The organism is Fenollaria sp. (assembly GCF_057222035.1).
The window spans coordinates 1-57,671 of the sequence record NZ_JBXXYC010000003.1 but is presented as its reverse complement, the minus strand read 5'-3'; the positions used below and the strand labels follow the sequence as shown (position 1 = coordinate 57,671).

Annotated in this window: 43 protein-coding genes, 2 tRNA genes, 1 other RNA gene, 2 pseudogenes and 1 riboswitch (1 of these 49 running past the window's edge); of the genes and pseudogenes, 37 read left to right on the top strand and 11 right to left on the bottom strand. The window is 37.0% G+C overall.

From position 1 onward, the window contains the following. From AC2UOP_RS03880 to AC2UOP_RS03775, 22 genes and pseudogenes are all read left to right on the top strand, one after another. On the top strand, window positions 1-2,598 hold the 3' portion of the coding sequence (locus AC2UOP_RS03880) for an insulinase family protein (protein ID WP_484832699.1). Its footprint begins 243 nt before the window's first position; only the last 2,598 of its 2,841 coding nucleotides appear in the window; the start codon falls outside the window, past its left edge; its stop codon occupies window positions 2,596-2,598. Window positions 2,599-3,101: 503 nt separating this feature from the next. Beyond that, complete coding sequence (locus AC2UOP_RS03875) at window positions 3,102-3,290, top strand: DUF4177 domain-containing protein (protein WP_106018323.1); 189 nt, start codon at window positions 3,102-3,104, stop codon at window positions 3,288-3,290. 288 nt (window positions 3,291-3,578) lie between these two features. Then, complete coding sequence (locus AC2UOP_RS03870) at window positions 3,579-6,059, top strand: S-layer homology domain-containing protein (protein WP_484832698.1); 2,481 nt, start codon at window positions 3,579-3,581, stop codon at window positions 6,057-6,059. Window positions 6,060-6,418: 359 nt separating this feature from the next. Further along, complete coding sequence (locus AC2UOP_RS03865; RefSeq protein ID WP_484832697.1) at window positions 6,419-7,102, top strand: Type 1 glutamine amidotransferase-like domain-containing protein; 684 nt, start codon at window positions 6,419-6,421, stop codon at window positions 7,100-7,102. Between the two features lie 51 nt (window positions 7,103-7,153). Further along, window positions 7,154-7,699 carry a GNAT family N-acetyltransferase gene (locus tag AC2UOP_RS03860; protein WP_484832696.1) on the top strand — a complete coding sequence of 182 codons (546 nt, stop codon included), beginning with the start codon at window positions 7,154-7,156 and terminating at the stop codon, window positions 7,697-7,699. A 346-nt stretch (window positions 7,700-8,045) separates the two neighbouring features. Next, on the top strand, window positions 8,046-8,747 hold the full coding sequence (locus tag AC2UOP_RS03855) for a lantibiotic protection ABC transporter ATP-binding protein (protein ID WP_484832695.1): 702 nt from the start codon (window positions 8,046-8,048) through the stop codon (window positions 8,745-8,747). A 3-nt stretch (window positions 8,748-8,750) separates the two neighbouring features. Then, entirely contained in the window at window positions 8,751-9,491 is a 741-nt protein-coding gene (locus AC2UOP_RS03850) for a lantibiotic immunity ABC transporter MutE/EpiE family permease subunit (protein ID WP_484832694.1), read from the top strand. After that, a complete protein-coding gene (locus AC2UOP_RS03845) occupies window positions 9,491-10,231 on the top strand; it encodes a lantibiotic immunity ABC transporter MutG family permease subunit (protein ID WP_484832693.1) in 741 nt (246 codons plus the stop codon). The genes AC2UOP_RS03850 and AC2UOP_RS03845 overlap by 1 nt, the downstream gene beginning before the upstream one ends. 32 nt (window positions 10,232-10,263) lie before the next feature. Continuing rightward, on the top strand, window positions 10,264-10,923 hold the full coding sequence (locus AC2UOP_RS03840; protein ID WP_070599656.1) for a response regulator transcription factor: 660 nt from the start codon (window positions 10,264-10,266) through the stop codon (window positions 10,921-10,923). Continuing rightward, window positions 10,914-12,284 (top strand): sensor histidine kinase, encoded by a 1,371-nt coding sequence (locus tag AC2UOP_RS03835; RefSeq protein ID WP_484832692.1) that lies wholly within the window; start codon window positions 10,914-10,916, stop codon window positions 12,282-12,284. Before AC2UOP_RS03840 ends, AC2UOP_RS03835 begins: the two co-directional genes overlap by 10 nt. A gap of 280 nt (window positions 12,285-12,564) precedes the next feature. After that, window positions 12,565-13,509 carry a D-2-hydroxyacid dehydrogenase gene (locus AC2UOP_RS03830; protein ID WP_484832691.1) on the top strand — a complete coding sequence of 315 codons (945 nt, stop codon included), beginning with the start codon at window positions 12,565-12,567 and terminating at the stop codon, window positions 13,507-13,509. Then, window positions 13,502-14,536 (top strand): annotated as a pseudogene (locus AC2UOP_RS03825) (glycerate kinase); the annotation flags it as partial. The gene AC2UOP_RS03830 and the pseudogene AC2UOP_RS03825, both read left to right, overlap by 8 nt. A 27-nt stretch (window positions 14,537-14,563) precedes the next feature. Continuing rightward, window positions 14,564-15,718 carry an NAD(P)-dependent malic enzyme gene (locus AC2UOP_RS03820; protein ID WP_026880668.1) on the top strand — a complete coding sequence of 385 codons (1,155 nt, stop codon included), beginning with the start codon at window positions 14,564-14,566 and terminating at the stop codon, window positions 15,716-15,718. Continuing rightward, complete coding sequence (locus tag AC2UOP_RS03815; RefSeq protein WP_484832690.1) at window positions 15,718-16,227, top strand: hypothetical protein; 510 nt, start codon at window positions 15,718-15,720, stop codon at window positions 16,225-16,227. Before AC2UOP_RS03820 ends, AC2UOP_RS03815 begins: the two co-directional genes overlap by 1 nt. Window positions 16,228-16,268: 41 nt before the next feature. Beyond that, window positions 16,269-16,383, top strand: a riboswitch (FMN riboswitch). 42 nt (window positions 16,384-16,425) lie between these two features. After that, window positions 16,426-17,070 carry an ECF transporter S component gene (locus AC2UOP_RS03810; RefSeq protein ID WP_484832689.1) on the top strand — a complete coding sequence of 215 codons (645 nt, stop codon included), beginning with the start codon at window positions 16,426-16,428 and terminating at the stop codon, window positions 17,068-17,070. 380 nt (window positions 17,071-17,450) lie between these two features. Continuing rightward, window positions 17,451-17,858, top strand: coding sequence for a hypothetical protein (locus tag AC2UOP_RS03805; RefSeq protein ID WP_480021876.1), 408 nt, complete (start codon window positions 17,451-17,453; stop codon window positions 17,856-17,858). A gap of 623 nt (window positions 17,859-18,481) precedes the next feature. Then, window positions 18,482-19,096, top strand: a complete 615-nt coding sequence (locus AC2UOP_RS03800; protein ID WP_484832688.1) for a TetR/AcrR family transcriptional regulator — start codon at window positions 18,482-18,484, stop codon at window positions 19,094-19,096. Window positions 19,097-19,203: 107 nt separating this feature from the next. Then, window positions 19,204-20,973 carry an ABC transporter ATP-binding protein gene (locus AC2UOP_RS03795; protein ID WP_484832687.1) on the top strand — a complete coding sequence of 590 codons (1,770 nt, stop codon included), beginning with the start codon at window positions 19,204-19,206 and terminating at the stop codon, window positions 20,971-20,973. After that, window positions 20,970-22,694, top strand: coding sequence for an ABC transporter ATP-binding protein (locus AC2UOP_RS03790; RefSeq protein WP_484832686.1), 1,725 nt, complete (start codon window positions 20,970-20,972; stop codon window positions 22,692-22,694). The genes AC2UOP_RS03795 and AC2UOP_RS03790 overlap by 4 nt, the downstream gene beginning before the upstream one ends. A gap of 25 nt (window positions 22,695-22,719) precedes the next feature. After that, window positions 22,720-23,310, top strand: a complete 591-nt coding sequence (locus AC2UOP_RS03785) for an MptD family putative ECF transporter S component (RefSeq protein ID WP_480019522.1) — start codon at window positions 22,720-22,722, stop codon at window positions 23,308-23,310. After that, window positions 23,310-24,038, top strand: coding sequence for an energy-coupling factor transporter transmembrane component T (locus AC2UOP_RS03780; protein WP_484832685.1), 729 nt, complete (start codon window positions 23,310-23,312; stop codon window positions 24,036-24,038). The genes AC2UOP_RS03785 and AC2UOP_RS03780 overlap by 1 nt, the downstream gene beginning before the upstream one ends. Beyond that, on the top strand, window positions 24,035-25,426 hold the full coding sequence (locus AC2UOP_RS03775; protein WP_484832684.1) for an ABC transporter ATP-binding protein: 1,392 nt from the start codon (window positions 24,035-24,037) through the stop codon (window positions 25,424-25,426). Before AC2UOP_RS03780 ends, AC2UOP_RS03775 begins: the two co-directional genes overlap by 4 nt. Before the next feature lie 35 nt (window positions 25,427-25,461). Here the strand turns inward: AC2UOP_RS03775 and AC2UOP_RS03770 are convergent, their stop codons facing one another. From AC2UOP_RS03770 to AC2UOP_RS03745, 6 genes and pseudogenes are all read right to left on the bottom strand, one after another. Beyond that, a complete protein-coding gene (locus AC2UOP_RS03770; protein WP_484832683.1) occupies window positions 25,462-25,941 on the bottom strand; it encodes a nitrous oxide-stimulated promoter family protein in 480 nt (159 codons plus the stop codon). Then, a complete protein-coding gene (locus AC2UOP_RS03765) occupies window positions 25,938-27,599 on the bottom strand; it encodes an amino acid ABC transporter ATP-binding/permease protein (protein ID WP_484832682.1) in 1,662 nt (553 codons plus the stop codon). The genes AC2UOP_RS03770 and AC2UOP_RS03765 overlap by 4 nt, the downstream gene beginning before the upstream one ends. Next, window positions 27,589-29,319, bottom strand: coding sequence for an ABC transporter ATP-binding protein/permease (locus AC2UOP_RS03760; RefSeq protein ID WP_484832681.1), 1,731 nt, complete (start codon window positions 29,317-29,319; stop codon window positions 27,589-27,591). Before AC2UOP_RS03760 ends, AC2UOP_RS03765 begins: the two co-directional genes overlap by 11 nt. A 163-nt stretch (window positions 29,320-29,482) precedes the next feature. Next, window positions 29,483-29,782, bottom strand: a pseudogene (locus AC2UOP_RS03755) (transposase); the annotation flags it as partial. Window positions 29,783-29,945: 163 nt separating this feature from the next. Continuing rightward, complete coding sequence (locus AC2UOP_RS03750) at window positions 29,946-31,418, bottom strand: hypothetical protein (protein WP_484832680.1); 1,473 nt, start codon at window positions 31,416-31,418, stop codon at window positions 29,946-29,948. A gap of 13 nt (window positions 31,419-31,431) precedes the next feature. Then, window positions 31,432-33,483, bottom strand: coding sequence for an efflux RND transporter permease subunit (locus AC2UOP_RS03745; protein ID WP_484832679.1), 2,052 nt, complete (start codon window positions 33,481-33,483; stop codon window positions 31,432-31,434). 176 nt (window positions 33,484-33,659) lie between these two features. Between AC2UOP_RS03745 and AC2UOP_RS03740 the strand changes: the two genes are divergently transcribed. After that, window positions 33,660-34,235, top strand: coding sequence for a TetR/AcrR family transcriptional regulator C-terminal domain-containing protein (locus tag AC2UOP_RS03740; protein WP_019214542.1), 576 nt, complete (start codon window positions 33,660-33,662; stop codon window positions 34,233-34,235). Window positions 34,236-35,088: 853 nt separating this feature from the next. Here the strand turns inward: AC2UOP_RS03740 and AC2UOP_RS03735 are convergent. Beyond that, complete coding sequence (locus AC2UOP_RS03735; RefSeq protein WP_484832678.1) at window positions 35,089-36,849, bottom strand: DUF2207 family protein; 1,761 nt, start codon at window positions 36,847-36,849, stop codon at window positions 35,089-35,091. Beyond that, complete coding sequence (locus tag AC2UOP_RS03730) at window positions 36,849-37,385, bottom strand: LemA family protein (protein ID WP_484832677.1); 537 nt, start codon at window positions 37,383-37,385, stop codon at window positions 36,849-36,851. The genes AC2UOP_RS03735 and AC2UOP_RS03730 overlap by 1 nt, the downstream gene beginning before the upstream one ends. A 587-nt stretch (window positions 37,386-37,972) precedes the next feature. On the opposite strand from AC2UOP_RS03730, the gene AC2UOP_RS03725 reads away from it, so the two are divergent. Together AC2UOP_RS03725 and AC2UOP_RS03720 are read left to right on the top strand one after the other, a co-directional pair. After that, complete coding sequence (locus AC2UOP_RS03725) at window positions 37,973-39,433, top strand: alpha/beta hydrolase (protein WP_484832676.1); 1,461 nt, start codon at window positions 37,973-37,975, stop codon at window positions 39,431-39,433. Window positions 39,434-39,442: 9 nt separating this feature from the next. After that, window positions 39,443-40,273, top strand: a complete 831-nt coding sequence (locus tag AC2UOP_RS03720) for a mechanosensitive ion channel family protein (RefSeq protein WP_484832675.1) — start codon at window positions 39,443-39,445, stop codon at window positions 40,271-40,273. A gap of 493 nt (window positions 40,274-40,766) precedes the next feature. Here the strand turns inward: AC2UOP_RS03720 and AC2UOP_RS03715 are convergent, their stop codons facing one another. Next, window positions 40,767-41,585 carry a tRNA 2-thiocytidine biosynthesis TtcA family protein gene (locus AC2UOP_RS03715; protein ID WP_484832674.1) on the bottom strand — a complete coding sequence of 273 codons (819 nt, stop codon included), beginning with the start codon at window positions 41,583-41,585 and terminating at the stop codon, window positions 40,767-40,769. After that, window positions 41,578-42,096 (bottom strand): adenine phosphoribosyltransferase, encoded by a 519-nt coding sequence (locus AC2UOP_RS03710; protein WP_484832673.1) that lies wholly within the window; start codon window positions 42,094-42,096, stop codon window positions 41,578-41,580. The genes AC2UOP_RS03715 and AC2UOP_RS03710 overlap by 8 nt, the downstream gene beginning before the upstream one ends. Before the next feature lie 264 nt (window positions 42,097-42,360). Here AC2UOP_RS03710 and AC2UOP_RS03705 point away from each other — a divergent pair, with 264 nt between their 5' ends. The 3 genes from AC2UOP_RS03705 (at window position 42,361) to ffs (ending at window position 44,759) form a co-directional block, all read left to right on the top strand. After that, window positions 42,361-44,262, top strand: coding sequence for a stalk domain-containing protein (locus AC2UOP_RS03705; RefSeq protein ID WP_484832672.1), 1,902 nt, complete (start codon window positions 42,361-42,363; stop codon window positions 44,260-44,262). 136 nt (window positions 44,263-44,398) lie between these two features. Beyond that, a tRNA-Ser gene (locus tag AC2UOP_RS03700) sits at window positions 44,399-44,492 on the top strand. Further along, window positions 44,492-44,759, top strand: an RNA gene (ffs, locus tag AC2UOP_RS03695) — signal recognition particle sRNA large type. Before AC2UOP_RS03700 ends, ffs begins: the two co-directional genes overlap by 1 nt. Before the next feature lie 577 nt (window positions 44,760-45,336). On the opposite strand, the gene AC2UOP_RS03690 is transcribed toward ffs, so the two are convergent. Continuing rightward, window positions 45,337-45,413: transfer RNA gene (locus AC2UOP_RS03690), tRNA-Pro, on the bottom strand. A gap of 234 nt (window positions 45,414-45,647) precedes the next feature. On the opposite strand from AC2UOP_RS03690, the gene AC2UOP_RS03685 reads away from it, so the two are divergent. The 9 genes from AC2UOP_RS03685 to rlmH all read left to right on the top strand — a co-directional run bounded on the left by AC2UOP_RS03685 (window position 45,648) and on the right by rlmH (window position 57,222). Next, window positions 45,648-48,416, top strand: a complete 2,769-nt coding sequence (locus AC2UOP_RS03685; RefSeq protein ID WP_484832671.1) for a phosphodiester glycosidase family protein — start codon at window positions 45,648-45,650, stop codon at window positions 48,414-48,416. A gap of 146 nt (window positions 48,417-48,562) precedes the next feature. Next, entirely contained in the window at window positions 48,563-50,659 is a 2,097-nt protein-coding gene (ftsH, locus tag AC2UOP_RS03680) for an ATP-dependent zinc metalloprotease FtsH (RefSeq protein WP_484832670.1), read from the top strand. 15 nt (window positions 50,660-50,674) lie between these two features. After that, complete coding sequence (locus AC2UOP_RS03675; protein ID WP_019214156.1) at window positions 50,675-51,361, top strand: response regulator; 687 nt, start codon at window positions 50,675-50,677, stop codon at window positions 51,359-51,361. Beyond that, window positions 51,351-53,144: a sensor histidine kinase gene (locus AC2UOP_RS03670; protein ID WP_484832669.1), complete on the top strand. Its 1,794-nt coding sequence runs from the start codon at window positions 51,351-51,353 to the stop codon at window positions 53,142-53,144. The genes AC2UOP_RS03675 and AC2UOP_RS03670 overlap by 11 nt, the downstream gene beginning before the upstream one ends. 91 nt (window positions 53,145-53,235) lie before the next feature. Then, complete coding sequence (locus AC2UOP_RS03665) at window positions 53,236-53,739, top strand: hypothetical protein (protein ID WP_484832668.1); 504 nt, start codon at window positions 53,236-53,238, stop codon at window positions 53,737-53,739. Window positions 53,740-53,750: 11 nt separating this feature from the next. Then, a complete protein-coding gene (locus AC2UOP_RS03660; protein WP_484832667.1) occupies window positions 53,751-55,127 on the top strand; it encodes a hypothetical protein in 1,377 nt (458 codons plus the stop codon). Continuing rightward, entirely contained in the window at window positions 55,108-55,932 is an 825-nt protein-coding gene (locus AC2UOP_RS03655) for a two-component system regulatory protein YycI (RefSeq protein ID WP_484832666.1), read from the top strand. The genes AC2UOP_RS03660 and AC2UOP_RS03655 overlap by 20 nt, the downstream gene beginning before the upstream one ends. Before the next feature lie 13 nt (window positions 55,933-55,945). Then, entirely contained in the window at window positions 55,946-56,740 is a 795-nt protein-coding gene (locus tag AC2UOP_RS03650) for an MBL fold metallo-hydrolase (protein WP_484832665.1), read from the top strand. Then, window positions 56,740-57,222 carry a 23S rRNA (pseudouridine(1915)-N(3))-methyltransferase RlmH gene (rlmH, locus tag AC2UOP_RS03645; RefSeq protein ID WP_484832664.1) on the top strand — a complete coding sequence of 161 codons (483 nt, stop codon included), beginning with the start codon at window positions 56,740-56,742 and terminating at the stop codon, window positions 57,220-57,222. Before AC2UOP_RS03650 ends, rlmH begins: the two co-directional genes overlap by 1 nt. The last annotated feature ends 449 nt before the right edge of the window (window positions 57,223-57,671 follow it).

Sequence of the window (57,671 nt, the reverse complement as noted above, 5' to 3'; positions counted from 1 at the left end):
CTTGCAAAGTCGTCACTTGCAACGTTTTTGAACGCGATGACTTTCCAAAATATGACAGTTTATCCGATTTCATCAAGAAATGCGAAGGACTTTTATAATTTGATGGACGTTTATCTAGATGCTGTTTTTAATCCAAGACTATTAACGGACAAGAGAGTCTTCCTTCAAGAAGGCACTAGGCGCGAAATTTTTAATAAAAATGACGAAATTCAGTACCAAGGCGTCGTTTATAACGAGATGAAGGGCGCTATGTCCTCCTCGGAAGAGTTCATCTACCAAGCGATGCAAGAAGAGATGTATCCCGGAAATTATCCCGCTTTCAACTCAGGCGGCGACCCATACGAGATTATCAAACTTACTTATGATGAGCTTCTTGACTACTACAGAAGGCACTACCACCCATCAAATTCCTACACTGTTTTGTATGGCGATGGCGACGTAGACGCAGAACTTGAACATTTGGACGAGTTTTTATCAGCTTACGATTACAAGGAAATTCCGAATAAAATTGGCATGTGTTTAGCTAAGGATAGTAAAAAATTTATCGAGCGCGCTTATCCAAACGATGTTTCAGACAAGCACAATTACGCATATAGCTTCATCACAGGCGATATCGACAATACTCGTGACAGCATCATGACTGAGTTTTTAAGCAAGTACCTAAGCTATTTCTCAAATTCGCCGCTTAAGAAAAAGATCCAAGAGATGGGCATTGCGAGTGATTTATTAAGTTACTCCAACTATGGCTATGGCAATGGTAACTTCACTGACATAAATATGATTTTAAAAGACGCAGATGGCGGCAAGGCAAACATTTACAAAGATGCTGTTGAAGAAGAGCTTGAGAATATCAAGGCTGGCCGCATCAATGGCGATATCTATGACTCGGCGCTTAACCTAATGGACTTTACCCTTAAAGAGTTTGCAAATACTGCAACAAAGGGCATTGCACTTGCACTAAAAGCTGTGGCTATGTGGCTATTTGATAAGTCGCCACGGGCTGCATTTGCGTATAATGCTACACTTGAGGAGCTAAAGAAGGATAAGAGTGCCTTTATAAACTTTGTGAAAGATGTTCACAAGGATGCTAAGCTAATAGATTTTTATCCAGTTAAAGATTTTTACAAGGACAGAGACGAGGCTGAGAGAAAGGCGCTTGACGAGTTCAAGGCAAGTCTTTCGGATGAGGAGCTAGAGGCGCTAATCAAGGAAAATGAAGATCTTAAGGCTATGCAAGAAGCTATGGATAGTAAGGAAGCCATCGCTAGCATACCAACGCTTAAATTAAGTGATTTGCCTCGCGATATTGAAAAACTGCCGCTTGAAAAGATTTCTGACTCAGCTTATTATTCTAAGGAAGATAGCAAAATTTGTTATCTAAATTTATTCTTCGACATTTCTCATATTGCCGAGGAGGATTACGTGAAAGCCGCTAATTTAGTTGATCTCCTTGCTGACATCAAGACTACTAAGTCATCGAGAGAAAAGCTTGAGACAGATATATTCAAAACTACTGGCGCGATAAATTTTGCCGCGAGCGTTGTGAAAAATTATAAGAACGGCAAATTGACACCGTTTGTGCAATGCAGCGCGAAGTTTACGAAGGATAAGGCAGAGAGCGCGATGAAACTAATTGATGAGATCATCAAGTACTCCGATCCAAGCGATGAAAAAGTCCTTAAGATGAACGTTTTGGAGAGCGTTTCAGACTTTGATAATAATATTTTAAACATAGCTTCAAACGTTGCGATGGATGTGGCGAAAGCGCAAAGCCTTGAAAAAGAGAGACTTACGCTAAAGCTTCATGGCATAGAAAAATTTATTCACCTTAAAGAATTGAAGACAAAATTTGATGAGCTTAAGGACGAAGAGATAAAAGACTATGAAAGACTAATGAAAACTATGTTTAGAAGAAATGGTTTTCTATCGCATTATTCATTCGAAAGCAAAATTCCAGAGCTAGATACGGCTATAGCAGAGCTAGAAGCTTCACTTGAGAGCGTGGATGCTCCAGCCATTAACATAGAAAAAAATATTGAAAAGAAAAATATTAAATTAATCGTTTCATCCAAAGTTTATTTCAACGCCATGGCAACTGATCTAGATAGTGATAATGACGGCGATGTAGAAGTTTTAAGACAAATAATGTCAAATGACTATTTGCATACAGAGCTTCGTGCTAAGGGCGGCGCTTATGGTGATGGCTTAAGTGCAGGTATTGACTACCTTGCAGAGTTTACCTTTAGAGATCCGCACGTTTCGAGAAGCTTTGACGTTATGAGAAAATCGGCTGAGTTCTTGGAGGGCTGCGAGCTTGACCAAGACGAGCTTGAAAGAAGAAAGATTGCTTCGACACTTAAGTATAATAAAGCGTATGGCAAGGGACAAAAGGGCAAACTTGCCTTTGTGAGAATGCTTCAAGGCCTCACAGAAGAAGACGATTTGAAGACATATATAGAAATTTTGGATACGGATTTGGATATATTAAAGAAAAAGTATGTAGATAAATTGAAGAGATTGAAAGATGCTCCGATTGCGGTAATAGGACCTGATGGAGACGATGGTATAGTGTATGACGAAATCATCGACATCAGATAATTTCTTAATAAAATGCGCCCTTGGGCCGTTCCTTCCTTAGCAATGCTCACTTATTTTGCATTAAGTTGAGCCCTTTTGCTAGTTTCGAATTATTTTGTCGCTGCGACGTATGTTTATACGTCTCACTCCAAAAAATTCTGTACAACGCAAAATCATCTCAACTTCTCTGCAAACTAAGAGTTTAAGTGACTTGTATAATTATATCAAGATTTCACTTCACCCAATCATCTCGAGTGCGAAGCACCAAGGTTCTTAAGTCCATGCACCAAGAGAACGAGTTTGGCGATGTTCGATTGGCTATGCATGCCTTATGCCAGAGTTTACAAAGAGACGGAACGAAGTGAACGTCGATTTGATTAAACTTACGGCCTGGACCCATTCAAAGCGAAGCTTTGTAAATGGGTGAGGTTCTTCTTTCTTTAAGAAATTTACTCGGGGTATATAAATGGAAAAAAATTGAATGATTAATAAAGAAAAATAAATTAAATAAAAGAGGCGATTTTATGAAAAAGTATGAATACGATTTCGTTACAGTAAAGACCACAGGTCTTTGGTACGACGATTACCAAGAAATTATTAAGAAGCATGGGGAGGAAGGCTGGCGCTATGTTGATTCAATCGATAAGAGTAGGGATTTTGTGGATGCAAATCCGAGATTGGAATTAGTGTTTGAACGAGAATTAGAAGAGTAATTTCTTGTTAAAACGAGCCCTTTAGCTAGTTTCGAATTATTTTGTCGCTGCGGAGTGCACTTGCACACCTCACTCCAAAAAATTCTGCACAACGCTAAATCATCTCGTTTTTCCTGCGAAATTTACTCGGTGTATATAATTTGATAAAACGCATTTCGATTCGCAAAACAAAAACCACAAAATAAAAATCACAGAGCTTATCCTAATCGGATAGGCTCTTTTTTGTTTGAAAAATCCATTTTCATGGTATATATAAGTATAAAACAAATCATAATGGGAGGTAATATTATGAAGATGAAGAGAATTTTATCCTTTGTACTAGCCTTTGTTTTAGTAGCGAGTGCTATTAACGTAGGCTTTGCACAAAGTGAAACAAAAACTAATAAAGACAAGATTGACTACCTTGTTGAAAAAGGCTACGTTCTAGGCGATGCCAAAGGACTTAGACTTAATGACTCGATTACGAGAGAAGAGTTTGCAGTTATGCTAACAAAGGTACTTAACAAAGAAAATGCCGCTAAGGCTGCTATGAACGTGCCTAGCGCATTTAAGGACATGGCGGCTGATCGCTGGTCAAACGGCTTTGTTAACATCGCAAGCGAGCTAAAAATTATCGCTGGCTATAGCGATGGAACTTTTAGACCAAGAAAGAACGTTTCTTATCAAGAAGCTATCAAGATGCTAGCGGTTGCAGCTGGTGGAACTGATATCAAGCCAGCAACTCAAGGCGAGTGGGCAGCACCATTTATCAGCTATGCAGCAAATAAAGGCATTTTAAATGGCCTAAGTGATCTAAAATATAAAGATCAAGCTACAAGAGAGAATGTTTTTGTAATGATTTATAACTATCTTAATGGCGTGAAAGAAGCTGAATTATCAAAGCTTACAGCCATCGTTACAAAGACAAACGCTAATTCAAATCTATCAGAAAAGCAAGCTGAAATCGTCGTATTAAAATCAAGCCTAGATGGCTTTAAAGAAGGTAATTCCTACATCGTAGACCTTAAGGATGGCATGGATCCTATGGACATAGTTGGCAGAGTTTATGATCTTGACATCGATGAAAAGAACATGATTAAGTCATTTAGAGACAGCGCCATCGCTCAAACTGAGATTGCGCCTATCAATATTAAAGGCTTAAGACTTTATGTTGGCGATGCTACAAAGGATTCAACAGTTCTTGAAGACAAGGCAGCGCTTACTGAACAAAAATTCCGTGGCGCAGCAGTTAACGGCAAGTATTTCGATTTATTCACAGATTTTGCTAAAGAAATCAACTACAAGGCAGACTTTGCCTATGTTACAAGCGTTAACGCAAAAGTTGTCTACATCAAAGCATATACATTTAACGATATAATGCCAGTATTTTCTTATGACAATGGCGCAGTTAAGGCTATAGACGACGAGTCAGCTGCCATAGTTAAGAGAAATCTTAAAAAAGCTTACCTTTATGACAATGGCAAACTTATGCCAATGGACCCAGCTAAGCTAGAAAAATACGATGTACTACACTTCTACTCAAGCGATGAAGCCATCGTAGTAAAAAATAAAGTAGAAGGACAAGGCGCTAGATACAAATTAAGTAAAGGCGGCGCATACATCAATTTAGCTGACAAAGACTATAAGTTAAGCGATGAAAAATCAAGAAGAGCAGTTGCTACTGTAGATGACAAAGTATTCTCACAAGTTAATGCAGCAAACTATAATGACGAAGTAAAACTATTAGTAAACGAAAAAGTTAATTTAGCACTAGATATATTTGGAAACGTTCAAGTTATTTACGGAAAACTTTCTTTTGATGAAGACGTTTTCATGATCGATAGAGTGACTACAAACGCAGTTGCACTAATTGATAGAAATGGCAAAGAAATTAGGGTTCAAGACTCACTTGACCTAAGAATATATAGAGATGGCAAGGAAATCAGACTTTCTGAGCTAAATAATCAAGACATCGTTTACGCAATTTACAATAAAGACGCAGTTCAAAAGATATTTGTATTAAACGGACTAAAAGACTACGATAAGAGTTTCAAGCCACTTGATAAGGACGGCAAGACATATAAAGTTTTCGCACCAACAAAGAGCGTTAAGAGAAGCTCCATTTACGTGGCAGGAAAAGAAGTAAACCTTCTTGACAACACAGTTCTATATAATTTAGTTCAAGTCGGAAAGAATTATAAAGTAGAGACTATTAGCCTAGATGAAGTGAAAAACGCAGGTTTTGACAAGACTGTAACAGCTTATATGTTCACAGTTAAGGACCTTAAGGACAAAAATGTTACTAAGTACGATAGCTTCCATGGAGCAGATAACGCGCCAGTTGCCATCGTTTTCAAAAACGTAGAAAAGAAGAAAGTAGTTGACAAAGAAGATATAATCGAGCTTAGAAGCGTTTACGATGCTAAGATTGACAAATCATTCGAAGGCTACGACAAAAATCAAACACTTAGAGTTTATGAGACTAATGGTGAAAAATTTGAGAATTGCAAGGCAGGCGACATCGTTAAGCTAAGCCTTGACAAAAACCAAAAAGTTCTTAGACTTGATAAACTAATCACAGATTTAAGCGAAGAATATACAGTTCAAAACGTTTTGTACGATGCAGGTGGAAGCGAAAAACTTGTGCTTAAAGATAGTAAGGGTAAGGAATTAAGTGTATTTGCTAATGATAAGAGAGTGGTTTTTGGCAGGAATTATGCTAAGGATAGTGTTATTAAAATTGCACTTAATGATAATGGTGAGGCATTCATTATAAGCGTTATCAAATAATTTTGCGTTAAAATTTCGTCTTGCACTCGTTCCCTCCTCAGCAATGCTCACGTACCATTAGTACGCTGCGCTTGCTTCGTCAGTCCACTTCGTCCAATCCATAAATTTTTTCAGCAAAATTATTGGCGGAGTATGTATAAAGAGGAGAATCATCGTTCGTGCGAAATTTATGCGGAGTATATATATAGCGATAAATCATTCGATTTGTAAAAAATGTATTTTATTCAAAAGGATTGACAAGTATAGCTTGTTGATCCTTTTTTGTTGGCGATAAAAAATTAAATTTGTATTATACTTTTAATATTAGCAAAGACTTTTCTATGATATAATAAAGTCAATATTAACATAGGAGGGATTTTATGATTATAGCTATTGGAGGCGGGGAAGTAGGCTTAAATGAAACTTACGAGATAGATAAATTTATTGTAGAGGCAGCCAAAAAAGAAAAACCAAATTTTCTATTCATTCCGACAGCAAGTAAAGATGCTCCGGCTTATGTGAAAATTATTAGTAAATTATATGGTGAGCTAGGATGCAAAACTGACACCTTGTATTTATCTAATGTAGAAGTAGACAAGGAAGAGGTCAATCAAAAGATAGAAAATGCAGATATCATCTATGTTGGCGGCGGCAATACCCAATACATGATGAAAGTTTGGGAAGAATACGGTGTAGACAAAGCATTAATTAGAGCTTATAAAAGTGGCAAAGTACTCTCCGGCTTAAGTGCAGGCTCTATATGCTGGTTTATTTCAGGCCATAGCGATAGTGAGTTTATAGAAGATATTGAAAATCCAAAACCTATATGGGTTAAAGGTTTAGGCATCATTCCTTATTTGCATTGCCCTCATTATGACGAGCCTGATAGAGTAGGCTTTGATGAGTTTTATGCTGGGCAGCTAACAGATGCTATTGCAATAGAAAATCAGGTAGCAATTGTTTGGGATAATTATGAAATGAAAGTAATTAAATCGAATCCTGATAAAAATGCATATAAACTTTCTTGGAGCGATAAAGGCTTGAAGAAAGAAGTTTTAAATTAAGAGTTTTCATATTATGAAAAGGGCAAATTAAAATTTATTGGAGGTATAAATATGAAGTTTACACCAGAAAATTTTGAATTAAAAGACGGCAGAATCTGTATAATTCGAGAGATTCAAATAAATGATGCTGAAGAAACAGTTGAATATTTAAAAACTGTTAGTGGAGAATCTGATTTTTTGAATTCTTATCCAGAAGAAATAAGTATCTCAGCCGAAGAGGAAGCTAAGTTAATAAAAGGTTTTAACGAATCTGATGATACCCTTATGCTTGTCGTTGAACTGGATGGAAGATTGATCGCAAACGGCACTATTACAAGGTTTAGAAGAAAGAAGATGCGCCACAGAGGAAATGTAGCTCTTGCTGTGTTAAAAGAATTCTGGAACAAAGGAATAGGGACAAAGGTGCTTCAATGCCTTGAAGATTATGCAAAAAAACTGGGGCTTTCACAACTTGAGCTTGATTATTACTCAGGTAATGAAAGAGGAAGACTTCTTTATGAAAAACTTGGATTTATTCAAGTGGGAGAGACTCCTAATGCCATCATCTTGAAGGATGGAACTCAATATAGCGATATAAAAATGGTGAAGAGCATATAAAAGTGATATTTAAATAATTATTAAATTATGGATGCTAGGTGCAAAAACACTTTTCAAAGTGCATAGAATAAATATTCTTGACATTTACATAACATTTGATATAATAAAAGCACCAAAAGCCTTAGTACTTAAGGACAAGGTACTCTAATTTAAGATATGAGTTAAAGCACAGGGCTTTCCTGTGCTTAATTTTTTACAACTAAATTAATCTAATTATAGAACATTTTCAAATTTTTAGTCTCAGTACTAGATAAGATATTAAATTTTAAAAGAATTTTATCTTCCTTATGAAATCCTTAAGTTTATATTTTATAATTTATTTATAAAATGAAGAGGAGGTTCATTTATGGACAAATTTATATTAGAAACAAAAAATCTTACTAAAACTTTTGGAAAGCAAAAAGCTGTAGATAATATTTCTTTAAAAATAAAAGAGAATTCTATATATGGATTGCTAGGACCTAATGGGGCTGGTAAATCGACTACATTGAAGATGATTACTGGAATGATTCATAAAACATCTGGTCAAATCTTTTTTGAAGGTCATGAGTGGAGTCGTGGCGATTTGTCGGATATTGGTGCCTTGATAGAAATGCCTGCCTTGTATGAGAACTTATCGGCTAGGGAAAATTTAAAAGTAAGGACACTCCTACTAGGCTTACCAGATTCTAGGATTGAAGAAGTATTGGAAATAGTAAGTTTAAAAGATACTGGCAAAAAGAAAAGTGGTCAGTTTTCTTTAGGCATGAAACAAAGGCTAGGTATCGCCATTGCCTTATTAAATAATCCTAAGCTTTTGATTTTAGATGAGCCAACAAATGGACTTGATCCACTAGGAATTCAAGAATTGCGTGGCTTAATACGAAGTTTTCCAGAAAAAGGAATAACCGTTATTTTGTCTAGTCATATTTTAGCAGAAGTTGAACAAACTGCTGATCATATTGGGATTATTAATAATGGAAAATTGCAATATCAAAACATTATTAATCATGATGACAATTTAGAAGAACTTTTTATGAATGTTATAAAAAGTGGAATGGGAGTGTAAAAAATGATATCTTATATTCTTGCAGAAAATTTAAAACATAAGGGCACTTTCTTGAAGAAGTTATTAGTTATTATGCCAATAACTTTAATCTTATTGTCCTTATTTCTTATGCCAAGCTATTTCACTACCAATTCCTATAACTGGTGGTATGTAATAATAATGCCAGCAACTTTTGCCTTAATACCAGCAATGATGCATAGAAAAGAAAGTAGAAAATTAAACTACAGAGCAGTTTTCCCTCTAAATATTAATCTCAAAAAGTTATGGGTTTCAAAAATAATTACAGCATTTATTTATATGAGTATTGCTGCTATAATTCATATGCTAGGAGTGTATATTTTTCAATTTTTAATTGGAGGACAATTAACACCAAACTATGGATTTTCAACATTACTATTTGCTAGTTCCTTACTAATAATAGCCAATATTTGGCAAATCCCATTATGCTTTTTCTTGGCAAAAAAATTTGGATTTATTACAAGTATTATAATTAATGCAGTATTAGGGTTAGGAGCAGGAATATTGTTGTCTGACGGTGCTTTTTGGATTTATTGCCCATATTCTTGGGGAATTAGATTAATGATTCCTGTTATGCATATTTTACCAAGTGGTGTTTTGACGGAAGTATCAAATCCAATAATATCAAGCACATCATTATATATTCCTTGTATTTTATCTGTATGTCTATTTACATTACTTACAATAATAAGTGCAAATTGGTTTTCAAAGCAAGAGGTGAAATAATGATAAACATAATAAAATCCGAAATATATAAAATCAAACACACCTGGCTTCTTTGGATTCACATAGTCTTACCTATAGGCTATTCATCATTATTTTATGTGGCATTAAAAACCACAGGATTAAAAAATTTTGAAGAAAGCGATATAATACAAACTTATTTTATACTTTTAGGGGCAGTAATCCCAATAATATTAAGTTTTATAACTTCAAAAGTTGTTGATATGGAAATAAGTGCTGGAAAATTTCAAATGCTTTTATCTACTACAAAATCAAGAACTAAGGCTTATATAGGAAAACTTATTGTATTAGAATTGGGATTTGTTATTTCTCTGACTTTAGCGATTATAATTTTTGCAATATTGTCGGTATATCAAAATATCTTTGATTGGGTTATTGAATTTTTCTTAATTTTTATTAGCAGCTTTTCTCTATACATGATTCATCTTTGGGTATCAATTATATTAAGTAGCGGTGCATCTATTGGATTGGGTTTTCTAGAAACAATGATTACTTTACTTTCAATAACTGTCATTGGTGATAGTATTTGGTATTTTTTACCTTGTACCTGGACATCTAGACTTCCAGCTATATATATTACTATGAGTAAGGTTTCGAATTGGTCTTATTTTTACAAAGAGTTGAGACTGTGGAGTTTTGTAGCTTTGTTTATTATCTTAATCCTATTTGTTTCCTCATTAGTTTGGTTTAATAAGTGGGATGGAAAATCTCTTAGCGAATAGAAATGTTTTATGAAAAATTATGAGGTGATAAAATGGCTTTAATTCTTGCAGTTGATGACGAGTTAGATATGCTTGATCTAATAAGAAACATTTTGAAAAAGAACAAGCATCAAGTCGATGTATATCAAAATCCTTTAGACGTTGATAATAGTAAGCTTAGTAAATATGATTTGATTCTACTTGATGTTATGATGCCAGGTATTGACGGAATTAGTTTCTGTAAGGATATTCGAGCTAAAGTAGACTGCCCTATTCTTTTTTTAACAGCAAAAACTATGGAAGAAGATATAGTTGAAGGCTTATTAATTGGAGGAGATGATTACATCACAAAACCATTCGGTGCAGCAGAACTCCTAGCTCGTATAGAGGCACATTTAAGACGAGAAAAAAGAGAACGACACAGTAGTTTAAATCTCGGTGAGATTCGTTTTGATTTATCTTCCAATGAAGTCTTTGTAGGAGATGAAAAAGTTCATTTGACAAAATCTGAATATCAAATTTCAGAATTACTGGCAAAAAGAAAAGGACAAGTATTTTCAAGAGACCAAATATACGAGCTTGTCTTTGGATTTGATGGTATAGGAGATGCATCTGCAATATCAGAACATGTAAAAAATATTAGGGCAAAGTTTCAAAAATATGGGAAAAATCCAATTGAAACAGTATGGGGGATCGGATATAAATGGAATTAAAATCAAAAGGTCAATCTCTTAAAAATATACTTTTTAAATATTTGTTAAGTATTGCACTAGGACTAGTAATCTCTGTTGGATTAATAATGGCTTTTATATCTCTTTCTTACCAATTTAAGTGGATATTTCCTGCGAACTATACTGAGAATTTAATTCTTGAAAAAAGAACAGATATTGCCACTGCAAAAAATTTCGAAAAATCATTACTTCCAGATAATACATCTTATCTATTTCTATCAAAAGACGAAAAAGTTATAGAAACAAATATGAATAAGAATATCCAAGATACAGCCTTTAATTATCATAAGGGCTCTGTTAATTCTAATTCCAACTTATCCTTTATGGAAATACAGAGATCAGATGGATATGTACTTGTAGCTTATGACCTAAAGCCTTTTTATAAAAGTCCTTGGATGCAAAAAAATCTACCACAAATAAATATTTTATTACTAACTTTACTGATAATATTTTGTTTTATTAGTATTATTACTATCACATTAATTTGGGCAAAGAAAATATCGAAAGAATTAAATCCTTTGCTAGAAGCTTCGGAAGAAATCAGGAAACAAAACTTAGATTTTCAAGTTAAAAAGTCAAATGTTCAGGAATTTAATGTCATATTAGAAAGTTTAGAAAAAATAAAGTTAGGGTTAAGTGAATCTTTAAGAACAAATTGGAGAGAGGAAGAGAAAAAAAGAAATCAGATTTCAGCATTAAGCCATGATATAAAAACTCCAGTTTCAATTATAAAGGGAAACTCAGAATTATTAGGAGAAACAAAGCTAACAGAAGAACAAGAAACATATCTAAATTATATTAGAAAAAACACAAGTCGTATTGATAAATATATCCAAACTTTAATGCTTGTTAATAAATCTAATCAAGCAAATGAATTAAACTTTACCCAAATTAGAGCAAAAGAATTTGTAGAAAACATTGAAAAACTTGCTAAAGAATTTACATCAACTTATAAGTTAAATCTTTTAGAAGATATTAACTATGATGATGATTTTTTAATAGTAGATTTGAAAAATTTTGAACGAGCCTTTCTAAATATTTTAAGTAATGCCAAGGAGCAAAGTCCTAAAAACTCAACTATTAAGTTAATTATATGTTCTAAAGCTGCTAAGCTTCAAATATCAATATTAGATCAAGGACATGGATTTACAGGTGAAGACCTCTTATATGCAAAAGATCAATTCTATCAAGGAGACAAAAGTAGGCATTCAAAAGAAAACCATGGAATCGGATTATTTGTTGCCGAACAAATTATTGATATGCACGGAGGAAGCCTTGTTTTAGAAAATAGAACTGATGAAATCGGTGCCAAAGTAAGCATATTACTACCTGTAAAGAAATAAATAGAGAATATTACTATAATATCAAATTTCTTTATTTTATTATATTTGATTTATATAAAAAGACCATAATAAGTAAGTTATGGTCTGATTTTTTCCAAGCACAAAGCACTTAGAATTATTATTTAATTTATTTTTTACAAATGTTTCCTTTATAATCCGAGTTACATTATCAGTAATATTTAAGCTTTGAGCTTACAAGGTTTTGATTTTGCCTTTACAAACCCACTCCACCGTTTAAAATCACTTCTTTTTGGGTAGCTATACATTAGAGGTGATATTTATGAAGATTGTTTTCTTAGATATGTACAATTCAAATCCGGGCGACATTGACACTGCTATGTTCAAGGATTTTGGCGAATTTATTACATACGATAGAACTAATCCATCTGATATAAAAGAAAGAATCAAGGATGCGGACATCGTCATCACAAACAAGGTAAGGCTTGGCAAAGCTGAGCTTGAGGGCACTAAGGTGAAGTTCATCGCTGAGGCGGCGACTGGCTTCGATAACCTTGACCTAAATGCGCTTAAGGAGCTTGGCATCGGTCTTGCGAACGTTCCTAGCTACTCAACTTATTCAGTTGTACAGCTAACGCTTGCTCACTTACTTAATAGGGCTAACGATGTCTATTCTTATGCGAAAAAGGTTCGCGAGGGAGCGTGGGTTGACAGTCGCGACTTTAATTTCTTCCTAGGCACTATTCACGAGCTTGCCGGCAAAACAGCTGGCATTGTGGGCTATGGTGACATCGGCCAAAAAGTAGCTGATGCTTATAGGGCTCTTGGCATGAAGGTCATAGCGCTTAAGGTCGCTGGTCACCATGCGGACGGCGATTTCTTCCGTGATTATGAAGACTTCTTCAAAGAAGCGGACATAATCAGTTTACACGCGCCTATGAACGGGGATTCAAAAGAAATTATTAATAAAGACAGTATTGCGCTTATGAAAAACACAGCCATCATCATAAACACAGCACGTGGCGGTCTTATAAACGAGGCTGATTTAGCTGACGCGCTTAAGAACGGCAAAGTCGCTTTCTACGCTTCAGACGTTTCTGCGCCTGAACCTATGACTAAGGAAAACAAGCTATATGCGCTTGATAATGCGGCTTTCACGCCACACATCGCTTGGGCTTCCCTTGAAGCAAGGCAAAGGCTTTACAAAGTTATTTATGACAATATCGATGCATATGTTAATGGAAGGAGCTTAAACAGAATTGTCTAAGAAGGTCGCACTCATCGCTGGCTCTTTCATTTCGGGGATTTCATCGATTGAGCTTTTAAAGGCGATACAAGGGAAAATAGATGCCGACGTAGATATTTACGCGCTTCCAGACGGCTATGGCAACATTTATGAGGCGACAGAGGATTTAAAATCCTTTAAAGTCGAGGAGCTTACGGTAGTGAACGAAGCGGGCGAAGAAAAATTATTAAAGTACCTTCGTCACGACGACAGAGTTATCGTCTCCTTCTCAAGCATAGTAAATTACAAGATGAAGGGCGAACTTAATTCTACAAGTTATTTAGCAGGAGCTCTTGTGAAAAAACTTATTGAAATTGGCGAGAAAAAGATCACCATTAGCGTGGGTGGAAGTGGAGTCAATGACGCTGCTGTAGGTTTTTTGCGTGCCATGGGCGTGAAATTTTATAATGTTTTAGACGAAGAAGTGAAAGAGACGAGAGACATCTACAAGATCAAGCGCTTTGACACGACTGAGCTGGATAATTTGATTAAGGGTGTTGATTTTATCGTCTTCAAGTACTCCAAAACGCGCTTCATCGGCTACAGAGGCACTACTTATCAAAACAGGCTCATCAAGGACAATCTGATACTTGAGATTTTCGAGCGCAATATGGAGAATTTTCAGTATCTTTTGCAAAACCATTTTGACTTCAAAGTTAAAAGCGTTGAAGCGGCAGGCGCTGGAGGCGGATCTATGCTTAGCCTAATTAAATTTTTAAATGCAAAAGTAGTCGATTTGGGAGAATTTTTAGAAAAATATTTTAATTTTGACAATATTACTCAAAAAAGTGATATAATAATCTTAGTTGACGACTATCTGTCCTTAAAGTTAAGAAAAGAAAGCTTTAGGGCACTTGTCTTGAACAAGGCAAAACAATATGACAAAGAGATTATCGGTCTTGCGCTTGACGCTGAAGAGGAGAAAGCCTCTTTTATCGAGCAAGGCTTTACTAGGATGATAGACCTTACATACGACTCCGAGTCACTTGATAGAGCGGCAAAGATAATCAATAATTATTTAAAAGGAGAGGATGACATGGCTTACAAAGAAGAAGCACTTAAGTTTCATGAAGAAAAAAGAGGTAAATTGGAAGTAGTTCCAAAGGTTGAGGTAAATAACGCACATGACCTTGCACTTGCTTACACACCAGGCGTTGCCGAGCCTTGCAAGCTTATTCACGAAGATCCAGAACTTCAATACAAATACACTGCAAAAGGCAATCTTATCGCTGTAGTTACAGACGGTTCAGCAGTTCTTGGCCTTGGTAATATCGGTTCAAGGGCAGGTATGCCAGTTATGGAAGGAAAGTCTATACTATTCAAAAAGTTTGGTAATGTGGACGCTTTCCCTATCATGCTTGATACACAAGACGTTGATGAAATCGTAAACACAGTTAAAAACATCGCTCCAGGCTTTGGCGGCATTAACCTTGAAGATATAAGTGCGCCTAGATGCTTTGAGATAGAGAGAAAGCTAGATGAGATGCTTGATATACCAGTATTTCATGACGATCAATATGGTACAGCCATCGTCGTAACAGCAGCACTTATCAATGCATGCAAACTTATTAAAAAAGAATACGCTGACCTTAAAGTAGTTATTAATGGTAGCGGCGCAGCAGGCATCGCCATCGCTTATATGATGCTTAACCTAGGCGTTAAGAATATACTTATCTGCGACTCAAAGGGCATTATCTATAGAGGAAATGAAAAGAATAACTGGATCAAGGCAGAAATAGCTGAAAAGACAAATCCAAATAACGAACAAGGCACACTTAAAGACGCAATGGTAGGTGCTGACGTATTCATAGGCGTTTCAGCACCAGGCGTACTTACAAAAGACATGGTTAAGACAATGAACAAAGACGCAGTAGTTTTTGCTATGGCAAATCCAGTTCCAGAAATTTATCCAGACGAAGCAAAAGAAGCTGGAGCTAAAGTAGTTGGAACAGGTAGAAGCGATTTTCCTAACCAAATCAATAACTCCTTAGCCTTCCCAGGCATATTCAGAGGAGCACTTGATAGACGTGCAAAGACAATCACTTTCGATATGAAAGTTGCTGCAGCACATGCAATCGCTGGACTTGTATCAGATGAGGACCTAACAGCCAGTCACATCATGCCAGATATGTTCGACGAAAGAGTTCCAAAAGTCGTTGCAAAAGCAGTTTATGACGCATACAGAGAGTAATGAGCTACGGATTTATTAAAAAATTAGATAAATTAGATAAAGAAGTGATGCTGGGTATTGATCCGGCATCACTTTCTATTACGGGTGACTTTGAAGGAACCTGCCTTAACAATCACTGCGCCTTCACAATAGCCACTAACATTATGAAGATGATGGGTTTTAGTGAAGTCACTTTTGATGAAATTTATAAATATATAAAATCGGGTCCAGTACTATTTATGGAGCCGCGCCTCAAAAAAATTATTAAAAATAGAAAGACAAGCGTAAAAGTTAAAAGAAAATATTTCCCGAAAACCATGGACATGGTAAAAGCCATTGACGAAGGACATATCACAGCCATGCTTTTAATTGAATCAATAAAAAGCGCACATTGGGTGATAGTCACAGGCTATGCCATAAGCATGGGAGAAATTTATCTAAAAGTTTTTACAAATTGGTACCACGAGGCTCGCTATTATAAAATGAATGAGGGCAGCAAAGCCGTGATGAGCCTTGAATTTTTTATTTAGCCTTGACAAATTATTTTAAGAGGGCTATAATAAAAGTACATCTAATACTTTGGGGTAAGGTGAAATTCCTTTTAACCGGCGGTAAAGCCCGCGAGCATTTGCAGAACCTGTGAGATTCAGGTGCCGACTGTATAGTCAGGACGGAAAAAGATCTTAAAGGTTATTAGTTGAATAATCATTAAGGAGGGTGTTTTTTTTATGTCAAGAGCAAAAAAAATCACATTAATTGCAGCAGTTGCCGCTATGGCAATAGTTTTAACAGCGATAATTCGCTTCCCAATCACATCACTACCATTCTTAAAGTACGATCCAAAAGACGTTATCTTAACAACAGCAGGCTTCATCTTTGGACCACTAGTTGCAATACTTGCAGCAGTCATCGAAGTAGTCGTTGAGATGGTAACGTTCTCCGAGTCAGGACCTTGGGGCGCATTGATGAACATCATCGCAACACTTTCATTCTCAGGTATAGCAGCAGCTATCTACCACAGAAAAAGAACAACAAAGGGAGCAGTTTTGTCACTAGTTTGCGCAGTTTTATCGCTAACAGTAGTTATGGCACTTTGGAACCTAGTTGTAACACCGATATATACAGGCTTTCCAAGAGCAGAAGTCATAAAACTTATGCCAGTCATCATACCATTTAATTTAATCAAAGGCGGAGTAAACGCAGCACTTATCATACTTTTGTATAAACCAATCAAGAGCGCACTTGCAGGCGCAGGCCTTACAGAAGAAGTACAAACAGGCAAAAATGCTACTTGGAATATTATTAAGATGGTGAGCTTTGTAATATTACTTTGTTTGGTGGCGCTGATTGTGTATATGAGAGGCGGAATATAGGATTTTGCGTTAAAATGCGCCCTTACGCTCATTCGCTTGTTCGGCAATGCTCGAGTACTTATACGTACACTCCGCTTGCCTCAAAGCTCCATTTCGCGTAATCATCGCATTTTTCCAGCAAAATTGCTTAAATTGATTTTAAATCAAATTTTCCTGTGTAGCGCAAAGGTTCTCGTACACTTTGGTGTATGAGGTTCTTCAATTAGTGAATAAAGATAAGTGGATACTAAATCAAATTGTTTTAAAAAATTGTAAGCGAAATTAATATTGATAAAAATGAATGAATAATAAACCATTAAAGTGAGTACATTACTTATGTGCTCACTTTTTTATCTTTTGGGTATAAATAAAAACAAAATAAAATAGAAAGGTGGCGCATCATGGTAAAGAAAAGATACCTACTACTCATAGCGAGCCTAGTTTGGTTATTCGCAGGGATAAAAGTTCTAAACTTAGGCCTCGAAGCCTACAAAACGAATTTCTCGGCACTAAACGTTTTGCTATCCATAGCGGTCTTTATAGCCTTTTGGTTCATGGTTTTCAACAGGCTTGTAAACAAGCACACTGCAAGGATAAAAGCGTATCAAGAAGAGAAAAGATACTTTTGGAACTTTTTTGATCTCAAGAGCTTCATCATCATGGCGATAATGATGACAGGAGGCATACTTATCAGAAAATATCAGCTTTTGGATATGAACTTCATAGCTTTTTTCTATACAGGTCTAGGGGGTGCACTTAGTCTAGCTGGAGCTAAATTTATGCTAAACTATATAAAATTTCATGGCTAAATGCGCCCTTGGACTTGTTAAGTCCATGCACCAAGAGAACGAGCGTTAGCGAAGTTCGATTGGCAATGCATGCCTTATTCCAGAGATTACAAAGGTATGGAGCGATAGCGAACATAGCTTTGGTTAATCTTACGGATCCTTTCTCAGCAATGCTCGACTTATTTCGCATTAAGTTGAGCCCTTTTGCTAGTTTCAATTTTTTTGTCGCTGCGACGTATGTTTATACGGCTCACTCCAAAAAATTTTGTACAACGCATAGCGTAAAGGTTCACGTTCGTTTACGAACGGGGTTCTTCAATCATCTCAACTTCTCTGCGAACTAAGGGTTTGAGTTACTTTGTAGAGTTATATCAAGGCTCCACTTCGTCCAATCATCGCAATGCGAAGCAGCAAGGCTCACGTTCATTTATGAACGTGGTTCTTCACTAAGTGTATTGATGAATATAAAATATTATTGTAAATATAAAGTTTAATATAATAATAAATAATGGCGAGATCACTCTCGCCATTTTTAATTAATTTAAGCAAATTTTTAATTAGTAGCAATAAAGTACTTGACAAAATAGTTAGCAAATGATAACATATATAAAAAGAACGAGTGTCGGTCAATTGGTGGTGAAAAATTGTCAAATAGAATTACAAAGAATCCTGATGAAAGAAGAAAAGAGCTTATAACTATTGCTTCTAAGCTTTTTGAAAAGTATGGGTATGAGAAAGTTTCTGTTAGAGATATTCTCGCAGAAGTTAATGGAGCGCCAGGAATGTTTTATTACTATTTTAAATCGAAAGAAGATATTTTCTTGGCTTGTATGGAAACATATTTTGAAGAAAAACTAAAAAATAAGTTGGATATACTTCAAAATAAGGAAATGGATTACGAAGAAAGAATAAAATTTTTAAGAGAACTCATAGTAAAAGATATCGGTCAATTTACAACAAGATATAATTTTTCAAAAGAGAATTCAATTACAGATAACTCGTACAGGCTATGGGAATTGATTCATTACATTGGAAAATTTATAGATGTCTATTCAGAGTTTATAATTGAAGGAATTGAAAATAAAAAAATAGAAAATAATATGGGAATAAATAGAGAAAATGTGAGAAGTTTTGCAGCTTTTATTTTATACGGAGCTGTTGGAACAATATATAACGACTATATTATTAAAGGAGAAAACAAAACAAATTCAAGTGAAGCCTTTGGAATAATAAGCGAACTATTTCAAAGGCCTCAGTAGGGAAAAACAAAATATAAGTATTTTACAAGGGAAACATCAACGGTGTTTTCCTTGTATTAGTTTTAGGGCAAATGAACGAACTCGTTCGGTAAGGAGGTATGTTTTAGATGAAAAAGAAGAAATCAATCAAAGATATTATTTCCTACAGTGAAATAAAAAAAGGACAACTTGTAGGGGGAATATTATTTGTTAGTCTTGGAATGCTATTAAGTATTTGTCCAATTTTGGTGATATACAAAGTCATAAAATCTCTATTTTTATATGGAAAATTAGAACAAAGTACAATACAGTTCTGCACCTATGGACTTGCAGCAGTGGTATTGTCATATTGCTTAACTTACATTGGCGGTATTTTATGCCATAAGTTTTCATATGTTTTAATAGCTAACTTAAAAAAGAAGATATTATTTCATATTGGGAACCTTCCTTTAGGATTTTTCACTGGGGACAACAAGTCAAAAATAAGGCAAGTATTAGGATCGGATATGAATCAAATTGAGGGATACTTTTCTCATCAATTACCAAATTTAATTTCAACTTTAGCACTAATTTTAGCAATGATGATTGTTATGTTGAAGATAAATTTAATATTAGGTCTTACGACTTTGTTAATTATATTTGTTGGTTTAGGAATTCAGATTGAAATCATGGCAAAGATTATAAAGTCGGGTGGACTTGAGAAGAACTTTGCGATTCTGGATCAAATTAATTCAGCAACTACTGAATACGTTAAAGGTATGCCGGAAGTGAAAATATTTGGAACAGGAGCAAAATCATTTAAAACTTTTTCAAAGTCAGTAGGAGAATATAGAGATTTTACAAGTTCGATGACATCAATGATAAGACCAGGATTTGTCTCATTTAGAATGTTTATTTTATCTGTTGCTACATTCATAGTTCCAGTAGGAATACTTTTAATGTCGCGAAATAATAACTTGGATTTTGCTACAGTCTTTATTTTCTATTTGATTCTTGCACCTGCCATTAGCGTACCTGCATTAAAACTTAGAGATTTTGCAGAAGGAATGAATTTACTAAATGAAGTTGTTTTGAGAATCTACGAAATTATAGATCAAAAAGAATTGGCAATTGAAAATATCGAGGAAGAGATAAAAGGTCATGATCTTGAATTCGAGAATGTAAGCTTTTCTTATGGAGATGAAGAAGCTTTAAAGAATATAAGCTTCTGTGCTAGACAAGGAGAAGTTACAGCATTAGTTGGCTATTCGGGAGCAGGCAAATCTACCATTGGAACGCTAATACCCAGATTTTACGATCCTTCAGAAGGCTCTATTAAAATTGGTGGAGTTAATATAAAAAACATTCCAATAAATGTTTTGATGGATAATATAGCATTTGTTTTTCAAGACAGTGATCTTATTACAGATACAGTATTCAATAATGTTGCTATGGCAAAGACAGGTTCTACAAAAGAGGATGTCGTAAAAGCATGTAAAAAAGCAAGATGTCATGATTTTATTGAAAAACTCCCTAATGGATACAATACTGTTTTGGGTAAAGGAACTTATTTATCCGGCGGAGAGAAACAACGTATTGCAGTAGCAAGAGCGATTTTAAAGGATGCACCAATATTAGTATTAGACGAGGCAACAAGTTTTGCAGACTCTGAAAATGAATATCTTATGCAAGAAGCTTTATCTGAATTGGTTAAGGATAAGACAGTTATTATGATTGCTCATAGATTAAATACCATAGAATATGCAAATCAAATTTTAGTTATATCTGATGGAAAAATTGCAGAAAGAGGTAAGCATGAAGATTTAATCCTTGCAGACGGAATATATAAGAGACTCTTTGATATTTATAAGAAGACAAATATTTGGCAAATGGATATAGAAGGGAGTGAGAATGAATGATAAGAAATATTACATTAGGAAAGATGAATAATATAAGAAAATCAATTATTTTAAATGTTTTGGCATCTATTTCCAACCTTATACCATTTATTGCTTTGGCGAAAATTGTAGAAACACTATTTTTAAATAGAGGTGCAGATAGTATAGATACGAGCCTTTTATGGAAGTATTTTGGGATAATGGCAATATTTTTCTTAATAACATTCTTATTGGAAAATTTAGCCACAAAATATACCTATGAACTTGGATACAAGACAAGTGCAGATGGAAGAATAGAGCTTGCAGACCACATAAGAAAATTGCCGATAGGTTATATTTCAGGAAAAAGTTCAGCGGAGATCTTAGATACATTAATGAATGATTTTTTCAAAGTTGAAACGGCAGTAACGCATCAATTACCTCAATTTTTAAGTGGTATATGTGTAGCGATTCTTTGCTCGATATTATTTTTGATAATTAATGTAAAAATGGGAATAGCAACACTTATAGGACTACCTATTTCTGTTCTACTTCTTACACTCATGCAAAACTTTCAGAAAAAAATTTATTTGAAAACAAAGAAAAAGAGGATAAAAGAGGAAGAAGATATAAACGAATATTTGGATGCTATTAAGACTCTAAAAGCTTATAACAGCTTAGATGATACATTAACAAAGCTTGAAGAAGATATTGATAGCTCGAGAGACGCAAATATTAAGAGTGAGAAAGGAGTTGGTTCATTAACTACCATAGCAAGTATGATTTTAAGAATAGGACTTCCTTTGATGAGTTTAGCGGGTTCCTATTTGTTTATAAATGGATCTTTGGAAATTGATACATTTTTAATGTTCTTATTTGTAGGCACAAGGATTTTTGATCCCTTGGAGCTTGCACTTGTAAATTATACAGGTCTACAAATGGCATCAGTTTCAGGAGAGAGAATCATTAACTTACTTAACGCTAAACATATGTCAGGAAATTCCGATGTAAACGAAAGCAACAAAATTGAAATCAACGATGTTTCATTTTCTTACAAGGAATCTAAGGTTATCGATAATGTTTCATTAGACATTAATGAAAATGAACTAACTGCTTTTGTTGGTTACTCTGGCTCTGGAAAATCTACACTAATTAAATTAATTTCCAGATTTTATGATCCTAATGAAGGGACAATTAAAATTGGTGGAGTAGATTTTCTAACAGCCGACCCTGATAAATTAATGGATAAATTTTCTGTTGTTTTTCAAGATGTGTATCTTTTTAAAGACACAATTTATAACAATATAAAATTTGGAAATGAAAATGCAAGTAAAGATGAAATCATGAATGCTGCAAAAATGGCAGGAGCTTATGACTTTATAGTCAAAAAAAATGATGGATTTGACACTATGATTGGACAAGGAGGAGCGACTCTGTCTGGAGGTGAGAAACAAAGAATATCAATAGCGAGAGCAATATTAAAAAATGCACCAATAATACTACTTGATGAAGCAACATCTTCGCTTGATCCTGAAAATGAACTTATTATACAAGAAGCAATATCAAATTTAATTAAAAATAAAACAGTTGTGGTTGTAGCTCATAAATTAAGGAGCGTAATGGGAGCTGATAAAATTGTTGTTTTAAACAAAGGAAAGGTAGAGGAAGTTGGGAAGCATGAAGAACTTATTAAAAATGAAGGACTATATAAAGACTTATGGAATTATCAAGAAAAGTCTAAAGAATGGAAGATTGTACAGTAACAATCAATTTTAAAGGAGGAAACTTATGAAAACACAAAAGAAATCATCAAAAAACGCAGTTACAGCCGGTGTTTTAATTGCACTTTACTTTGTAACATATTTAGTAATTGGGGCAATATCTATGCCTGTCCCTGTTTTATTTTTATTAATGCCTATGCTTGTAGCACTACTTGCCGCACCAACCTATCATATGCTTCTTGCAAAAACAAAGTCAGCCACTGCTATTATAATCGCAGCTATTTTACCAAGCATTTTATTAGTTGCAACTGGACATATTCCAATTGCGCCATTAGTGGCAGTGCCTGCCGGAATAATTGCCATGTTCATAGCAAAAGGTGGAAATTATACAGACTTTAAGAAAAATACAATTAGTCATATGTTTTTTTCTCTAAATTTATTTGGAGGATTTTTACCAATTTGGGTTATGAGAGAAGCATTTTTTGAAAGTGTAATAAAAGGTGGCTTAGATCAAAGCTTTTGTAACACAGTAAGGGCATGGACACCAATATGGATGTTACCAGTTATGATTATAGGAACATTTATATTCTCTTTGATTGGTTCTTATTTTACAAAAAAAATATTAAATAAAAAGTTGGAATCCGCAGGAGTTTTATAATGGAAAATTCAAAGTTTGTTCTGAGGTCAAAATATGACCTCAGAACAAAACTTATCTTGCTTATAGGTGCGAATATTTTAATTTTTCTAGGGTTTGATTGGATCTATCAAAGCCTTATTACATTATTTTTTCTTGTCATCATTATTAGCGATGGTTATAAAAAATCCGCTATAAAGTATATTTTATTTTTTGTAATAAGTGTAGTATTGGAAAAATCTTTAGACTATTTTAATATGAATTTTCTTTTGAATTTAATTTTATTTATCTTAGCAATTGGAAGAAAATTTCTGCCATGTATTATCGTGGGTAAATGGATTTTAAATTCAACATCTGTTTCCAGTGCAGTGGCAACTTTACAAAAATTAAAACTTTCAAAAGACTCGCTCATAATGATTTCTGTAATATTTAGATGTTTGCCTACTATTAAAGACGAATGGAGTCATATAAATATGGCGATGAAAACTCGAGGTATTAATTTTAACTTAATAAATTTAACAAGAAAACCAACATTAATTATGGAATATTTTTTTGTACCATTATTCGTAAGTGTAATAGAAATTGGGGATGAGCTCTCTCAATCAGCCATTATAAGGGGACTCGATGCTCCTGTTAACAAAACAAGTAGACACCTAATTAAGTTTAGAAAAAATGATATTGGTGTTCTAATTCTTATGATTTTAATTTTATCAATAGTAATATTTATGAAAGTATCAGGGTGGGACTTATGATTGAAATTAGAGAATTAAGTTTTAAGTATAAGGGAGGATCTGATTACTCATTAAAAGATATAAATTTGAAAATCAAAAAAGGGGAATGCATTCTTCTATGTGGTAGGAGCGGTTGCGGAAAGTCGACTCTATTAAAGCTTATGAACGGTATAATACCTGAGTTTTATGATGGGGACATTTCTGGCAGCGTTATGGTCAATGGTATGAATACATTTACCACACCAATTTATAAATTATCAAATAATGTAGGCTCGGTTTTTCAAAATCCTAAAACACAATTTTATACAACCAATACAACCGATGAAATCGCTTTTGGTTTAGAAAATTATGGAATAGAAAGAGAAGTAATTAACAAAAGGATTGAAGAAGTCGAAAAAGAGCTTCATCTTGAAAAATTGATGAATAAAAATATATTCAATCTTTCTGGAGGAGAAAAGCAGAAGATTGCTATAGCAAGCATTTACGCATTAAACCCTAAGATATTTATTCTTGATGAACCATCTTCAAGCTTAGACATAAAGTCAATGAAAGAACTATCACTTACAATAAAAAAGCTTAAATCTTTAGGAAAAACTATTATTATTGCAGAACACAGGTTGTGGTATTTAAAAGACATTGTTGATAGAGCAATATACTTAGAGGATGGAAAAATCATCAGAGAATATAGTATGGACGAAATTGAAAATCTAAGTGAAGATGAACGAATGAGAACAGGACTTAGGCATTCTGATTATAAAGCTATTGAAAGATTTGATGATTTTGAAACTTCAAATAAAGGGACTTTATTAGAGTTAAAAAATCTAATATTCAAAAGAAATACCAAAATAATTTTGTCCATTGAGGATCTTAAATTTTGCTATGGGAATATCATTGGGATTGTTGGAGAAAATGGAATTGGAAAGTCTACATTAGCAAAAATTATATGTGGCTTATACAAAGAAAATAAAGGTAAAATTTTAAAAGATGATGAGAATTTAAATATAAAAAGTAGGCTAAATGAGAGCCTGCTTATAATGCAGGAAGTGAACTGTCAGTTATTCGCAGATAGCGTTAAAGATGAAATAGTATTAACATCAAATATTAAAGATAATAATGCTTTAGATGCTTGGCTAAAAAATATGGAGTTAAAAAATATTAGCGAGAGGAATCCTTACACCTTATCAGGAGGACAAAAACAGAGAGTAATTATTTTATCCGCTTTACTATCAGACAAGAAAATTCTATTTTTTGATGAACCAACCAGTGGATTGGACTATAGAAATATGAAAATAGTAGCTAAAAACATAAAGAAAGTAAAGGAAAAAGATAAGTTGATTTTAATAATATCCCATGATGTTGAGTTTTTAGAGTTGGTTTGTGACAGAATTTTAAATTTTAAAAGCATATAAATAATGGCGAGATCACTCTCGCCATTTTCATGTCATTATTCACTTGTTTTTATATAATTATTTATTGTCTTCTTTGCCATTAAGAGATTAATAACGAATTTAGTCCCTATCAATGGATGCTTCATCATAATTTTTCTGCCGGCGTACTTCATAATCGGCTCTATATTTTCTAAATCCTCGCTCTTGTAGCAGGTGGTCGGGCATTGGTGGCAGAAAGTTTTGTAGAAGGAGTGTGGGCAGCGATCTGTGCGCCTAAAGGCTTTCATGATTAGCTCGTAATAAGTATCGTTTATCTTGTGTTTCCAAAGCTTTGGCCTCTTTAGAATGAATTCATCTATGTCTTCTTCGAATTTATATTTGCTAATGGATTTTTTACTGCCACTAATCATATCTTCGCAGTAAATGGCTGTCATCAGGAGAAATATCTTCTTTTCGAATAGTTTTTTCGCTGCTTCCTCATCCTTGTCGATGGGGATTTTATTTTTTAGTATTGGAAATGTTTTTTCTTTTATCATTGTTCACCATGTATTTTATATATTTTATCACATATCCTTAAAGTGCTATCCCTATGACTCACCATAATTACAGTCTTCCCCTTCATATAATTCACAATCGAGTTTAGGATTATGCTTTCGTTAAGCGCGTCCAAATTACTTGTCGGCTCATCGAATAAATAAATTTCGGCATCTTTCAAAAAGCATCTTGCAAGACCCAGCCTTTGCTGCTCGCCACCTGAAAAGTTCTCGCCCAGCTCCTTGATATATGTGTCTAAGCCGTCCTTAAGTGAGCTCACATAATCAAGTATCGATGCCTTGCGTAGCGCTTCCTTAAGCTCTTCGTCAGACGCATTGGGCTTTGCAATCAATAGATTGTCTCTGATGCTGCCCTCGAAAAATTCGCTCGTTTGCGTCATATAGCTAAGATTCTCGTAAAGCGATGCCGTATTTATATCCATAATATTTTTGCCGGCGATTTTAATCTCGCCACGGTCAAGATTCCAAAAGTGCATGATAAGCTTAAGCATAGTCGATTTACCACAGCCGCTTGGTCCTTGAACGCCGATAAACTCATGATTTTTAACAGCTAAACTAAAATCATTCAAAATCTTTTCATCTTTATAAGCAAAATTTATGCCATTTATTTCAATAATATTTCCTTCGTATGAAGCAATTGCATTTTTTCTTAAATTTTCTTTATTAGTAATTTCCTCAACCATAGGCTTTTCTTCAAGTATATTCATAACCCTATCAGCCGAGGCAAGCGTTTGAGAAAGGCCATTACCAAGAAGCGAAACGGCTCTGACGGCACCAAAACTAAAGTATGTTAAAACAGATGCTAGGAAGATGTCTGAGCCAGTTGTTCCAGCCACTATCAAGACTAGAAAGACTAGAGCAGTCACCAAAACTTCAAGCAAGTCTTCAAGCGCAAGAAGTACTGCAAGCTGCTTAATTAGCGTATCTTGATTAGTTTTAAGTCTCGCGTTTAGTGCGTTAACTTTTTTCACGGCCTCTTTTTGATAAGCAAAACTAATTATTTCGGATATGCCTCTTAGCAAATCCAAAAAGCTGTTGTTGATTCTCGCAAGTGCGCGTCTTGTCTCAGCTGCAGCGCTTCCAGCTAGCTTTGAGAATATCATTGGCAAAACTATAGCGATGGCTGCGTGGCCCATAAGCATTACAAGAGCTGCTAGATGTGATATTTGCCCCAAGAAAAACACATATACAAGGCTTGTGATGATTGCTATGCAAACTGGGGATATGGTATGAGCGTAGAAGACTTCCAATAGCTCCATGTCAGAGGATATGGCGCTGATCAGGTCTCCTTTATTCATCATCTCAATCTTAGCAGGAGCAAGTCTACGAATCGCTGCGAACACTCTATTTCTTAGCAGAGCCAATACTTTGAATGCGATTAAGTGGTTCATGTACTGCTCAAGATATCTGAAAAGTCCTCTCAAGATGACAGCTCCAGCCATCATTTTCATTATGAAAGCCATTTGCGAGCCGCCTTCGACGTACTGAAGTATGAGTTTTGCGCCCATCACGCCAATTGCTGTGTAGAATAAAAATGAGATGCATCCCGCTAAAACAGCTATTGCCATGAATTTGCTAAGAGGTCTGACTACTTTTAAAAGCTTAGTAACAGTTTTTAATCCGCTTTTATTATTTTTCACTTACAAGACCTCCTTCCAAGATTTCTTGCGCATCGTAAATGCGCTTGTACTCGCCATTTTGCATGATTAGCGCGTCATGAGTGCCTTCTTCTACAAGTTTTGCCTTAGCTAAGACATAGATTTTGTCAGCGTCCTTAATCGATGAAAGACGGTGACTAACTATGATTACAAGCTTTTCTTTGGCAATATTTTTGATATTATCTAAAATTATTTCTTCACTTTCGATGTCAATGTTGCTAGTTGCCTCGTCAAAAATGAAAATTTTCGAATCTTCAATCATAGCTCTCGCAAGAGCTAGCCTTTGCCTTTGGCCGCCACTAAGGTTCATTCCGCCGCTTGATAACGGCATTTCAAGGCCATCTCTTTCAATGATCTCCTCATATAAATTAACTTTTTTAAGAGCTGTGTTTATGGTACTGTCATCGACATTATTTTTTGCCATCACTAAATTTTCTCTCAAAGATCCCTCAAAAATGTGTGCATTATGCGTAATCCTATTGACATTCGAGGCGATGGATGCAGAATTTATCTCATTATACGCAGCTTCATTTGCAAAAATATCGCCAGAACTTGCTCTCATTGCAGCCGACAAAACTTTTGCAAGAGTTGATTTACCCGAGCCGCTCTCGCCAACAAGAGCGATGTAGCCTTTATTAGGGAAGTCTATGTTAATATTTTGAAGAGCAAATTCATCTCCGTCAGGGTACTTATATGAAAGATTTTTTACGCTAAGCTTGATATCATCAGCTTTAGGGAAGCTCATGCCTCTTTCATCCTCTTTTAGTTCTAGAAAATCTATAAGCGTTTTACCAGCCGCAACACCAGTCATTGCAACGTGAAAACTTGCTGTAAGTGTAATCATCGGTCTGAAAGCATCCATGGACATGATTAAAATCATGATTAAAAAGTGCAGAGCAAGGCCAGTTTTTGCATAAACATAAAGACTCATGAAAATGCAGGCAATAGACGAACCATAGGCGATCCATTCGATTAGAGTTATTGAATTTAGCTGCATAGTAAGTATACGCATCGTTTCATTTCTAAAGTCTTCAGCCTTTTTGTCAAGCTCGTCAGCCCTTTTCGCGTCCGCTCTGAAAATTTTTAAAGCAGTGATGCCTTGTAAACTGTCAAGAAATAGCTCGCCAACGTCTTGATATTTGCGCCAATACTTCTTTTGCATGCGCCCAACCATAGTCAAGATAAATTTTAATAAAAGTGGTATGATTGGCATTAGAACTAGGAATAATAGTCCCACGCGCCAGTCGATATACGTTAGAACCGCGAAATTCACAAGACTAGCGCCAAATGCGCCGTAGTATTCAGGAAGGAAGCGGCCGTAATAGTTTTGCAGCTGCTCAATAGTGTCCGAGCCTAAATTGATTAAAGTCGCTGTCGAAATTTGCTCCTTGTAGCTTGGACCGATTGAAACCGCCTTCGTGATAAGCCTTTCTCTGAGTTTGCCTTTAACCTCGCCGATGATGTTTGATTGATAATCAGTTACCTTGAAAAGCGCTAGAACCCTGATAATTACGCCAAGGGCAAAGATTATTAAAAGCCTTTTCATGTCAATGGCAGTTTTTGAGTAAAGCGCCTCAGCCAAAGTGCCAAAGGCTAGAGCAAGTAGAGCAGTGCCTACAACGCGCAGCATCATCATAAAAACGCTGTTACGAATATATTTTTTCGCCTTGCCAATAGATTTGAATAAATATTTATCAAGCATAAATTGTCTCCTTTATGTATTTTAGTGCATGACTTAGCTCATGATAACTAAGATAAAGTATAACATAAATTAGCTTGAATTACTAGATATTTTATAGAAATAAAAAAGTATAGGATGAAGATAATGATGTGTACCCAGAAAACTGGACGCATTAATATTTAGTTTACACTATGGATGCTAACCTATACAAAGTAGGTGGCATCCATTTTGTTTTCTTCTGAATTCTTTCGTTATTATAGTAGTATATATATTCATCAATAGCTTTTGAAAATTCTTCAAATGTTTTAAATTCTCTCTCACATCCATAATACATCTCTGTTTTTAGTCTACCAAAAAATGTTTCCATGATACAGTTATCGTAACAGTTTCCCTTTCTTGACATTGACTGTGTTATTTGATGCTTTTCTAGTTCTTTGATGTAGTAGCTGTTTTGATATTGCCAGCCTTGGTCTGAGTGCATGATTAAGCCTTCTACGCATTCTTTTTTGAATTCATAACTATATCGCATAAAAATACCCTCCTTACTGCTTTGTCCAGTAAAGAGGGTACATATCAACTTTTCTCTATCCTTTATTTTTGAGAGGTTTATATGGAAGGACTTGCCTTCATGTATATATAAATTAAATTTATTTACTAAAGAGTTCTGTAAACTTCTTAAAGACGTTTTTCTTTTCGTCTACTTTCTTTTCGTGGACTTCTTCTTTGACTTCTTCTTCTATCTTTTCTGTTTTTAGCACGAATTGCACGGATCTAACGTTTTCATTTTTCTCTGAAGCGAATGATTTCACATAAGTGCTAGCGCTGTCATTTTTCACGAATTTGTCCTTAACTTTATTTTCTTCGCTCTTTATCTCGTCATATAGCTTCGTAAAGCCTGTTGTAATCTTGTCTGTAGCGACTAGGTAGTCTGAGAGGCTCTTCGTGAAGCTCGCCATGCCCTTAGTCATACTAGAGTTTGCGCTTATTAGTTCACTTGCTTTTGCGCTCATGGATGCAGCGCCTGCGTTTAGCATTTTGCTTGACTTAGCCGCGACACTCGCTCCGCCTACGTACTCATTAAGTCCTGCGTCAAAGGCCTTGTATGATTCTTTTATCATGCCAATGGCTGCGGCCATATTCTTGTCATTTTGCGCAAGTAAAGCGATCTTCTCAAGACCATCTTCCACGCTCTTTGAAGCTGCCTTTAATTCATCTGACTTCGCGTCAACGGCTTCAAGCCCAGCATCAAGTTTTGCTACGCCATCAAAAACTTCTACGCTCTTCTCGATGTAGGCTCTGTTTGCGCCCTCAAGCTTATCATATGAAGCCTTTATATCTCTTGCGCCATTGGCAAGGGGTTTTGTATTTTTATTGATTTTGTAGCTCGCGTCCTTAAGTTTTTGGCTCGCGCTCTTCAAATCGTCTGCCTTTTCCTCAAGTCCAAGGCTTTCAAGGTCGATGTTTAGCTTTAAATCAAGACAATTGATGGAGAAGCCTTCGAATGAAAAGTCTTCTGCGTCAGCGTTTATGCTTGCTTCAAGTCCTGTGTTTGGAAGGACGATAAAGTTTATAAGCTTCATCTCGCCTTCATTTGCGAGAGAGGCCTTGTCTGAAGATATGTTCTTAAACTTCTTTGTGTCGAGCTTAGTCGAGACTTCAAGTGTGTATTTTTCAAAGAACTCTTTGTCCATGGCAGGGTTTTCCTTGATGCTAAGTTTGATCTCGGCCTCGCCAGACTTGCCCTTAATTTCTTTTGCGCTCATCTCTTTGCCATCGATGTAATATTTTACGTTAATTAGCCAAGGAAGAGTCTTGTCGTCCATGTCGCCTTGGTAGTAGAACCTATCTTTATCGCTTGTAAATGTAATTTTATCTGCGTTCATCTTGACATCGGCTTCTGAGTTTAAGGCCTTGACCTTAGTGTAAGAGCCGTAGTCTTCCTTAGCGCCCTTGCTAAAAATATTCACAATGCTAAGGCTATTGACCTCGCCATCGCTTCCTAAACTAGCGTAGACAACCTCTTCCTTCGCATTATCACTCGCTGCTAAGATGGGCGCCGTAGCCATAAATATCATTACGAGGCACAAAACGCCCGCGAATAATCTTTTCTTTTTATCCATAATATCACCTTTCTTAATTAACAAATTCTGTGTTTTTCGTAGTTTTTTGAATAAGTCCGTCGAGACTATATAGTAGGCCCGGCAAAACGAAGAGCACTATGACTAGTGAAGCTGTCGTTCCTATCGCAAGCAGGTAGCCTAGCTGCGAGATCAGGCCGTGAGTTGAGAACTTTCCTAGCAATATGCCGACAACTATCATCGCGGTAGCCGATGTCAGTATCGAAACGGCCGTAATTGACACTATGTTAATGGCTGCGTCCGCCTTGTTCAAGGACTTTCTCTCTTCAAGGTATCTCTCGCTCAAAAGTATCGCGTAATCGACTGTCGCCCCAAGCTGTATCGATGAAATGATCAGGTAGGCGATGTAGAAGACGCTCGATGAGCGGTAGTAAGGCACTGACATGTTTATATATATCGCTGTCTCGATGGCTGCAACCAAGAGTATAGGTAGGCTTAAGGACTTTTCTGTAAGCAATAAAACTATAAATACGGCGGCGATGGCTATGATATTAACGGTAGTCATGTCCGCTGTTACAGTGTTTTTAAGGTCATAAGTCGATACGCCTTCGCCAAGTAGGTAGTATTCGCCGTAGTACTTACTTATTGCGGCCTTAATATCGTCTATGAGCTTGTAAGTATCTTCGCCTTCGAAGTCCGCGTCGACCGAAACTATCATCCTAGTGTAATTATCGGAGTTTAGCTTTTTTAGGTCACTCTCGACCAAAAAGCTAGTCGGTATCGTCTCTCCAACCATGTCCACATAAGAGATAACGCTCTTGACCTTGCTCATGGACCTCAAATCGTCAGAAAGACGCCTTTCCTTTTCTAAGCTTCCAAGAGGCACCAAGATCGCGTAATTATCTTCAGCGCCGAACTTTTCCTCGATGGCGATGTTGTCCTGGCCGAGCTTAGTATCTGGGCCAAAGATGTGTGAAGTGCCGAAGTAGTATGAGTTTTTGCTAGCCGCTAAAAAGCTTGGCACGATAAGTAGCAAGAAGACCACGATGTAGGCTCTCTTGTGTTTAAAAACGTGATGGGCGAAGCCATCAAAGCTTGGAATGAAGCGTTTGTGGCTAGTCTTGTCGATGTACTTATCAAAGTGCAAAATAATGATGGGTGCAAGCGTAAATACAGTTAGAAGCGAGATGAATACGCCCTTTGCAAGCGCTAGACCAAGGTCTGGACCTATCTTAAATTGCATAAAGACAAGGGCCAAGAAACCGATGATGGTAGTCAGAGCCGACGAAAGTATCGACGAGAACGACATATCAAGCGCCTCAATCATTGCCTCCTTCTTGTCATTCGTCTTGAGCTTTTCCTCTTTAAACCTGTGCATCACAAAGACAGTGTAGTCCATGGACACGGCGAGTAGAAGTATGTTGCCCGCGGCGTTTGTCACGAATGAAATCTCTCCGAAGATGATATTCGTGCCCGCATTTATAAGTATGGCAGTCGCTAGTGAAAGCATGATTATGACAGGCTCGATCCACGCATCAGTCGTTAAAATCAGTATAAGTATTGTAAATAGCACACCGATGATGGTTACGATGATGATTTCATTAACAGAGTTAGTCGTAGCGATGGCAGTGTTCACAGCAGAGCCAGTCATGGCCGCCTCTTCACCTATAATCTCTCTGATTGCCTCAGTCGAGGCTATCGCCTTGTCCTCATCCACGGCAATGTTTATAAGCGCAGAGCCGTCCTTGTAGTAGCTATCTAGATGCTTTTGATCCATGAAGTCCATGGGCTTCATCACATCTTCGAAATCACTTAGCCAGCTGACGGTTTTGACGCCATCCACCATTTTGATGGCGCTGATAGTATCCAAAACCTCGCTGACATCCTTCTTTGGAAGCATGACGCGCACGTTAAAGATGTCCTCATCAAACTCTTCCTTCATCTTGTCAATGGCGACAGACGAGTCGCTCTTTTCTGGCAAGTAGTCATTAATCTTGTAGTTAACCCGAATCTTCGGGTACGAAACTATTGAAAAGACTAGTAAAATCACAAAGATCGATACTATTAACTTAGGCTTTTCAATAAGCTTTGCAAAAATCTTTTTCACAAAATTATCCCCTTTCTTTAATCTAGTACATATTATAGCCAGATATGAGCTAAGTTAAACTGGTCAATTTACACGTTCTTGTGTGAAATGGGACAAAATTATTATACTTGATGGTCAAATATGTATTAAAAGCGCAGCTATTTTTATAAATCGGGTATAATATAAGTGGTGATACAATGAAAAACGAAGAAATTTCGACTATGACCAAGAAAAAATTGGCAGAGTCATTAAAAAAGCTAATGAAAAAGAAAAGCCTAAGCAAAATCACAATCTCAGATATAGTTAAGGACTGCGACGTCAACAGAAAGACCTTCTACTACCACTTCATCGGCATCGAAGAGCTCTTCAAGTGGATGCTCGAGGAGGAGGCGGTTCACGTCGTGAAGAACTTCGACGTAAAGAAGGACCACAAAGAGGCGATACTCTTTGTCATGGACTACATAGATAACAATCAGGACATACTTAATTGCGCCTACGACTCAATCGGTAGAGAAGGGCTCAAGGACTTCTTCTACGACGATTTCTATGAGGTAGTGCTAAAAGTGATTGAAACGACAGAAGAAGATATGGATATAGCCCTGGACCCAGACTTCAAGGATTTTCTGTGCAAGATGTATGCGGGCGCGATCGCCAACATGATTATCGACTACTTTTACTCGAGAAAGCACATTGACCACGAGAAGATCGCAAATTATATAGCGCTGATAGTGGCGGCATCGATTAGGAGCTCGATTGAGGAGTATATGACTTAATTTCGCATTAAGTTGAGCCCTTTTGCTAGTTTCGAATTATTTTGTCGCTGCGGAGTGCGTTTAGCACACCTCGCTCCAAAAAATTCTGTACAACGCAAAATCATCTCAACTTCTCTGCGAACTAAGGTTTTGAGTTAATTTGTAGAGTTATATCAAGACTCCGCATCGTCCAATCCAGCTCAAGTGTCTTGCACCAAGGTTCTCGGGACCCATTCAAAGCGAAGCTTTGTAAATGGGTGAGGTTCTTCTTTGCTCTGCAAATTTGTTGAACTAAGCTGCGTGGAACTATCTTTTCGATGTACAATGGCGAGTAAAATATAAAAATAAACGAAGAATTAAATCATAGATAAAAGAAGAAGGACAGAGAAATAAAATCTCTGTCCTTGTTTATGTCTAGAATAATATATTTATTCACAACTGCCGCCGCCAGAACCGCAACTAAAGTTTGTCGAAAAAATGCGACAATTGGACGAAGTGGATTTAAATATCTAAAATATCTTTAAAAATAATTTATCCACAACCGTAAGTTCTTGAAATAAGGAAGAACCCCGTCCATAAATGGACGTGAACCTTTACGCTACGATGAATAAGGCGAAGTACAGCGAACAATCGACCGACTACGTACGAATGGTACGTGAGCAATGAGCCAGAACAAATAGATTTTACGGAGTGGTCTGCCTCTACCAGAGTTTGTAGAGCAATGAGCCTGATCAAACTTTATTTATACACACTTTTGCTGGAAAAATTGATGAATAAGGCGAAGTACAGCGAACGACCGACCGACTACGTACTAATGGTACGTTGAGGGAGGAAGTGAGTGAAACAAGCCTTAGTCGCAATTTTAACGCAAAAGCTATCGTCCGCCTCCGCCAGATCCACCGGCAGAAAATCCTCCGCCTCCACCAAAGGACATTCCGCCTCCGCCTCCATGTGAGGCTGATGAGGAGCGACTGCTTTGGTAGGCGTGGTTTACAGATGTGCCGACATTATTCACAACATGATACAAAATAACTGGGTCAAGACCTGTATATCCAGCGTAAGTGTAGCTCGGATCAAGGCTTTTAAACTTTTCCAAAACTTTTTCTCCAAGTCCAAACAAAGCCGCAAGCACCAAATATTCGTCCCAAAGTGCGACTTCTACAGCTTCACGCTCATTAATCAAAGTAAAATCTTTCAAAAATTTTATAAATCCTTTTTGCTTAATGGCTTCTTCACGGCCATGCTCAGTGAAAACATTGTATGAGAATAAAAATCCCGGCTTCTTATACAATAGCTTAGATTTTTCAGCTGCATAAAACGCATTTTCCTTGTAGCTTTTAACGAACCTTTCCGCAAGATCGCCGCGGCTAAAAGCCTTCGTTAGCTCATCGTTTCTAAGCACGAGGTCATCGCCTGATGCACTTGTAATCAGCTTATATAGCCACTCTTCCATCACGTCATCACCCTCGGGCGCTCTAATAATTTTAAAGCAATCCTCAATAACATCCTTTTTGAAAATCAGTCCCTTAGTGAATTTTTCCTTGATAAGCTCTATATTGCCGTCCTTAATCCATTTTAGAAAATATGCGGCGACCACATTTTTAACAGAAAAACTATCATTCACCGAATAAATGGCGCTGTTAAGCAAAATATTTCCATTCATCGGCAAATCTCGCCAATAGTTTACGTCTCTCGGTAGCCTATTCTCAGAATTTATCATGGATTTTTTAATTCCCGACATAATCATGGAAAAGATTGACGCAATAAAAATAAAAATCATCGGTATGACGATTGGGTTAGCAGTGCCAATAAATCTTGTGACGAAATTGCCATTATATTCTGGATAATAGTAATTGTCTTCATTATTATCATAATTATTTTCTTCTTCGATATCTTCTTCACGATTATTATAGTCAGAGCCTTCAAGTGCGGTATTCTTCAAATCTTCAAAGGTGCCACTACCTTTGCTAATGGGATGAATTATATCTTTATTAAGACCGAACAAAACTGTTAGGTGATTTTCTGGGCCAAAATCATTTATCTCGTGAACGACGACCTTGCCGCCCTCAAAAACGATTGGCGCGTCTGAGCCGAAGCCCCAAACACGAGCGTTGTTCTCGTTTATCTCGCCATTTTCCAAACTTAGCTCGAAAGAAACTTTTTCTGGAGCAGGATCCATCTGGTCATTGACGAAGCGAATGTTGAAGCCGTCCATATCATCAAAACTTTGGGCAGCTCTGTACATTTTATAATTTAATGTATAGGTCTTGTCTTTATTAAGTTCGCTTTTTCCAAAGCAAAGCTCGACACCGTCCGAAGTGCCGTGTATACCGCATTTGCGAGCTTTTTCGTCAAAGGTCCAATCGACGTTCCAATTGTCAATGGTCTCGTATGGGCCGTTCTCATCGGAAACTTTAAAATCCATGATGACTATGTCACGCATGTGGCTCTTAGGAATGAAAAATTCAGTGCCTGAGCCGGCTCTAGCCTTCCACACCTCAGTGACTAGTAGTGAGCCATCGTCCATAAGCGTAGCTTTTATGTCAATGGAGTGGATTTCATCTGATGATGCGTAGCAATTTATTGAAAATACTAGGATTATGGCGGCGAATATGCTCGCCAAAAACTTTTTCATTATCTAAACTCCAAATCCGGCATATCTTTTTTGGCTTCGTCTGTGCTCAAATATTCTTTAGGATGAACGTTTAAGATGGACGCAGCGATGGATGTTGGGAACATTTTCACAGCTCTGTTAAGCTTTGTAACTGAGTCGTTGTAAACCATGCGGCTGATTCTGACTTTATTTTCATAGTCATTGATCGAGTCCATAGTTTTTGTGTAAAGCTCAGAGGCTTTTAGCTCTGGATAGCTCTCAGCAACAGCATTTATCCTCGATAGAGCACTTCCAAGTAGTGCCTCGCCTTCCTTTACGTCATTTGCATTTTTAACAGCACTTCTCTTTTCGATAATGTCCGTAAGAGTTTCGTACTCATGTTCTGAATAGGCTTTAACCGCGTTAGCAAGCGCCTTTAGAGCGTCCCAACGTGAGTTTAAATTTACGGCAATGTTTGCAAAAGCATTGTCAACGTTTTCTTCAAGAGTAACTAGACTTCTTTGTGTTGAAATGAAATAGAACACTAAAAGTATTAGAACACCTAAGATAAATATCATAATATCACTCCTTTATGTATAGTAGTATATTTCGCAATTTTTAATTGAAAATTGTTTTTCTTGCACATCGAAAAGTGTTTTCCTTCGCTTGCTAGTCTACGAAAACTGATAATTTCTAAGCTTGTTCACACATCAAAAAGATAGTTCCACGCAGCTTAGTTCACCAAATTGACAATTGCTAAGTTCGTTCGCTTGAAAATTCATATTCGTTACGCTGCGCTCCACTAGATGAATTTTCGGGCAGCTCACTTCTCTAAGCAATTGAAGCAATTTGTCTCAATGCGCTGCTTTCGGAACATATCTTTTTTCACTAATGCAGTTTTCTCCGAATGCTTCGCTCGTGAAAATCACTTTTCTTTTTATGTAGCAAAAAAATTATTTGTTTGCGAAATTAATTTGCTTCATCAAATTTTCTTTGCAAAATTAATTTGATTTAATAAATATTTTTATAAATAAATCCTTGCTACTATATTTTACCCAAATAATCTAATTATATTCTAAAATTAGTGTATTTTATCAAAAATGATTTATCATAACAAATCCACACCGATATATGATATAATTTATTTATACAAGAGGTGTATGATATGTTTGATTTATTTAATATAAATGAAATTTTTTCTGATAAAAATAATAATAAAAAGAAAAAGAAAAATATTTTTGCTAGCAAGGCTAATAATAAGAAAAATCATGACAAAGCTATAAGAATAGAAAAGATTTTTAAAGGCGAGACCAATAGCAAAGCTAATAATAATAGGAAAAATCATGACAAAAAAAGCAAAATTGACAAGATTTTCAAAATTGACAAAATTAGTCAAAATAATAAAAATATTATTGCTGAAGAAAAAACTAAAGTGCCCGATGCCAAGCCCATCATCTTCATTCCAGGGATTTCTGGCAGTGAGCTCTTTACCATTGACGAAAAATATCTAAGTGATATTGAGCGCAAAACTGGGATGATATCTGGTGATAATGAAGAGCACGCAAAAAGGCTATGGCTGCCACAAGGCTACGATGCCAAGGAGCTTAACGAGGATCTCAAAATCACGAACGAGGCATACGGACTGCAAGAGGGCGACTTCAGAGGCTTAAAGGTTTTTGACAGGCACGTGGGACCGGGCGCTGCGAACGCGGTTCTTCTAAATGCGCTTCTCATCAAGTTTCCGAATAGGCCCATCTATCAATTTTCATACGATTGGCGTAAATCCAACACTTTGACGATGAACAAGCTCGACGCCTTTATCAAGACCATTCGCAAAAGAGGCAAGGTCGACATAGTTGCTCACAGCATGGGAGGCCTTGTTGCAGCGCACTATATCCGTGAACATGGCGGACGCGTCGACAAATTCATTTCGCTTTGCACGCCTTATGAGGGCGCGCCTCACGCTTACAACCAAATGGCGAGTGGAAATATTTTTGGTGGGATAAAAGATGTCATTTTGGAAAATTTATTTGGCATAGAAAAGGAAGTTGTTCAAGGCTACGATGGGCTTGTAGAGCTATATCCAACGCAGAAGATGCTTTGCGCCTACCCTTATCAAAAAATTTTAAATAAAGAAAATTTTGAAAAAATTATATCCAAAAAATATAAGGACTACGATGATTTGCTAGAAAAACTTCATGAGGCAGGTGCTTCCGAAGATTTTAAGCCACGCGAAATTCAAAGCCGCATGAAAAGCTATCTTGGTGCGCTTCGCTTCGGGCGTTTTTTGAAAAAAGCAAAAAATTATAGGCGCCACAGAAGTTTTTCAGAGCCCATCAATCTATTGTATAGGCCTAGAACCATGTTTATAGTTGGAGAGGGCATAGACACACAGGTTTCGGGCTACTACAGCGTGGATGATGCGAATGAGACCATAATCAAAGAGATGGTGACAAAGGAAGGCGATGGCTTAGTGCCAATGTTTTCAGCGTGCATGGGTCAAAGTCTTGACGAGATGCCAGAAGAAATTAGAGAAAAATTTCAAAAAATAAAAAGCACACACATGGGCATGCTCATGGATTTGAGGGCGATGGACGCCATGTGCAAATTTTTAAGCGAAGATTAGGAGGAAAGGATGCTAGAGAAATTAAAAATATATTTTACAAATGAGGCGGGAGCGCTAAATATTTTAGGAAAAGTCGCACTTGTGCTTCTTTACCTCATCATAGCCATCTTGGTTGTGAAAGTTATTGGCCTAGTCATATCGAGGCTTGCAAAGAAAAAATACGATAAGCTCAGAACCATCGGTGCGAAGAGGCTTAAGACGGTTCTAAGCGTTTTGAAAAGTTTCGCAACTGTCATAATTATATTTACATGGTTTTTGTCGGCGCTAAGGATTTTCGGGGTAAATACTTCTGCAATCATTACAACTGCTGGGATAGGTGGTATCGCGATCTCCTTCGGAGCGAAAAGTCTTGTTGAGGACATCATCAGCGGGATATTCTTAATGCTTGAAGATAGTTTTGCAATCAGCGACGACATCACAGTCGCTGGAAAGACTGGCATTGTCGAGAAAATCGGCCTTCGCACGACAACCATCCGCGATTATAACGGGGAATTGCACGTAATTCCAAACGGCGAGATAAGGGTCGTGACTAACAGGAACAAAAACATCCAAAGAGCGCTAATTACCGTGCCTATAGCCTACGATGCCGACGCGCAAATGGCGATGGATGTCTTGACTAAGGCGCTTAAAAAAGTTGACGACGACCACGCAGTTATTGAAAATGTAAGCGTTTGGGGTATCACTGATTTTAATAATAATGGAATAATTATCACCTGTGCTACAAAAACGATTCCAGGAGAGCAGTGGCGAATTGAAAGGGAAATGCGCAAAATTGCTTATGAAGAGCTTTCTAGGAATGGGATTAAAATATTGGATAAAAATATAATAGTCAATAAATAAGATAAACATAAGTAAAATGGCTGGATCACTCCAGCCATTTTGCATTTATATTATAATTTAATTTAATTTAATGTTTTTTTTAATAAAAAATTTAAATGCGACCACTTTTTATAAATTTTTCGAAAAATATCTTTTTTCATTTATTCACAAAACTTACATTTCATTACACCGAATCATAGTCCGACCATGGGACTTCGCAGAGCAAGGAAGAACCTCACCCATTTACAAAGCTTCGCTTTGAATGGGTCCCGAGAACCTTGGTGCAAGACACTTGAGCTGAATTGGACGAAGTGGACTGACGAAGCAAGCGATCCGTAAGATCAATCAAAGCTATGTTCGCTTCGCTCCATACCTTTGTGATCTCTGGAATAAGGCATGCATAGCCAATCGAACTTCGCAAAGCTCGTTCTCTTGGTGCATGGACTTAACCGTACACGCAGTACGTGAGCATTGCTGAGGAGGGAACGAGTTCAAGGGCTCGCTTGAATGCGAACTATTTAAGAATTTCTTCCCCAAGAAGAAATTCTTTGCCGTCAATCTCCCACTTAACACAAGAGTCCAAATTAATATTCATCGCGCTATTCAAAATATTTCTCTCTGCCATATTATTTGTCTCCATAAGCTTTGCGACAAGGTCTTTTATCTCGTAGCGTATATTGCCGCTTCTTTTCTTCGTAACAGAGCAGGCGCAGTCCAAAGCCTTGAGATCACTTCTCTTGAGCCACCTCTTAATATCATCTTCCTTTATGTAGTACATAGGCCTAATTAGTTTTAGCCCGTCAAAGTTTTGGCTATCAAGAATAGGGCGCATGGTCTTGAAAGTACCAGCGTAGAGCATGTTCATAAGTGTCGTCTCAACCACATCATTCATGTGATGGCCTAAAGCGACCTTGTTGCAGCCAAGCTCCTTCGCCTTGCCATACAAAGCGCCGCGGCGCATACGAGCACACATGTAGCATGGGTAGTCACCAGCAAGTTTTTCAGCGACTTCAAATATGTCCGTCTCAAATATTTGTAAATCAATCCCCAAAAATTTGCATAGCTCCTCTAGTTTTTCTCTGTTTTCCTTAGTAAAGCCAGGGTCCATGCTCACATAAGAGACATCGAAATTAAAAATCGAGTGCTTTTTCAGCTCTTCAAACATCTTCGCAAGAAGTATCGAGTCCTTTCCGCCGCTGATAGCGACCAAAATTTTGTCACCCTCCTCAATCAGATTGAAATCATTTATCGCCTTAAGAAATTTCTTCCAAAGCTCTTTTCTGTAGCTCTTGATTATGAAGCGCTCAATTTCTTTTTTTTCTATACTATACATTATAAGTTATCAGCGAGTCAACCTTGTAGCCATCAAGCTTGTCGCGGCCCTTTAAGTCAGTTAGTTCAATCAAAAATTCAAAAGCGACAATCTCCGCACCCATCTTTTCAAGAAGATTCTTCACAGCCTCAACAGTTCCTCCAGTTGCTAGAAGGTCATCAATTACAACAACCTTAGTACCAGGCTTGATCGCATCCTTGTGAATCTCGATAGTGTCAGTACCATATTCCTTTTCATAAGAGAAAGATACAGTCTTAGCCGGAAGCTTGCCCTTTTTTCTAACAGGAATAAAGCCAAGATCCATCTTGTAGCTAAGCGCGCAGCCAAGCATAAAGCCCCTTGCTTCAGGACCAACGATGTACTCAGCGCCAAGACCCTCGATATTTTTTTCCAATTCATCTATAGCGCATCTGAAAGCGTCCTTATCCTTAAGAAGCGTAGTTATATCCTTAAAAGAAATCCCTTCCTTCGGGAAGCCTTCGATCACCCTTATAGTGCTTTTTAAATCCATATTATCACCCAAAGAGTATTATACCACTTATTTAAGTTTATGGCAATGCTAATATATTTTTGATTATGATTATGGCTTTGCCACTACGGAAAATTTCTTCATTGATAGAATTTATATTAAACACCTTTAGCATAGTATAATATTATATTACATTTTGGTTAAAAAATGTTTTTTATATTGCAAATGGTTTAATTAAGATGTATAATATAGATAAGAAAGAAATTATTAGGACTTTCAAAATTATTCTACACGGGAGGTAGTAGTATGAAAAAGATTAGAAATATTTTGGCTATGCTAATGGTATTCGTGATGCTAGTAGCAGTAATGCCAATGAATGTATTTGCTACTGATTCACCAACAGAACCAGGAGCAGGACAACCAGCTGCAGGAGCAGAAGAAACAGAACTTCAAAAAGCACAAAAAGATGCTAAGAAAACTGTTAATGACTTAAAAAACATATCTGATACAGATAGGCAAACTGCATTGGGCGCTATTGAAACGGCTACTAATAAAGGTGAAGTAGATACGGCTGTAAATAAAGCGAAAGAAGCGGATAAAGAAGCACTTGATAAAGCTAAAAAAGATGCTAAGGACGAAGTTGATAAATTAAGTGATTTATCACAAGCTAATAAAGATGCAGCAAAGCAAGCAATTACTGATGCTCAAGACAAAAATGCTGTAGCAACTGAGCTTGGAAAAGCGCAAGCACTTAATAATGCAAAAGGAAAAGCAAAAGATGAAGTTAAAGATTTAGCTAATAAAGAAGCTGCATTACAAGCAATAGAAGCAGCTAATACTGTAGATGATGTTAAAGCTGCAGTAACAAAAGCAAAAGAAGACGCAAAGAAAGCAGCAGAAGAAAAAGAAAAAGAAAAAGAAGAAAAGAAAGAAGAAGAAAAGAAAGCTTTAGCTAAAGCTAAAACAGATGCTAAGGCAGAAGTTGATAAATTAGATAAATTATCAAAAGAAGATCAAGATAAATTTAAAGATAAAATTGATAAAGCTGATAAAAAAGATGATGTAGAAAAAATTCTTAAAGAAGCAAAAGAAAAAGCTAATCCAAAACCAGCACCAAAAACTGGCATTTACACTATAGACACAGGATATACAACTTATGGCAATATTGAAGTAAATAAGAGAACTGCTGATGCTAATGATGAGATAACTGTAACAGTTAAACCTAAGTACGGTTATGTAGTTTCTAGAGTTTACTTTATGGTTAATGGCACAAGCGTAGAACAAACTATTAACAATTATTACAATAGCTATTACTACGATAGATATCCTGGATACTATTACGGTGATTCTTACTATGACTACTTTAGTTACTATAGCGAATATAGAAACTCTAAGTACTACTACAATCACTACAGTAACTATCACGAATTCCTACGCTATGAACACAGAAGTCACTATTTGAACTACAAAAACTGGGATGACAGATATGATGACGACGATTACTACTATAACTGGTATTACTACAAACGTAACGGATACAGACCATGGTACTACGGACGCGTATATGACAACTCATTATACAATACAAGTGATAAATTCACAATGCCAAGTGGCAACGTTACTGTTTATGTAGAATTTACTGACTGGTCATACTATGGTTATTACTACGATGACTACTATTACTATAGAAACAAGAAAGACAACTATTACGAAAGACAAAAGAAGGCTGAAGCTGCTAAGAAGGAAGAAGAAGAAGCTAAGGCAAAAGCTGAAGCAGAGAAACTTCCACAAGTTTACGAAAACAAGGCTGTTATCGCTATCGGTTCAAACGTATTAGACAAAGTTAGCAAAAATGTTCACACTGTTCATCAAATGGACACTCCTGCTTACGTTAACAACGGAAGAGTTATGCTTCCTCTAAGATACGTTGCTGAAGCTCTTGGCTTACAAGTATCTTGGGTTCCTGAAACAAAGACTGTTATTATTTGGGATTTAACTCAAAGAGTTGAAATACCTGTAAAGTCTAACAGAATTATTGTTAATGGTATAACTTACACAAGCGATGTTAAGCCAGAAATTAAGAGCAGTAGAACAATGCTTCCAATAGCTAATATTGCAAGAGCACTTGGATTAATTGATGGTTCTGACATCATATGGGATCAATACAATAAACAAGTAACTCTAACAAGAAAAGTATTATCTAAATAATTTATAAAGTCCTATGAAGGATCCGCTCATCGATTTGGGCGGATCTTTTTTGTTTAAATTAAATATCTTGACAATGAAGGCTATTTATACTATAATGGTTAAGTCAAGTTAAAAAACTTTGTAAAACAATCAGCGTGGAGAGATGGTTGAGTTGGTTGAAGGCGCTCGCCTGGAAAGCGGGTATACGTGGTTTAAGCGTATCAGGGGTTCGAATCCCCTTCTCTCCGCCACGTGCTAGTTGGGAAGGTAGCGGCATCCTGTAACCATAAATCCGCTATATATGGAATGAATTCCCGACCAGAGGGCGTCTCCTGTGAGGCTTGCCCACAATAAGAGGTGTTGAACGAAGGGTTCTTGCGCAACATAAATCTTACGAACCTCGTCAGGTCCTGGCGGAAGCAGCGATAAGTATGTATTTGTGTGTGCCGCGAGGGTGCCGTTCGGGAGCTGTCTGTTGTGGTAACACTTGGGGGAGCCGTTCGAAGTCGGGTGCACTACATAGTAATCAAGGGTCAGTTTATAAAACTGACCCTTGTTTTTTATAGTGTTTCTTGTTAAAATTCGCCCTTACGCTCATTCGATTCTCGCCAATGCTCACGTACTCGCGTGTACGCTCCGCTTGCCTCTAATCTCCATTTCGCGTAATCATCGCATTTTTCCTAAGAAACATGTTTGATCAGATACGATTCAAACGAGCCCTTTAGTTTGATCTTAGAACTAAGTATTTTGGATACTTCGTACTAGCACCTCGTTTGCTCTGTGTTGCTTAAAGGGTAAGTACAGGGTTATTCACTTCCGCATATATGTATATGGATTAGATAGAAGATAAAAAATTGATCTAATTAATTAAAATAAGTATCGTGGCAATTATATTAACTAAAACAACAATTTTAATTAAATATTTACAAGAGAACAATACGATTTTGCGGAACAAACGAGATGATTGGACGATGTGGACTGACGAAGCAAGCGGAGCGTACATATGGTACGTGAGCATTGCTGAGGAGGGAACGAGTTCAAGGGCTCGTTTGAACGCAAAAAAATTAGAGAGAACGAATAGTTCTCTCTAAATTATGGTCGGGGTGAGAAGGTTCGAACTCCCGGCCCCATGGTCCCAAACCACGTGCGCTACCAAACTGCGCTACACCCCGCCGAAATATTACTTATCTATTATAACTTTCTAATAAGATTCTTGCAAGTGGAAATAAATCATATTTTCTTAACATATCTATTATTATTATAGTTTTTCTTCTATTTTCTTAATTTTTCATAATTTTAAAAAATCTATCTCCAATATTTCAATATAGTTACAATTGCCATATTTTTAACAAAAATTTTATATTTTGGTATATAATGGATGTGTATGAAATGAAAGGAAGGATATAATGAAATTTAAACGCATCGCAAGTATTGCGCTAAGCGCTACGCTTGCATTTTCGATTTTAAGTCAAAGTTCTTTAGCTTATATAATTAACGAAGAGAGAAAGGAAGAGTATCTAGCGAGCGGTGTGCATCGCGCGCACATCGAGAGATTTACTTCTGAGGGCTGGCAAAACTTAAATGTCTTGACTATTGACACGACTAATCAAATGAATGAGATTAAGGCGATATTCAATACTGAGGGTGTTTCTCACAGATCGAATGTTAGGGACATGGTCAATGTTAGTGGCGCTATCGCTGGTGTTAACGGCGACTATTTTAACTATCAACCGCATCCATCGACTCTTGGTATGATTGTCAATGACGGCAAGCTTATCAGCTCGGCTCAAGAGGGCAAGAACAAATTGCCTGTATTTTATCAAAGCAGTGCTGGCGACTCGCAGCTTGGATATATCGATCAATCTGTTGATATCTTAAATCAATTGACTGGTGCAAAATACCACGTTAGCGGCTTTAACAAGGCTTACGGCGGATACAAATATTTATCTCTACTAACAAGGGATTGGGGCAAGAAAAGTTTTGGAGCTAAGGCTGCGAACATGACTGAAGTTCTTGTGGAGAATGGTGTTGTCGCTGATATCAGAACGAACGGAGAGCCTTTTGATATACCTGAAGATGGCTATGTGCTTAGCCAAAATAACTCTCCTCTAGCTAGTCTTACTTTGGGTACGCCTCTTGAATTACAGGTAACATCAAATGTTGACTACAAGGCACTAAAATTTGCTATGGGTGGCGGCTCCATCATCTTGAAGAATGGTGTTGCTATGCAAACTAATATTGTTAACAAAGGAAGACATCCAAGAACTGGTATTGGTGTATCTCAAGACGGCTCTAAGATAGTCATCATCACTGTTGACGGAAGAAATGGCTACGCTGGTCTTACTCAAAAGGAATTTGGTGAAATATTTAAGAGTTTCGGCTGCTACAACGCGATGAATCTTGATGGCGGCGGATCGACTACCATGGTCAAAAAGACTAAGGCGATGGATAAGGCTGAGATTATCAACAAGCCATCGGGCGGCACTCCAAGAGCTGTTGTATCGGGCGTTGGCGTTTTCTCAAGCGACAATCCGGGAGCGGTAGCAAGAATTGAGCTTGATCTTGATACTGATAAGGCTTTTCCTGGCGTTCCTGTAGCATACAGTGTAAAGGCTTATGACGCAAGCAATAATCCAGTTAGAGTTGACGCAAATGCAGTAAGTGCAAGTGCTACGAATGGCGCATCTTGTGCGAATGGCTCGTTCATCGGCACAGCCGAAGGCACTTCACAAGTAACAGTATCTTATCAAGGAGCGAGTGACACTAAAAACATCGAAGTATTCTCTGAACCGGTTGAGCTAAGGAGTTCCACTGAAAAGATAAACGCAAAACCTGGCGATAAATTCACTATAAAGGATATTATTGGCCTAGATGATCAAGGCCGCAGCGCTAAAATTCCGACTTCGAGCATTAATTTCTCAATCTGGGGAACTGTTGGCTCTATGAGTGGAAACGTTTTCACAGCATCTAGCGATATTGGTTACGGCTACATCACTATGGGCTATAAAAATACTTACAAGAACATACCTGTAACTATTGGATTTATTTCTAAGCCGCTTCTTGATTTTGAAAATTTAAATAATATTAAGGCATCGAGCTTCCCAGCAGATAAGGTATCTTCTAGCCTAAAGATTTCAAAGGTCGCTAAGCAAGGAAGCGGAGCAGTCGAGCTAAATTATGATTTTTCAAAGCTTGACGACTCAAGAGCTGCTTTTATAAGTTTTAAGAAGGCTCCTGTTTTAGAAGGAAAACCAAAGAGGCTCGGCATGTGGGTTAAGGGCGACGCGAAGGGCGCTATGCTTAAGGCAACTATCAAGGACAGCGAAGGTTTTGCTGAGCAAATCACTTTCTCTGAAAAAATTAATTTTAATGATTATAGATATCTTGAGGCAGAAGTTCCTGACAACGAGGCATATCCATATACCCTTTTAAATATCTACGTTGGCAGCTCCAATAACTCTGCCATGGTTAAGTCAAAAATCTTAGTTGACGCGATCGATTTACTTTATGAACACAAATTTGAAAACGCCATAGACAATTCATCTGTATTAGCTGACGGTCAAAATGGCTTTGTTCAAAAAACTAGTGGCGGCGAATACCTTGTAGTTAGTGGCTATGATGCTAATCAAGACAAAAATTTCGAAGGCGCCAAGACTGCCATCATCAACAAAGTGAACAAAGTTGACACAAGCATTTTACTAAATAACTATGACAATGATTTTAAAAAGGCTGTTTCGAAAAATCTTCTTAAGAATGCAAATGTCTTCTCGACAAGTGCGACAGCAAATGCATTTATACTAAATCTTAACACTAAGAAGAGATCTTTAAGGCTATCGGACGCAAATGAGTGGAGCTACATCACATCAAATCTTAAGAATGTCACTCAAAATAACATTGTCGTGACTATGACAAGCCCAGTCTTTGGCAAGGGCGGCTTTACTGATAAGAAAGAGGCGGCACTTCTTCACGCAAAATTCAAGGAACTTGCCGAGATGGGTAAAAATGTTTACGTTGTGGCTGGCTCAAATGAAACATCTGTTAAAATGTTTGACAAAGTTAGATATATAAATGTATTTAACAAGCCTATCAAGACTAAGGCCGATTTAGTTAAGAGGAGCTACGTGCAATTTACTTTTAATCCAAATGCGAGCGCTTATGTAGTAACAAACTATTAATATGTAAAATATTTTATACAAGAAAGAACTGTGAGAGCAGTTCTTTTTTTATGCTCCGCTTTATTGAAAAAAAACGATTTTTGTGTTAGAATTAAAGAAGCTAAGTATATGCACATGGGTATATATACTTATAAAGGAGTGAAGAAATGAATAAGAACAATAAAAATAAAAAGGGACCTAAAAAATCTCTCATATATTACTATTTAGTTATACTTATCATTGCCTACCTTTTCAACATCTTCTTCATGAGGGACTTTATGAAGCCAGAAGTTGAAAAAGTTACTTACGATGCTTTTTTGGAAGCGATTGACGAGGGCGTTGTTGATAGAGTACAAAAGATGGGCGGAAACATTGTCTTTCAGCTAAAACCAGAATACGTGGCGATTCGTGATAAAAACAATGAAAAGAAATTAAAATTCGAAAAAGCAAAATTAGATAAAAATGGCAAGCCTATCATGGGTAGTGAAGACTCAGACAAAGAGGTCAGAGTCTTTATCACAGGCGAGTGGGACTACGCTGGCCTTACTGAAAAACTTGAGGCAAAAGGCGTTCACTTCGGTAGCGAGATTATCGAAGAGCCATCGATATTAGTTAAAATTTTAGGATTTTTATTACCTATAGCGACATTTTTGATTATGGGACTGATATTATCAAAAATATTATTTAAGGATATGGGAGGCGGCCTTGATAAATTTGGCTTCGGTAAATCAGGCGCCAAAGTTTATGTAAAGGGCAAGCAAAAGAAAACTTTCCAAGACGTTGCTGGCCAAGAAGAAGCTAAGGATATGCTTCTAGAGATAGTTGATTTCCTTCACTACCCAGAAAGATATGCCAAGATCGGCGCCAATCTGCCAAAGGGCGCGCTTCTTGTAGGACCACCGGGCACAGGTAAAACACTTCTTGCTCAAGCAGTTGCGGGCGAGGCTGACGTGCCATTCATCTCCATATCGGGTTCATCCTTCGTAGAGATGTTCGTGGGACTTGCAGCCAAGAGGGTTAGAGACTTATTCAAAGAGGCTCAAGAAAAAGCGCCTTGCATTATATTTATAGACGAGATAGACGCCATAGGCAAGTCGCGTGAAGGCAGTTTTTCATCAAACGACGAGAGAGAGCAGGCCCTAAACCAATTGCTTACAGAGATGGACGGCTTTGACTCGAAGAAGGGTATTGTAGTACTTGCGGCAACAAATAGGCCTGAAGTACTTGATCCAGCTTTATTACGTCCCGGTCGTTTCGACAGGCGTATACCAGTTGAGCTACCAGACCTTAATGGCAGAATCGCGGTACTTAAGGTTCACTCGAAAAACATCAAGATGTCAGACGATGTAGATTTCAAAAAGATTGGTCTACTAACAGCTGGTGCATCGGGCGCAGACCTTGCAAATATCGTGAACGAGGCGGCACTTAGAGCGGTTAGACATAAAAGAGATTTCGTTATACAAGAGGATTTACAAGAGTCAGTCGAAGTAGTTATAGTTGGATATCAAAGAAAAACTATGATTATATCAAAGAAAGAGCGTGAAATGATCAGCTACCACGAAGTTGGTCACGCGATAGTCGCAGCAGTTCAGAAAAAGAGCGCTCCAGTTGAAAAGATCACCATCATTCCAAGAACATCGGGCGCACTCGGCTATACACTACAATCTGATACAGAAGAAAAATTCCTTATGGATAAAGAAGAATTATTCAATATGATGGTTACTGCATCTGGCGGTAGAGCGGCTGAGGATCTAGTCTTTGGAGCGATTACAACTGGCGCAAGTAACGATATAGAGCAGATTACAAACATCGCAAGAAACATGGTTATGCGCTACGGTATGAGCGATGACTTCCCTATGATGAGCTTAATGAGCGAAGGCAATCGCTACTTAGGCGGCGCTGGCGAATTCACTGCAAGTGAAGAAACCTTTGCCAAGGTCGATGCCATAGTCAAAGAGCTTATCGCGAAGGCCTATGATGAGGCAAAGCGCATACTTAGCGAGAACAGAACAAAACTTGACAAGATATCAAAATTCCTTATCGAGAAAGAAACCATTAGCGGAGAAGAATTTATGAAGATATTTAATGAAGATGATAATGGCGATGCAAATATTTCTGCTGATGAAGATGATAAAAATATTGATACAGATGAAAATCATGAAAATATTGAAGAAAATAAAAATATTGAAGAAGAAAAAATAAAAGACTATACAGATGATGATGCCAAAGAGGGCATTATCATAGACGAAAATACTAAGTTATAATAAGGAGTAGGAGCTATGGGTTATATACTAATTGTTGACGACGAAACAACGATAACTGATATTATCGAGTTTAATTTACAAAAGGAAGGTTTTGAGACAAAGGCGGTTCACGACGGGAAGGAAGCACTTTTAGCTGTGAACGAGCACGAGCCAGACCTAATGCTACTAGACGTCATGATGCCTGAGATGGACGGTTTCAAGGCGCTTGAACTTTTAAGACAAAAGTATAAGTTCCCTATACTTATGCTAACTGCTAAAGAAGAAGAAGCTGATAAAGTCAAGGGTCTAGAGCTTGGTGCGGATGATTACATCACTAAGCCATTCGGCATAAGAGAGTTAATTGCGAGGGTTGAGGCGAATCTTAGACGTGCGCCTAAAATAAAAACTACAGAAAACTCCATTGTCATAGGCGACATAAGGCTTGATTTGACTTTATTACAAGTATTCAAGAAGGAAAAGCCAGTTGAGCTAACTCTTCGTGAGTTTGAAGTATTAAAGTATTTGATGCAGCATCCTAACGAAGTTTTCTCAAGAACTGATCTACTAAAAGACGTTTGGGGCTATGACTATATCGGAGACGTTAGGACTGTTGACGTAACAATCAGACGTGTTCGTGAAAAAGTTGACGAAAAATTATCAGACGACTACAAATACATCAAGACAAGAAGAAACATGGGTTATTACATCTCAAATGAAATTTAATTCGATAAAGTTTAGATTTGTAATCATCTATGCGTCGCTAGTACTCTTCGTTTTGGTGAGCGTCGCTGCCTTCATAGTTACAGGACTTGAAAATGAGCTGATGAAGGGACTTAAAGACGACATCAAAAAACAGGTCGAGACCATGACATCGACATCGAGATATTTCACAAAAGAGAATTGGTCCGATGAAGAGACCATAGAGCACATACAAACCGTTATTAATGAGAATAGATTTAACGCGGACGAGCTTGTCTACGTCATAAGTAATGACAGCTACCCATCAGTAATTGCGGGTAACGATGAGAAGACTAAATTAATAGTTGGCAAAAACGCTTACGATGTCGATACCATCAACCAAGCGATGCTACTTGAAGCATTAAAGGGCAATTTAAGCGAAAAGATTATAGGCGATGGCATTGACTCAGAAGTTCACCTAAGCTACCCAGTTGTGGCTGAGCGTGGACGTGTCAAGGGCGTTGTCTATGTAATCAGCTCTACGAGGATGGTTGAAGCGACCGTAAAAAAAGCGAGACAATTACTTACAGTGATCAGTATCGCGGCTATATTTGTTACCATACTTATCGCTTATCTACTAGCCGCGTCAATAGTTTCGCCTATCAGCAGCTTGACTGCGAAGGCCAAAAGACTTGCCGAAGGGGACTTTACTCAAAGGGTTGAAGTAAGGACTAAGGACGAGATTGGTAAGCTTGCGTCCATGTTTAACACGCTTACAGATGAGCTTAACAAGACCATTAGCGAGAAAGATTTGGAGCAAAAAAAGCTTGAGACCATATTTACCAACATGACAGAGGCCATCATCGCTCTAAACAATCATGGCGAGCTTATTCACGCAAATTCTGTTGCACAAAAACTTATTGATATTGATATAAAGAGGGACACGCAAAGGTATTTTAATCTTGACAAGATTGGCCTTTCATCGATTAATTTTGATAATCCATTTACCCTTGAAGGCGAAGAAGAGATAGAGCTTAAGGGCGGTGTTTACAAGATGACCTATGCACCTTTCGAAAACGAGGACTATAGTCTTGGAGGCATCATTATCATGTTCCAAGACATAACTAAGGAGCACAGGCTTGACAACATGCGTAAAGAGTTCGTTGCCAATGTTTCGCACGAGCTAAAAACGCCTATCACAGCGATTAGGTCTTACTCAGAGACGCTTCTTGAGGGAGGAGTGCCTGAGGAGATGCAAAATAAATTCCTTGGAGTTATCGAGAAAGAAGCGGACAGGATGAACAGACTTGTTCTTGACCTACTTCTTCTATCAAATATTGATTACAAGGGCGGCGAAGACGTTAAGGTCACTGAGCTTAATGAAAAAGTTAAGGATGCCATAGATAAATTAAAGATACTTGCTGATGAGAAAAAGCAAAAACTTATTTATTCTATCGCTGACGAGCCTCTCAAGGCACTTATCGATCCGGATGCGCTTGAACAGATAATCACAAATCTTATTTCAAACGCGATTAAGTACACGAATGAGAATGGTACCATCGAGGTAAAACTATATTCAGTTCTTGGCAAGGTACACCTAGATGTTATTGACAATGGTATCGGTATTCCTGAGAAGGACCAAAAAAGAATTTTCGAAAGATTCTATAGGGTCGAGAAGGGCCGCTCGAGAAAGATGGGCGGAACAGGACTTGGTCTATCCATCGCTAAAGAGATGGCGAACGCCTACAAAGCTGATATAGTCTTCACATCGAAGTTTGGTATAGGCACTACATTCACTTTTTTAATCGATGAATTTAAAGAAAAATAATAATAAAAATAAAATAAAAATAATTTAATACAACTGTAATATTAAAACCCTCCTTACTATGTTATAATAGATGTAGATAAGGAGGGAAGGTATGAAAAAGAAAGTCTTAATCTTTATTTTATGCCTTTTCATATTCACAATTGGATCAGTTTCTATTGCAAAGGATGCTTATGTATTTAGGGTTTCAAAACCTGATCAGGATATATACTCTACCATTGACGAAGCATTATTTATCAATGGCAGTGCGCCGAAGAACGTTAACGTCGAGATAAAGCACTACTTAGCAAGCGTTAGCTACAAAGACTTTGAAAGCTACAAGGATAAGTACACTAAGTTTGAGGATTTTAGAAAGCACTTCGAGGAAGAAATGATCAAAGAAGATGGATATGAAGAGCTATCAAAGACAAGTATAAGTGTTGGATCTTTAGGTATATTCTCTAAAAAGCTTAATCTTATGGGCGGACTTAACAAGATTGTCATAAGTGACGGAGCTAAGGCGGAGAAAGTTTTCTACATATACTTAAGCGATGCGGATAATATTTCTAAGAGCATAAGTTTAATGAAAACCATTGATCTAATAAAAAATTTGAGATAGGAGGAGCTAGATTGAGAGAAAGAATCAAGACAGCCCTTCTTTTTTTCTTGATTATTTTTGCCATATATTTAAGTTCAAAGCTATGGATAGACTTTTCTAGCGAGAGAAAGGTCGGTATTGAGGCAAAAGAGAAGGAGAAGGTGGAGTTAAAGGACTACATTAGCGCCGAGACTGCCATAGTCAATTTTTCAAAAGACAAGCACACTGTTTTAGACAACCCTGGGGAGCAAGGACTCTTCCAAAGTTTCAAAGGGTTCTTTTCTGATGTCTTTACGAAAAATGATTATAGAGTGAGCCTTATCGGCGAAGATGAGTACGAAAAAGCCATAGAGAGCTCTAGATCAGTTGTTTTCACTTTCATCGATAAGTTCCCACTAAGACTAATCGCAAGAACTTTTAATATCATGGAGAAAAATAATTTTATCAACGACGATAAGAATCTTAAGGAAGTCGCTATACTTCTTTATAGTGGCAGCGCCATGTTCAAGACAGATGCGTCCATATACAAGATCACAGAGCTTAAGACATCGCTTTCACTTCCAAATTCAATAGTAAATAATCTTGAGCTAAAACCAAATTTAACTTATTATTATAACGCATCGACTATACTTGGCGAGAAAAGCCCCTTATATATACCTTATCAAGACGAGTACGCAAGCTACATCTTTGATAAATACACGGTTGCGCACGATTTCGACATACTTGACAGGGACAATGCAAGAAGCTTTGCACAAAGATTTTTTAACAAAGAGTTTAAATATTTAAAAGAGCTTGAAGAGAAGGATTTCTCCAAGATATACAGCTACGACTCAGAAGTTATCAAGCTTAAGTACGACGGCTCCATCGAGTACTTCGATCCACTTAAAAAAATTTACAAGGAGAGAAATTTACTTAAGTCAATCGAGGCAGCCATAGCCTTTCTTCAAGACTATATAGATGAAGAGCAGCCACTAAAACTATCTAAGATAGAGGAAATTACTAGTGAAGACAGCCTTGGCTATAGAATAAGTTTTGACTATTACTTAGATGGTCTCAAGCTAAATTATGAAAAAGACTCCGACCACTATGCATCAGTAGATGTATTCATGGACGAAGTGCGTTTCGCCTCAGTTAATAAGGCAAGCTTCAATAAAGATTCGGCAGAAGCTTTTTATACCAAAAACATACTTGAATTAATCGATAAAAATGCTATACTATTCCACACAGGAACAGATGATAACCCGCTTAAGTCCATCGACAAGATCAGTATAGTCTATCTTGTGATGAAAGACGAGGATGAGGCGATTACGCCAAAGATTCGTATTGACACGAAAAAAGGCTACTTCATATTCGATGCAAAAACATTTAGGCTGATAAAGGAGAGAGATTATGAACTGGAACAAAGCTAAATCCATACTCCTAGTGTGCTTTTTGATTATAGATGCCGTACTATTAACCATGTATATGAAAAAAAATAAAGACGGCGGAAGTCTATCCATCAGCAAAGATGATGCAATCGAGATACTTAAAGCACAAGAAATAAATATAAACGAGAAAGAGCTCAAAAAAGGCGGCGAGTACAAGGGATATATACTTAAGTACTACGATTTTGATCTTGATAAGATTAATAAAAACTTTTTTAATGGCGAGGCAGAGCTCGATGACAGATACGATCTAAAACTATTAACAAAGGGCGAAAGAAGCGTCTCATTATCACAAGGAACGCTATTTAGCTACATGGACGCTTCCGATGAAGAAAAATATCCAGACATGAGCATGGATAAGGCCATAGAGCTTGCCAATGATTTTATGAGAGATAAAGAGCTCATGATTAGAGGCATGGTCTTTGACGGCGCTTACTTGGACGAAGATAGCTACCAAGTGCATTTCGCTGTCAAGCACGACGATATTTATTTAGAAAATTCATTTATTAACTTCACTATCGACAAAAGAGGCGTGAGGAGAGTCGACGCAATGTGCCTTGAATACATCAACACAGAGGACGAACTCTTTACACTTGCCGATGTGAAGGATAAAATTTTATCCATAATCGATAAACCAGAGGTAAAGGGCAAAACCATTGACAAAGTAGATATGTGCTACTATCTAGACCAAGTTACGCTCGATCAAGCGAGTGAACTTAAGATTACAAGGCTTAGAGCCGTACCGCACTGGAGAATCACTTTCTCAGACGGTTACAAGATGATATTATAATGAAGGGAAATATATGAAAGACTTATTAAAATTTTGTTCATTGAGCTCAGGAAGCTGTGGCAATGCGACCTACATCGAATATAAAGACAGCAAAATCTTGATAGATGCAGGGCTCAATGGCGTGACAACAGAAAACGCACTCAAAGAGATAGGTACAGACATCAAAGACCTAGACGCAGTTATTTTAACACACGAGCACAGAGACCACGTTCAAGGCGCAGGAATACTCTCAAGAAAGTATGGAGCCAAGCTATATGCCAACGAAAAAACCTTTCTTGCTTCACTACCACGCATCGGCTGCGTAAAAGAGAGCCACGTGCACATTTTTGATGGCGCATTTGAAGTGAAAGATCTTGTGATAAAGCCATTTAAAGTGTTTCATGATGCCTACGACCCAGTTGGTCTTGCCATATACGCAGGAAATAAAAAGGTCAGCATATTGACAGATACAGGCCTTGTTGATGATGGTATTGAAGAAGCAATCAAAGACTCAGACATTTATTACATCGAGAGCAATCACGACGAGAAAATGCTTGAGAATGGCCCATATAGCTACTACCTAAAGAGAAGAGTAAAAAGTTCAGAAGGACATCTGTCCAATGTTCAGGCAGCAGACCTGATTAAAAAGTCACTCAAAGACAAAAACGAATTAGTTTTTCTAGCACATCTATCGCACGAGAACAACACAGAAAAACTCGCTTATATGACAGTTTATAAAGAATTGCTTCAGTCGGGAAGAAAGGCAGACGACTTTAGGCTAAGAGTCACACACAGATTAAAAAGAACACTTTTATACGAGGTGGAATAATGCTAAAGATAGATTTCATAGTACTTGGGAAAATTAAGGAAAAATATTTAAACGAAGCCATAGACGAGTACAAAAAAAGAATTTCGCGCTTCGCTAGCCTTAATATTATAGAACTCAAAGATAGAGACAAGCCAGATAAACTCTCAGACGCCGAGCTTGAAAAGATTATAGATGAAGAATCAGAAGAAATACTTACGAAAGTAGATGAAACAAGCTATGTCATCACACTTGAGATAGCGGGAAAGCTTCTAACAAGCGAAGAATTTGCAGAAGAGATTAAAAACGTAAGCGTAAGAGGCTACTCCAAAATCACCTTGATTATAGGCGGGTCAAACGGCTTTAATAAAAAAGTCTCGAATAAAGCAGATTTAAAGCTAAGCTTTGGACGAATGACCATGAATCATAAACTAATGAGAGTGGTTTTGATGGAGCAGGTGTTTAGGTGCTTTAAGATAATAAACAACGAAGCGTATCACAAATAATTTTGTGTTCGTGCGAAGCACCAAGGTTCTCGTCCGTTTGGACGAGGTTCTTCAAATGAGCCCTTGAGCTCGTTCGATTTTTTTCAATACTCACGTACTATGTGTACGCTCCGTTTGAAAAAAATCTCCACTTCGCCCAATCATCTCATTTTTCCTACAAACTCTGTTTGATCTGGTACGTCCAATTCATCGTAGTGCGAAGCACCAAGGTTCACGGCCATTTATGGACGAGGTTCTTCTTTTCCAGCAAAATTAGTGTGATTAATTAAATAATTTAACACAAATAAAAAATATAGGATAGAGAAAATAATGATATGTACCCTCTTTACTGGACAAACCAGTAAGGAGGGTATTTTTATGCGATATAGTTATGAATTCAAAAAAGAATGCGTAGAACTATACAAACAAGGAAAGTGGATGGAAACGCCAGAAGGTGTCAAACAACATAT

Bases quoted from the DNA above. Each gene is read 5' to 3' on its own strand.
- AC2UOP_RS03805 (WP_480021876.1), top strand. From the start codon at position 17,451: ATGGTAAAGAAAAGATACCTACTACTCATAGCGAGCCTAGTTTGGTTA.
- AC2UOP_RS03735 (WP_484832678.1), bottom strand. From the start codon at position 36,849: ATGAAAAAGTTTTTGGCGAGCATATTCGCCGCCATAATCCTAGTATTT.
- AC2UOP_RS03865 (WP_484832697.1), top strand. From the start codon at position 6,419: ATGATTATAGCTATTGGAGGCGGGGAAGTAGGCTTAAATGAAACTTAC.
- AC2UOP_RS03870 (WP_484832698.1), top strand. From the start codon at position 3,579: ATGAAGATGAAGAGAATTTTATCCTTTGTACTAGCCTTTGTTTTAGTA.
- AC2UOP_RS03775 (WP_484832684.1), top strand. From the start codon at position 24,035: ATGATTGAAATTAGAGAATTAAGTTTTAAGTATAAGGGAGGATCTGAT.
- AC2UOP_RS03670 (WP_484832669.1), top strand. From the start codon at position 51,351: ATGAAATTTAATTCGATAAAGTTTAGATTTGTAATCATCTATGCGTCG.
- AC2UOP_RS03830 (WP_484832691.1), top strand. From the start codon at position 12,565: ATGAAGATTGTTTTCTTAGATATGTACAATTCAAATCCGGGCGACATT.
- AC2UOP_RS03845 (WP_484832693.1), top strand. From the start codon at position 9,491: ATGATAAACATAATAAAATCCGAAATATATAAAATCAAACACACCTGG.
- AC2UOP_RS03855 (WP_484832695.1), top strand. From the start codon at position 8,046: ATGGACAAATTTATATTAGAAACAAAAAATCTTACTAAAACTTTTGGA.
- AC2UOP_RS03750 (WP_484832680.1), bottom strand. From the start codon at position 31,418: ATGGATAAAAAGAAAAGATTATTCGCGGGCGTTTTGTGCCTCGTAATG.
- AC2UOP_RS03795 (WP_484832687.1), top strand. From the start codon at position 19,204: ATGAAAAAGAAGAAATCAATCAAAGATATTATTTCCTACAGTGAAATA.
- AC2UOP_RS03815 (WP_484832690.1), top strand. From the start codon at position 15,718: ATGAGCTACGGATTTATTAAAAAATTAGATAAATTAGATAAAGAAGTG.
- AC2UOP_RS03720 (WP_484832675.1), top strand. From the start codon at position 39,443: ATGCTAGAGAAATTAAAAATATATTTTACAAATGAGGCGGGAGCGCTA.
- AC2UOP_RS03810 (WP_484832689.1), top strand. From the start codon at position 16,426: ATGTCAAGAGCAAAAAAAATCACATTAATTGCAGCAGTTGCCGCTATG.
- AC2UOP_RS03650 (WP_484832665.1), top strand. From the start codon at position 55,946: ATGAAAGACTTATTAAAATTTTGTTCATTGAGCTCAGGAAGCTGTGGC.
- AC2UOP_RS03685 (WP_484832671.1), top strand. From the start codon at position 45,648: ATGAAATTTAAACGCATCGCAAGTATTGCGCTAAGCGCTACGCTTGCA.
- AC2UOP_RS03705 (WP_484832672.1), top strand. From the start codon at position 42,361: ATGAAAAAGATTAGAAATATTTTGGCTATGCTAATGGTATTCGTGATG.
- AC2UOP_RS03710 (WP_484832673.1), bottom strand. From the start codon at position 42,096: ATGGATTTAAAAAGCACTATAAGGGTGATCGAAGGCTTCCCGAAGGAA.
- AC2UOP_RS03835 (WP_484832692.1), top strand. From the start codon at position 10,914: ATGGAATTAAAATCAAAAGGTCAATCTCTTAAAAATATACTTTTTAAA.
- ftsH (WP_484832670.1), top strand. From the start codon at position 48,563: ATGAATAAGAACAATAAAAATAAAAAGGGACCTAAAAAATCTCTCATA.
- AC2UOP_RS03730 (WP_484832677.1), bottom strand. From the start codon at position 37,385: ATGATATTTATCTTAGGTGTTCTAATACTTTTAGTGTTCTATTTCATT.
- AC2UOP_RS03655 (WP_484832666.1), top strand. From the start codon at position 55,108: ATGAACTGGAACAAAGCTAAATCCATACTCCTAGTGTGCTTTTTGATT.
- AC2UOP_RS03790 (WP_484832686.1), top strand. From the start codon at position 20,970: ATGATAAGAAATATTACATTAGGAAAGATGAATAATATAAGAAAATCA.
- rlmH (WP_484832664.1), top strand. From the start codon at position 56,740: ATGCTAAAGATAGATTTCATAGTACTTGGGAAAATTAAGGAAAAATAT.
- AC2UOP_RS03860 (WP_484832696.1), top strand. From the start codon at position 7,154: ATGAAGTTTACACCAGAAAATTTTGAATTAAAAGACGGCAGAATCTGT.
- AC2UOP_RS03840 (WP_070599656.1), top strand. From the start codon at position 10,264: ATGGCTTTAATTCTTGCAGTTGATGACGAGTTAGATATGCTTGATCTA.
- AC2UOP_RS03850 (WP_484832694.1), top strand. From the start codon at position 8,751: ATGATATCTTATATTCTTGCAGAAAATTTAAAACATAAGGGCACTTTC.
- AC2UOP_RS03725 (WP_484832676.1), top strand. From the start codon at position 37,973: ATGTTTGATTTATTTAATATAAATGAAATTTTTTCTGATAAAAATAAT.
- AC2UOP_RS03770 (WP_484832683.1), bottom strand. From the start codon at position 25,941: ATGATAAAAGAAAAAACATTTCCAATACTAAAAAATAAAATCCCCATC.
- AC2UOP_RS03665 (WP_484832668.1), top strand. From the start codon at position 53,236: ATGAAAAAGAAAGTCTTAATCTTTATTTTATGCCTTTTCATATTCACA.
- AC2UOP_RS03675 (WP_019214156.1), top strand. From the start codon at position 50,675: ATGGGTTATATACTAATTGTTGACGACGAAACAACGATAACTGATATT.
- AC2UOP_RS03785 (WP_480019522.1), top strand. From the start codon at position 22,720: ATGAAAACACAAAAGAAATCATCAAAAAACGCAGTTACAGCCGGTGTT.
- AC2UOP_RS03760 (WP_484832681.1), bottom strand. From the start codon at position 29,319: ATGCTTGATAAATATTTATTCAAATCTATTGGCAAGGCGAAAAAATAT.
- AC2UOP_RS03780 (WP_484832685.1), top strand. From the start codon at position 23,310: ATGGAAAATTCAAAGTTTGTTCTGAGGTCAAAATATGACCTCAGAACA.
- AC2UOP_RS03875 (WP_106018323.1), top strand. From the start codon at position 3,102: ATGAAAAAGTATGAATACGATTTCGTTACAGTAAAGACCACAGGTCTT.
- AC2UOP_RS03740 (WP_019214542.1), top strand. From the start codon at position 33,660: ATGAAAAACGAAGAAATTTCGACTATGACCAAGAAAAAATTGGCAGAG.
- AC2UOP_RS03820 (WP_026880668.1), top strand. From the start codon at position 14,564: ATGGCTTACAAAGAAGAAGCACTTAAGTTTCATGAAGAAAAAAGAGGT.
- AC2UOP_RS03715 (WP_484832674.1), bottom strand. From the start codon at position 41,585: ATGTATAGTATAGAAAAAAAAGAAATTGAGCGCTTCATAATCAAGAGC.